This window comes from Bacillus sp. N6 (genome assembly GCF_052805735.1).
In genome coordinates, this window is the sequence record NZ_CM127843.1 from 85001 (window position 1) to 141604 (window position 56604).

The window sequence follows — 56604 nt, forward strand, 5'->3', positions numbered from 1 at the left end:
GTCCGCTCAGGGTTAGTCAGGACCTAAGCCGAGGCCGACAGGCGTAGGCGATGGACAACAGGTTGATATTCCTGTACCACCTCTTTATCGTTTGAGCAATGGAGGGACGCAGAAGGATAGAAGAAGCGTGCGATTGGTTGTGCACGTCCAAGCAGTTAGGCTGATAAGTAGGCAAATCCGCTTATCGTGAAGGCTGAGCTGTGATGGGGAAGCTCCTTATGGAGCGAAGTCTTTGATTCCCCGCTGCCAAGAAAAGCTTCTAGCGAGATAAAAGGTGCCTGTACCGCAAACCGACACAGGTAGGCGAGGAGAGAATCCTAAGGTGTGCGAGAGAACTCTGGTTAAGGAACTCGGCAAAATGACCCCGTAACTTCGGGAGAAGGGGTGCTTTCTTAACGGAAAGCCGCAGTGAATAGGCCCAAGCGACTGTTTAGCAAAAACACAGCTCTCTGCGAAGCCGTAAGGCGAAGTATAGGGGGTGACACCTGCCCGGTGCTGGAAGGTTAAGGAGAGGGGTTAGCGTAAGCGAAGCTCTGAACTGAAGCCCCAGTAAACGGCGGCCGTAACTATAACGGTCCTAAGGTAGCGAAATTCCTTGTCGGGTAAGTTCCGACCCGCACGAAAGGTGTAACGATTTGGGCACTGTCTCAACCAGAGACTCGGTGAAATTATAGTACCTGTGAAGATGCAGGTTACCCGCGACAGGACGGAAAGACCCCGTGGAGCTTTACTGTAGCCTGATATTGAATTTTGGTACAGTTTGTACAGGATAGGCGGGAGCCATTGAAACCGGAGCGCTAGCTTCGGTGGAGGCGCTGGTGGGATACCGCCCTGACTGTATTGAAATTCTAACCTACGGGTCTTATCGACCCGGGAGACAGTGTCAGGTGGGCAGTTTGACTGGGGCGGTCGCCTCCTAAAGTGTAACGGAGGCGCCCAAAGGTTCCCTCAGAATGGTTGGAAATCATTCGTAGAGTGCAAAGGCATAAGGGAGCTTGACTGCGAGACCTACAAGTCGAGCAGGGACGAAAGTCGGGCTTAGTGATCCGGTGGTTCCGCATGGAAGGGCCATCGCTCAACGGATAAAAGCTACCCCGGGGATAACAGGCTTATCTCCCCCAAGAGTCCACATCGACGGGGAGGTTTGGCACCTCGATGTCGGCTCATCGCATCCTGGGGCTGTAGTCGGTCCCAAGGGTTGGGCTGTTCGCCCATTAAAGCGGTACGCGAGCTGGGTTCAGAACGTCGTGAGACAGTTCGGTCCCTATCCGTCGTGGGCGTAGGAAATTTGAGAGGAGCTGTCCTTAGTACGAGAGGACCGGGATGGACGCACCGCTGGTGTACCAGTTGTTCTGCCAAGGGCATAGCTGGGTAGCTATGTGCGGAAGGGATAAGTGCTGAAAGCATCTAAGCATGAAGCCCCCCTCAAGATGAGATTTCCCATAGCGTAAGCTAGTAAGATCCCTGAAAGATGATCAGGTTGATAGGTTCGAGGTGGAAGCATGGTGACATGTGGAGCTGACGAATACTAATAGATCGAGGACTTAACCATATAATATGAAGCAATGTTATCTAGTTTTGAAAGAATATAAAAAACTTGTTGACTTTAGAAGTTAAATGAGTTACAATAATTCTTGTCTTAAATGAATACAGTCTGGTAATGATGGCAGAGAGGTCACACCCGTTCCCATACCGAACACGGAAGTTAAGCTCTCTAGCGCCGATGGTAGTTGGGACCTTGTCCCTGTGAGAGTAGGACGTTGCCAGGCAAACGGAGGATTAGCTCAGCTGGGAGAGCACCTGCCTTACAAGCAGGGGGTCGGCGGTTCGATCCCGTCATCCTCCACCATTTAGCCGACTTAGCTCAATTGGTAGAGCAACTGACTTGTAATCAGTAGGTTGGGGGTTCAAGTCCTCTAGTCGGCACCAGTTTTAATTTTGAGAGCCATTAGCTCAGTTGGTAGAGCATCTGACTTTTAATCAGAGGGTCGAAGGTTCGAATCCTTCATGGCTCACCATTTTAATGAAATATGCGGGTGTGGCGGAATTGGCAGACGCACTAGACTTAGGATCTAGCGCCTTTGGCGTGGGGGTTCGACTCCCTTCACCCGCACTTTTAATAAAATATCTCAAACATGTCTTGCGGAAGTAGTTCAGTGGTAGAATACAACCTTGCCAAGGTTGGGGTCGCGGGTTCGAATCCCGTCTTCCGCTCCAATTTTCAATATGACATGCCGGGGTGGCGGAACAGGCAGACGCACAGGACTTAAAATCCTGCGGTGGGTGACCACCGTGCGGGTTCGACCCCCGCCCTCGGCACCATATGCGCCCGTAGCTCAATTGGATAGAGCGTTTGACTACGGATCAAGAGGTTAGGGGTTCGACTCCTCTCGGGCGCGTTTTCTTTCGGGAAGTGGCTCAGCTTGGTAGAGCACCTGGTTTGGGACCAGGGGGTCGCAGGTTCAAATCCTGTCTTCCCGATACTTGTTTGGGGCCTTAGCTCAGCTGGGAGAGCGCCTGCCTTGCACGCAGGAGGTCAGCGGTTCGATCCCGCTAGGCTCCACCATTAGTTCTTTGAAAACTGAACGAAACAAACAACGTGAAACGTCAATTTTTATTTTTAGATGCTAGACAAACTAACTTTATTGGAGAGTTTGATCCTGGCTCAGGATGAACGCTGGCGGCGTGCCTAATACATGCAAGTCGAGCGAATGGATTGAGAGCTTGCTCTCAAGAAGTTAGCGGCGGACGGGTGAGTAACACGTGGGTAACCTGCCCATAAGACTGGGATAACTCCGGGAAACCGGGGCTAATACCGGATAACATTTTGAACTGCATGGTTCGAAATTGAAAGGCGGCTTCGGCTGTCACTTATGGATGGACCCGCGTCGCATTAGCTAGTTGGTGAGGTAACGGCTCACCAAGGCAACGATGCGTAGCCGACCTGAGAGGGTGATCGGCCACACTGGGACTGAGACACGGCCCAGACTCCTACGGGAGGCAGCAGTAGGGAATCTTCCGCAATGGACGAAAGTCTGACGGAGCAACGCCGCGTGAGTGATGAAGGCTTTCGGGTCGTAAAACTCTGTTGTTAGGGAAGAACAAGTGCTAGTTGAATAAGCTGGCACCTTGACGGTACCTAACCAGAAAGCCACGGCTAACTACGTGCCAGCAGCCGCGGTAATACGTAGGTGGCAAGCGTTATCCGGAATTATTGGGCGTAAAGCGCGCGCAGGTGGTTTCTTAAGTCTGATGTGAAAGCCCACGGCTCAACCGTGGAGGGTCATTGGAAACTGGGAGACTTGAGTGCAGAAGAGGAAAGTGGAATTCCATGTGTAGCGGTGAAATGCGTAGAGATATGGAGGAACACCAGTGGCGAAGGCGACTTTCTGGTCTGTAACTGACACTGAGGCGCGAAAGCGTGGGGAGCAAACAGGATTAGATACCCTGGTAGTCCACGCCGTAAACGATGAGTGCTAAGTGTTAGAGGGTTTCCGCCCTTTAGTGCTGAAGTTAACGCATTAAGCACTCCGCCTGGGGAGTACGGCCGCAAGGCTGAAACTCAAAGGAATTGACGGGGGCCCGCACAAGCGGTGGAGCATGTGGTTTAATTCGAAGCAACGCGAAGAACCTTACCAGGTCTTGACATCCTCTGAAAACCCTAGAGATAGGGCTTCTCCTTCGGGAGCAGAGTGACAGGTGGTGCATGGTTGTCGTCAGCTCGTGTCGTGAGATGTTGGGTTAAGTCCCGCAACGAGCGCAACCCTTGATCTTAGTTGCCATCATTAAGTTGGGCACTCTAAGGTGACTGCCGGTGACAAACCGGAGGAAGGTGGGGATGACGTCAAATCATCATGCCCCTTATGACCTGGGCTACACACGTGCTACAATGGACGGTACAAAGAGCTGCAAGACCGCGAGGTGGAGCTAATCTCATAAAACCGTTCTCAGTTCGGATTGTAGGCTGCAACTCGCCTACATGAAGCTGGAATCGCTAGTAATCGCGGATCAGCATGCCGCGGTGAATACGTTCCCGGGCCTTGTACACACCGCCCGTCACACCACGAGAGTTTGTAACACCCGAAGTCGGTGGGGTAACCTTTATGGAGCCAGCCGCCTAAGGTGGGACAGATGATTGGGGTGAAGTCGTAACAAGGTAGCCGTATCGGAAGGTGCGGCTGGATCACCTCCTTTCTATGGAGAATTGATGAACGCTGTTCATCAATATAAGTTTCCGTGTTTCGTTTTGTTCAGTTTTGAGAGAACTATCTCTCATATATAAATGTATGTTCTTTGAAAACTAGATAACAGTGTAGCTCATATTTTTTAATTTTTAGTTTGGTTAAGTTAGAAAGGGCGCACGGTGGATGCCTTGACACTAGGAGTCGATGAAGGACGGGACTAACGCCGATATGCTTCGGGGAGCTGTAAGTAAGCTTTGATCCGAAGATTTCCGAATGGGGAAACCCACTATACGTAATGGTATGGTATCCTTACCTGAATACATAGGGTATGGAAGACAGACCCAGGGAACTGAAACATCTAAGTACCTGGAGGAAGAGAAAGCAAATGCGATTTCCTGAGTAGCGGCGAGCGAAACGGAACATAGCCCAAACCAAGAGGCTTGCCTCTTGGGGTTGTAGGACATTCTATACGGAGTTACAAAGGAACGAGGTAGACGAAGCGACCTGGAAAGGTCCGTCGTAGAGGGTAACAACCCCGTAGTCGAAACTTCGTTCTCTCTTGAATGTATCCTGAGTACGGCGGAACACGTGAAATTCCGTCGGAATCTGGGAGGACCATCTCCCAAGGCTAAATACTCCCTAGTGATCGATAGTGAACCAGTACCGTGAGGGAAAGGTGAAAAGCACCCCGGAAGGGGAGTGAAAGAGATCCTGAAACCGTGTGCCTACAAATAGTCAGAGCCCGTTAATGGGTGATGGCGTGCCTTTTGTAGAATGAACCGGCGAGTTACGATCCCGTGCAAGGTTAAGCTGAAGAGGCGGAGCCGCAGCGAAAGCGAGTCTGAATAGGGCGTTTAGTACGTGGTCGTAGACCCGAAACCAGGTGATCTACCCATGTCCAGGGTGAAGTTCAGGTAACACTGAATGGAGGCCCGAACCCACGCACGTTGAAAAGTGCGGGGATGAGGTGTGGGTAGCGGAGAAATTCCAATCGAACCTGGAGATAGCTGGTTCTCCCCGAAATAGCTTTAGGGCTAGCCTTAAGTGTAAGAGTCTTGGAGGTAGAGCACTGATTGAACTAGGGGTCCTCATCGGATTACCGAATTCAGTCAAACTCCGAATGCCAATGACTTATCCTTAGGAGTCAGACTGCGAGTGATAAGATCCGTAGTCAAGAGGGAAACAGCCCAGATCGCCAGCTAAGGTCCCAAAGTGTGTATTAAGTGGAAAAGGATGTGGAGTTGCTTAGACAACTAGGATGTTGGCTTAGAAGCAGCCACCATTTAAAGAGTGCGTAATAGCTCACTAGTCGAGTGACTCTGCGCCGAAAATGTACCGGGGCTAAATACACCACCGAAGCTGCGAATTGATACCAATGGTATCAGTGGTAGGGGAGCGTTCTAAGTGCAGTGAAGTCAGACCGGAAGGACTGGTGGAGCGCTTAGAAGTGAGAATGCCGGTATGAGTAGCGAAAGACGGGTGAGAATCCCGTCCACCGAATGCCTAAGGTTTCCTGAGGAAGGCTCGTCCGCTCAGGGTTAGTCAGGACCTAAGCCGAGGCCGACAGGCGTAGGCGATGGACAACAGGTTGATATTCCTGTACCACCTCTTTATCGTTTGAGCAATGGAGGGACGCAGAAGGATAGAAGAAGCGTGCGATTGGTTGTGCACGTCCAAGCAGTTAGGCTGATAAGTAGGCAAATCCGCTTATCGTGAAGGCTGAGCTGTGATGGGGAAGCTCCTTATGGAGCGAAGTCTTTGATTCCCCGCTGCCAAGAAAAGCTTCTAGCGAGATAAAAGGTGCCTGTACCGCAAACCGACACAGGTAGGCGAGGAGAGAATCCTAAGGTGTGCGAGAGAACTCTGGTTAAGGAACTCGGCAAAATGACCCCGTAACTTCGGGAGAAGGGGTGCTTTCTTAACGGAAAGCCGCAGTGAATAGGCCCAAGCGACTGTTTAGCAAAAACACAGCTCTCTGCGAAGCCGTAAGGCGAAGTATAGGGGGTGACACCTGCCCGGTGCTGGAAGGTTAAGGAGAGGGGTTAGCGTAAGCGAAGCTCTGAACTGAAGCCCCAGTAAACGGCGGCCGTAACTATAACGGTCCTAAGGTAGCGAAATTCCTTGTCGGGTAAGTTCCGACCCGCACGAAAGGTGTAACGATTTGGGCACTGTCTCAACCAGAGACTCGGTGAAATTATAGTACCTGTGAAGATGCAGGTTACCCGCGACAGGACGGAAAGACCCCGTGGAGCTTTACTGTAGCCTGATATTGAATTTTGGTACAGTTTGTACAGGATAGGCGGGAGCCATTGAAACCGGAGCGCTAGCTTCGGTGGAGGCGCTGGTGGGATACCGCCCTGACTGTATTGAAATTCTAACCTACGGGTCTTATCGACCCGGGAGACAGTGTCAGGTGGGCAGTTTGACTGGGGCGGTCGCCTCCTAAAGTGTAACGGAGGCGCCCAAAGGTTCCCTCAGAATGGTTGGAAATCATTCGTAGAGTGCAAAGGCATAAGGGAGCTTGACTGCGAGACCTACAAGTCGAGCAGGGACGAAAGTCGGGCTTAGTGATCCGGTGGTTCCGCATGGAAGGGCCATCGCTCAACGGATAAAAGCTACCCCGGGGATAACAGGCTTATCTCCCCCAAGAGTCCACATCGACGGGGAGGTTTGGCACCTCGATGTCGGCTCATCGCATCCTGGGGCTGTAGTCGGTCCCAAGGGTTGGGCTGTTCGCCCATTAAAGCGGTACGCGAGCTGGGTTCAGAACGTCGTGAGACAGTTCGGTCCCTATCCGTCGTGGGCGTAGGAAATTTGAGAGGAGCTGTCCTTAGTACGAGAGGACCGGGATGGACGCACCGCTGGTGTACCAGTTGTTCTGCCAAGGGCATAGCTGGGTAGCTATGTGCGGAAGGGATAAGTGCTGAAAGCATCTAAGCATGAAGCCCCCCTCAAGATGAGATTTCCCATAGCGTAAGCTAGTAAGATCCCTGAAAGATGATCAGGTTGATAGGTTCGAGGTGGAAGCATGGTGACATGTGGAGCTGACGAATACTAATAGATCGAGGACTTAACCATATAATATGTAGCAAATGTTATCTAGTTTTGAAGGAATATGCCTTCATAGTTTGGTGATGATGGCAGAGAGGTCACACCCGTTCCCATACCGAACACGGAAGTTAAGCTCTCTAGCGCCGATGGTAGTTGGGACCTTGTCCCTGTGAGAGTAGGACGTCGCCAAGCAACTAAAACACGAGTCAAATGACTCGTGTTTTTTCGTGTTTTATTTTATAATCCATAGTAATAAAAAATGTGTTTAAAGTATTCATATTTTGTTTAAATACAGGGGAATGTGGCTAGGATAGTGAATAAGCAAAAGAGTTGCAAATTTTATTAATACGTATATAATTAAAGTCAAAGATAGTCAAAGTCAATAAAGGTGGCGGATAAATGAGAAATATATCTGATATCATTGAGCAATATCTAAAGCAAGTTATTGACTTAAGTAATAATAATGTGATTGAAATCAAGAGAAATGAGATTGCGGATCGATTCGAGTGCGTACCATCTCAAATCAATTATGTAATCAATACCCGTTTTACGTTAGAAAGAGGATTTGTAGTAGAAAGTAAACGTGGTGGAGGAGGTTACATTCGCATTATAAAAGTCAAACTGCATGATGATATAGACATTATTGATCAAATGCTTCATATGATTGATCATAGCGTTGCGCAAGGGAATGCAGAAAGTATGATTATACGTTTAATAGAAGAGGGAATCATAACAAATCGTGAAGCGAAACTGATGTTAAGTGTAATAGACCGTTCTGTATTATCAATGGATGTTCCTTCTCGAGATGAACTTAGGGCTCGAATATTATGCGCAATGTTAAGAACACTGAAATATAAATAAATATAACTTTTGTAAAAGATTGATAACTAAGATAAAGCAGTTAAATATTGTAGAAGTTTTGAAAAAGAACATGCACTTTTATTTAAATGGATTCAGGAAAGCGAACAATCTAGTAATGTATGAAAAGTACCATGAGATAGAGCGTTCCTGTTGTAAAGGTGGGGATAGTGATGACTTGTCAAAACTGTAACATAAGACCAGCAACTTTACATTATACAAAAGTAATTAACGAGAAGAAGGCGGAAGTTCATCTTTGTGAGCAATGTGCAGAGCAAAGTGGCTATACGTCTTTCTTTCAATCATCGCAGTCTAACTTTTCATTTCATGATTTATTTGCTGGTTTATTACACGGTGAATCAACAATGTTTGAAGAAGGAAAAAATGGATTTTCAAATGCAGATATAGTAAGGTGTCCAGATTGTAAGATGACATATGAACAATTTACAAAAGTCGGACGTTTTGGCTGTTCTTCTTGTTACGATACATTTAAGGAGCATTTAAAGCCATTATTAAAACGCCTTCACGGTGGGCATACAGAACATTGTGGAAAAATTCCGGAACGTATAGAAGGAAATATCCACTTAAAGAAAGAATTAGATGAACTAAAACTTATTCTGAAACAATACGTACAGAAAGAGGAATTTGAGAAAGCTGCAGAGGTAAGGGATAAAATCCGAGGTCTTGAAATACAGCTTAGTGAGCATAGGGAGGGGGAATAATTCTATGTCACTGGACAAAATTATGAACGAAGCAATTAGTCCATGGATGAAGGGGGATGGCCCTGATTCTGATATTGTTTTAAGTAGTCGAATTCGTTTGGCTCGTAATTTTAAACAATATCAATTTTCCACTATGCAAAACGAAGAAGAAGCTAAACAGATTCATGAATTATTCAAAAAGAAATTTATAAATAAAGCAGTAGGGTCCTTTGGGGAGTTTGGACTATTAAAGATGAATGAATTAACCCCTCTTCAAAGGAGAGTTTTAGTCGAAAAGCATTTAATTAGTCCAAATCTTGCAGGGACAGAATATGGAGCATGTCTACTATCAGAAAGTGAACATATTAGTGTTATGCTTAATGAAGAAGACCATATTCGGATTCAGTGCCTATTTTCAGGATTACAGTTATCAGAGGCGCTTCAAAGCGCCAATCAAATAGATAATTGGATTGAGAAAGAAGTTGAATACGCTTTTGATGAGTCACTTGGATATATTACAAGTTGTCCTACTAATGTTGGCACAGGGTTAAGAGCTTCTGTGATGATTCATTTACCGGGACTGGTTTTAACAAAAAGAATTAGCCGTATTATACAAGTAATTCAAAAATTAGGGTTAGTAGTAAGAGGAATATACGGTGAAGGTAGCGAAGCGTTAGGTAATATATTTCAAGTTTCAAATCAAATGACGCTAGGAAAGTCTGAAGAAGATATTATTGCAGATTTAAAGAGTGTCATTCAACAAATTATACAGCAAGAAAAAATAGCTAGAGAATTAATTGTACAAAATTCAAGTATTGAACTTGAAGATAAGGTTTATCGTTCTTACGGCATACTAGCAAACAGTCGTTTAATTCAATCTGCAGAAGCAGCCAATTGCTTATCGGATGTACGACTTGGTATTGATCTAGGATATATAAAAGGTATATCGAGAAATATTTTGACTGAGCTAATGGTTCTTACGCAACCAGGTATTTTACAACAATACGCAGGTGGACCTTTAGGGCCAGAAGAAAGAGATTATCGAAGAGCAACCTTAATCCGTGAGCGATTACGTATTGAAAAAAACTAAGCGCAAGTAGGAGGCGATTTCTATGATGTTTGGAAGATTTACAGAAAGAGCACAGAAAGTATTAGCTTTATCTCAAGAGGAAGCAATTCGTATTGGGCATAATAATATTGGAACAGAACATATTTTACTTGGGCTTGTACGCGAAGGTGAAGGAATTGCAGCAAAAGCATTAATTGCTCTTGGATTAAGTCCAGAGAAAGTTCAAAAAGAAGTAGAAGCGTTAATTGGGCGTGGAACAGAAGCTTCTCAAACTGTACATTATACACCTCGTGCTAAAAAGGTTATTGAATTATCTATGGATGAAGCGCGTAAGCTAGGCCATTCTTACGTTGGAACAGAACACATTTTACTCGGTTTAATCCGTGAAGGTGAAGGTGTAGCCGCACGTGTTTTAAATAATTTAGGTGTAAGTCTAAATAAAGCAAGACAACAAGTCTTACAACTTCTTGGAAGTAATGAAGCTAGTTCAGGTCATCAAGGTGGTTCAGCATCAAATGCAAATACACCGACACTTGATAGTTTAGCAAGGGACTTAACAGTTGTTGCGCGTGAAAATCGCTTAGACCCTGTTATTGGACGTGGTAAAGAAATTCAACGTGTAATTGAGGTATTAAGCCGTAGAACGAAAAACAACCCAGTATTAATTGGTGAGCCTGGTGTAGGTAAAACGGCAATTGCAGAAGGATTAGCACAGCAAATTGTAAATAATGAAGTTCCTGAAACTTTAAGAGATAAGCGTGTTATGACACTAGATATGGGTACAGTGGTAGCTGGAACGAAATATCGCGGTGAATTTGAAGATCGTTTAAAGAAAGTGATGGATGAAATTCGCCAAGCAGGCAATATTATTCTATTTATTGATGAGCTTCATACATTAATTGGTGCAGGTGGAGCAGAAGGTGCAATCGATGCATCGAATATTTTAAAACCATCTTTAGCACGAGGAGAGTTACAATGTATTGGGGCAACAACTTTAGATGAGTATCGTAAATATATTGAAAAAGACGCGGCTTTAGAAAGACGTTTTCAACCAATTCATGTTGATGAGCCAAGTTTAGAAGAATCGATTCAAATCTTGAAAGGTTTACGTGATCGTTATGAGGCGCATCACCGTGTATCTATTACAGATGACGCTATTGATGCAGCTGTAAAACTTTCAGATCGTTATATTACAGATCGCTTTTTACCAGATAAAGCAATTGATTTAATTGATGAAGCTGCTTCAAAAGTTCGCTTACGTTCTTATACAACACCACCAAACTTAAAAGAGCTTGAAGTGAAGCTTGAGGAGATTCGAAAAGAAAAAGATGCAGCTGTACAAAGTCAAGAATTTGAAAAGGCTGCATCCTTACGTGATATGGAGCAACGCTTACGTGAGAAGTTAGAAGATACAAAACGTCAATGGAAAGAGCAACAAGGAAAAGAAAATTCAGAGGTTACGGTAGAAGATATTGCAAATGTCGTTTCTACATGGACGCGTATCCCAGTTTCTAAACTTGCACAAACAGAGACTGATAAATTATTAAATTTAGAATCCATTCTCCATGATCGTTTGATTGGTCAAGATGAAGCAGTAGTAGCTGTAGCAAAAGCTGTTCGTCGTGCAAGAGCAGGATTAAAAGATCCGAAGCGCCCAATTGGTTCATTTATTTTCTTAGGGCCAACAGGTGTAGGTAAAACAGAACTTGCAAGAGCACTAGCAGAATCTATGTTCGGTGATGAAGATGCAATGATTCGCATCGATATGTCAGAATACATGGAGAAGCATTCTACTTCCCGTTTAGTTGGTTCTCCTCCAGGATATGTTGGATATGAAGAAGGTGGACAATTAACAGAGAAAGTTCGTCGCAAGCCATATTCAGTTGTCTTATTAGATGAGGTAGAGAAAGCTCATCCGGATGTGTTTAATATTTTACTACAAGTATTAGAAGATGGTCGTTTAACAGATTCTAAAGGACGTACAGTTGATTTCCGTAATACGATTGTTATTATGACGTCTAACGTTGGTGCCGAGGCGTTAAAACGTAACAAACATCTTGGATTTAATGTACAAGATGAAAGCCGTGATTATTCGGATATGAAAGGTAAAGTAATGGATGAGCTGAAAAAGGCATTTCGTCCAGAATTCTTAAACCGTATTGATGAAATTATCGTATTCCATATGCTTGAGAAAAAACATATTCAAGAGATTGTAACTCTTATGGTAAATCAGTTAGTTAATCGCTTAAAAGAACAAGAAATCGAATTGCACTTAACGGAAGGGGCAATTTCAGCTATTGCAGATAAAGGATTTGATCGTGAGTATGGCGCTCGTCCACTTCGCAGAGCAATTCAGAAACATGTAGAAGATAGACTATCAGAAGAACTTTTAAAAGGTGCTATTGAGAAAGGACAAAAAGTTATCTTTGATGTAGAAGGAGAATCATTTGTCATTCATAGTGCGGAAAAGGTAAAATAAGTATAGACAAACAAAGAGGGCTACGCGATAGCCCTCTTTCTTGTACGAGAAGGATAAACGTTTATAGACGAAAGTGAAGTGAACTATAAAAAGGTATGGCTAAAAAGAAAACGAAATTTATATGTCAAGAATGTGGTTATCAGTCACCAAAATATATGGGTAAATGTCCTGGATGTGGTCAATGGAATACACTTGTTGAAGAAATGGAGCCAGTTGTATCATCTAGGCGCCTTAATTACGCGAATGCAATTCAAACGGAAGTAACAAAACCAAGACGTCTTACCGAAGTAGAAACAAAGTCTGAGGCACGTATTGAAACGGAATTTCAAGAGTTTAATCGTGTGCTTGGTGGTGGAATTGTAGATGGGTCCTTAGTGCTTATTGGTGGAGACCCTGGGATTGGAAAATCAACATTACTATTACAGATTTCATCACAATTAGCAGATTCTTCATATGATGTATTATACATATCGGGTGAGGAGTCGGCAAAGCAGATTAAACTTCGTGCAGATCGTTTGCATGTAAAGGGTAGCAATCTATTTGTTGTAGCAGAGACAGACCTGCAGCGTATTGCAGCACATATTGAAGAGATGAATCCAGCTTTTGTTGTTATTGATTCTATTCAAACGATACATTTACCTGAAGTGACGTCAGCACCAGGAAGTGTGGCACAAGTACGTGAATGTACAGCGGAATTAATGAAACTTGCAAAAACAAAAGGAATCCCTATTTTCATTGTCGGGCATGTGACAAAAGAAGGAGCAATTGCAGGGCCTCGTATGTTAGAACATATGGTCGATGCAGTTCTTTACTTTGAAGGAGATCGACATCATACGTATCGTATTTTACGGGCTGTGAAGAACCGTTTTGGTTCCACGAATGAAATGGGTATCTTTGAAATGAAAGAGCTTGGTCTTGCGGAAGTTTTAAATCCTTCTGAAATCTTCCTTGAGGAAAGGCCGGTTGGTGTTGCAGGATCAACAGTAGTTGCTTCAATGGAAGGAACAAGACCGGTTTTAGTAGAAATACAAGCATTAATCTCCCCTACTAGTTTTGGAAATCCTCGAAGAATGGCGACGGGAATTGATCATAACCGTGTTTCGCTTATTATGGCAGTATTAGAAAAAAGAACAGGTTTACTATTGCAAAATCAAGATGCATATTTAAAAGTAGCTGGTGGTTTGAAATTAGACGAACCGGCAATTGATTTAGCAGTGGCTTTAAGTATAGCCTCAAGTTTTAGGGATAAATCTACGGCACCAACTGATGCAGTAATAGGAGAAGTAGGATTAACTGGAGAAATAAGAAGAGTATCAAGAATCGAACAACGTGTACAAGAAGCGGCTAAATTAGGATTTCAACGTGTTATTATTCCTAGAAAAAACTTAGGAGGATGGACAATTCCGGATGGGATTGAGGTTGTAGGTGTTTCTAATTTAGGAGAAGCGCTTCGTTTGACATTAGGAGGCTAGGCTATGGAAGAAAATAAGCAACGTGTCAAAAGTATGATTAATATTTTACAGCTCGTGGCCCCAGGAACACCACTGCGTGAAGGGATAGATAATGTACTTCGCGCACAAACAGGGGGGCTAATTGTTCTTGGATATAATGAGCAGATTAAAAGTATTGTGGATGGTGGTTTTCACATTAATTGTGCATTCTCTCCTGCTAGTTTATATGAATTAGCAAAAATGGACGGGGCACTTATTTTAAATGAAACGGGAAGTAAAATTTTAATAGCGAATGCACAGTTAGTTCCAGAGGCATCTATTGATTCTATTGAAACCGGTATGCGTCACCGAACAGCAGAACGTGTAGCGAAGCAGACGGGCAGCCTTGTTGTGGCCATTTCACAAAGACGTAACGTAATTACGCTATATCAAGGGAACTTACGTTATACACTAAAAGATATAGGGGTTATTTTAACAAAGGCAAACCAAGCTATTCAAACGTTAGAAAAATATAAGGCTGTATGGAATGATGGTATTACGAATTTGGGCATTCTAGAATTTGAAGAGGTCGTTACAATGTCTGAGGTAGTTCACGTTTTACATAGTGTTGAAATGGTACTGCGTATTAAAAATGAAATATTGAGCTATATTCATGAGCTAGGAACAGAAGGTAGGTTAATTCGTTTACAGCTTACAGAATTACTAGCTGATTTAGAAGCAGAGGCAGCATTGTTAATTAAAGATTACCATCAGGAGAAAACACAAGACCATCATCAAATTTTGAAAAAGTTACAGGACCTTGCAAATACACAACTTTTAGAGGATAGTGATTTAGTTAAATTACTTGGTTACCCAGGGCAAACCAGTTTAGAAGAAAGTGTGACGCCAAGGGGATATCGAATTACAAGCAAAATCTCTCGTGTTCCGCCACTTATCATTGAAAATTTAATTAATCGATTCAAAACGTTGCAAGGAGTTTGTCGCGCGACTATTCATGAATTGGATGATGTGGAAGGAATTGGGGAAGTAAGGGCGAAGAAAATACGAGAAGGCCTAAAAAGAATTCAAGAGCATCTATATATGAGTAGACACAATTAAGAATATTACATTGATTCCATAATATAACGACACTAGAACATTTTTGGTATATGATATGATATATTGGTAAATAAAACTATTTATAAAAAAACACGTCCGCTTTTGCATTCGGCGTTTTGATTAGCGAAACAATGGTTAATAATGAGTAGGAGGTGGTTGGATGTTAAAACGGATCGTACAGCTCTTCTTTCTAGTGATCGGGGGAGCGTTAGGGATTTACTTAATCCCAAAAGTTATTAATGTATTAGACATCGGTGCTGTTCCTTTATTGGAAGGATCGTATGTTCGTGCGATTATTGGTGCAATTATTTTATTTTTAACAACATTTTGGCTTGTAGATTATATTGTTCAACTTATTAAGCATATTGAAGAGGCTCTTGTAAAGGCGCCTGTAGCAGATGTTTTATTTGGTACATTAGGATTGATCTCTGGTCTTATTGTTGCATATTTAATTTTAATACCGATTCGTGAATTTACAATTCCGGTTATTAGTACGGTATTGCAAGTGTTCTTCACTCTTTTACTTGGATATTTAGGATTCCAAGTAGGATTTAAAAAGAGGAATGAATTGCTAGGATTATTTACATTACCCCAACGCGGAGGTAAGAAGAAAAATAATAGCGAGAACGAAGAGGCAGAAGCAGAAAAATCTACGACTCATTGGAAAATTCTCGATACGAGTGTAATTATCGATGGACGTATTGCTGACATTTGCCAAACGAAGTTTTTGGAAGGAACAATTGTGATTCCACAATTCGTATTAGAAGAGCTTCAGCATATTGCCGATTCTTCCGATGCTTTAAAGCGTAATCGTGGTCGCAGAGGACTAGACATTTTAAATCGTATTCAAAAAGAGATGCCGATTCCGGTAGAAATTTATGAAGGCGATTTCGAGGATATCCAAGAGGTGGATAGCAAACTTGTAAAGTTAGCAAAAATCACCGGTGGAACTGTAGTAACGAATGATTTTAACTTAAATAAAGTTTCTGAATTACAAGGAGTAACAGTGTTAAACATTAATGATTTAGCTAATGCAATTAAACCAGTTGTACTCCCTGGCGAAGAATTAAATGTTTATGTTGTGAAAGATGGTAAAGAGCAAAACCAAGGTGTTGCGTACTTAGATGATGGTACGATGATTGTAGTAGAAGATGGTAGAGAGTATGTAGGTTCGCAACTTAATGTACTGGTTACTAGCGTATTACAAACATCAGCTGGTCGTATGATTTTCGCAAAACGTAAATTATTAGAAAAAGCATTATAGGTAGAGGATTATTAATATGTATACATTAATTATTCCGGCAGCCGGCCAAGGAAAGCGGATGGGTGCTGGCAAAAATAAGTTGTTCTTACTTATAAATGAAGTACCGATTATCGTTCATACATTACGTGCTTTTGAAAGAGATAAAGCGTGCAAAAGTATTGTTATGGCAATTAACGAAGAGGAACGCCCGTATTTTGAAGAATTAATGCAGAAGTATCCGATTGAAAAACAGGTACAATTTATTCAGGGTGGGGCCGAAAGACAAGATAGTGTATATAACGCGATTCAGCATGCGAGTGATGTTGAATACGTTCTTGTACATGACGGAGCGCGCCCATTCGTAACGAATAAAGTGATTCAAGATGTATTAACAGCAGCAGAAAAATATGGAGCTTCCATTTGTGCAGTGCCAGTAAAGGATACAGTTAAGAAGGTAGAGCAAGGTGTTGTTGTCGAAACGGTAGAACGATCTCAGCTTAAGGCTGTACAAACACCGCAAGGGTTCTCTGTTTCTCTTTTGCTAGAAGCTCATAGAAGTGCAAAACAGAGCTGTTTTCTTGGTACAGATGATGCAAGTCTCGTGGAACGTATTGGAAAGCAAGTAGGTGTAGTAGAAGGGAGTTACTATAATATTAAAGTGACGACTCCAGAGGATTTACTAATTGCTGAAAGTTTCCTTCATGTTCTGAAAAAATAGCCGTGATGGTGTATAACAAAGGAAAGCTCGGCAATGGCCGGGCTTTTCTTTGTAAGGATATCGATATAATATAGAGTCATAAAGCTCAGTGGTTTAGCTCAAGGAGGATGTAAAGAATGTTTCGAATTGGACAAGGTTTTGACGTGCATGAATTTGCAGAAGGTAGACCGTTAATTATTGGCGGAATTACAATTCCACACGAGAAAGGATTAATCGGCCATTCAGATGCAGATGTATTGTTACATACGATTGCTGATGCATGTTTAGGTGCTATTGCAGCAGGAGATATCGGAAAGCATTTTCCTGATACAGACCCAGCTTTTAAAGATGCAGATTCAGCTGTATTGTTGCAAAAAGTTTGGGAATTTGTGCGTGAACAAGGTTACGAGTTAGGGAATTTAGATTGTACAATTATTGCTCAAAAGCCAAAAATGGCACCGCATATTGAAAGTATGCGTAAACGTATTAGTGAACTGTTAGAAACGTCTATAGACAACATTAATGTAAAGGCAACTACAACAGAAAAATTAGGATTTACAGGTAGGGAAGAAGGAATTGCTTCTCAAGCAGTGGTATTATTACAGAAAAAATAATGGTTTTTAATTCGTAAGATGGATAATCACATTTTTTTGTTGTACAATTATAGAATGTGTAGACATTAAGAATGGAAGGTGTACCAATTATGGAAAAGCAAGTGAGAGTGCGCTATGCGCCAAGTCCAACAGGACACTTACATATCGGAAATGCGCGTACGGCATTATTTAATTATTTATTTGCTCGTCATTTAGATGGCAAGTTTATTATTCGTATTGAAGATACTGATGTAAAACGTAACGTGGCTGGTGGAGAAGAAAGCCAATTAAAATACTTAAAATGGCTCGGTATGGACTGGGATGAAGGTGTTGATGTTGGCGGTGAATTTGGACCATATCGTCAAACAGAGCGTTTAGATATTTATAAAAAATTATATCTAGATTTATTAGAGCGTGGTTTAGCTTACAAATGTTATATGACAGAAGAAGAGCTAGAAGCAGAGCGTGAAGGACAAATTTCTCGTGGTGAAACACCTCGTTATGCAGGTAACCACCGTGATTTAACTGAAGAACAAATGAAAGAATTTGAAGCTGAGGGACGTATTCCGAGTATTCGTTTCCGTGTACCAGCTAATCGTGATTACACATTCAAAGACATCGTAAAAGACGAAGTTGCATTCCATTCAAATGATTTTGGTGATTTTGTTATCGTGAAAAAAGATGGAATCCCAACTTATAACTTTGCGGTAGCAGTAGATGATCACTTAATGGAAATTACACATGTACTTCGTGGTGATGATCATATTTCAAACACGCCAAAACAAATGATGATTTATGAAGCTTTCGGTTGGGATATCCCACAATTCGGTCATATGACTTTAATTGTAAATGAAAGTCGTAAAAAATTAAGCAAGCGTGATGAATCTATTATTCAATTTATTGAGCAATATAAAGAGCTTGGATATCTTCCAGAAGCAATCTTTAACTTTATTGCGCTATTAGGTTGGTCACCAGTAGGTGAAGAAGAAATCTTCTCTAAAGATGAGTTTATCAAAATGTTTGATGCAGCTCGTTTATCAAAATCACCTGCATTATTTGATTCTCAAAAACTAAAATGGATGAACAACCAGTATATGAAAAAGCAAGATTTAGATACGGTTGTAGAGTTAAGTTTACCGCATTTAGTGAAAGCTGGACGTGTGGGAGAAACTTTAAGTGAACAAGACCAAGATTGGATCCGTGGTGTAATTGCTTTATACCATGAACAAATGAGTTTTGGAGCTGAAATTGTAGAGCTTTCTGAAATGTTCTTCAAAGATCATGTTGATTATGAAGAAGAAGGACAAGAAGTATTAAAAGGTGAACAAGTACCAGAAGTACTTCGTGCATTTGCTGGTCAAGTAGAAGCACTAGAAGCGATGGAACCAGCAGCAATTAAGGCGGCTATTAAAGCAGTTCAAAAGGAAACAGGTCATAAAGGTAAAAACTTATTTATGCCAATCCGTGTTGCAACTACTGGTCAAACACATGGTCCAGAGCTTCCGAATGCTATTGCACTTCTTGGAAAAGAAAAAGTTTTAAATCGTCTTCAAAAAGTAATTGGTTAACATTTTCTAGGTTTAGAAATATAATAAGTATACTTAAAACCTAATAAGGAAAAGCGACGAGAAGGAGAAGTAGAAAATCAGGCTTTTTACAGAGAGAACCACCTTTAGGCTGGAAGTGGTTTATAAGCGGATTTTTGAAATGCCCCTTCGAGTCTTCTGCTGAACAGTAAATTGTTTTGCGAAACGTCTTAGGGCGTAAAGTAAGCAGAAGCGGTGTACACCGTTATCAGAGATGAGTTTGAGGCTTTTTTAGCCTAAACAGAGTGGAACCGCGCTTATAAGGCGTCTCTGTCAATATGACAGAGGCGTCTTTTTTTATACCGTAAAACTGGGTGTAAGTATAAATTTTATCTACGTGTATAAAGATTTAGGGAGATAAGTAGGGAGTTAGTTCACTCGAAAAAGCAGCCCATAAAGGGGAGGGAACGTCGATGTTTAAGAGGCTTCGGGAAGATATTGAAGTCGTTTTTGAACAGGATCCAGCGGCAAGAAGTTATTTCGAAGTCATTTTGACTTACTCTGGATTACATGCAGTTTGGGCCCATCGAATTGCACATGCTTTTTATAAAAAAAATTTCTTCTTTATTGCACGTTGGATCTCACAAGTTAGTCGTTTCTTTACTGGCATTGAGATTCATCCAGGAGCAACAATTGGTCGTCGTTTTTTCATAGACCATGGAATGGGGGTTGTAATTGGAGAAACGTGCGAAATTGGTGATAATGTAACGATCTATCAAGGGGTTACATTAGGTGGTACGGGTAAAGAAAAGGGAAAGAGGCACCCTACAATTCAGGATAATGTATTAATTGCAACAGGTGCTAAAGTACTAGGTTCTATTACAGTTGGAGAGAATTCTAAAATTGGAGCAGGTTCTGTCGTATTAAAAGAAGTCCCTGCACATTCTACAGTTGTAGGTATACCTGGCCGAGTCGTTATTCAAAATGGAGTGAAAATCGGTCAAGAATTAAATCATTCTGACCTTCCAGACCCAATTTTTGATAAGTTAAAGGTCATGGAAGTAGAACTTGATAAATTGAAAAAACAACTTGAAGTAAAGGTAGAAAGGAAGGATAAAAATGACTATTCACATTTATAATACGTTAACACGTCAAAAGGAAGAGTTTACTCCATTAGAAGAAAATAAGGTAAAGATGTATGTGTGTGGACCTACAGTTTATAACTATATTCACATTGGGAATGCAAGACCACCTATGGTATTTGATACGGTACGCCGTTATTTAGAATATAAAGGGTATGATGTGCAGTATGTGTCCAACTTTACTGACGTAGATGATAAATTAATTAAAGCAGCAAATGAATTAGGTGAAGATGTGCCGACAATTGCTGACCGTTTCGTTGAAGCGTACTTTGAGGATGTAACGGCACTAGGTTGCAAACACGCAACAGTTCATCCGCGTGTAACGGAAAATATGGATATCATTATTGAATTTATTCAAGAACTTGTGAATAAAGGATATGCATATGAATCAGAAGGTGATGTGTACTTTAGAACGAAGGAATTCGAAGGATACGGTAAATTATCGCATCAACCAATCGCAGACTTACGTCACGGTGCGCGTATTGAAGTAGGAGAAAAGAAACAAGACCCTCTTGATTTTGCTTTATGGAAAGATGCTAAAGAAGGAGAAATCTTCTGGGAAAGCCCTTGGGGGAAAGGTCGTCCAGGCTGGCATATTGAATGCTCGGCAATGGCACGTAAATACTTAGGAGATACAATCGATATTCATGCTGGTGGTCAAGACTTAGCATTTCCTCATCATGAGAATGAAATTGCGCAGTCTGAGGCATTAACTGGAAAAACATTTGCACGTTACTGGATGCACAATGGATATATTAATATTAATAATGAGAAGATGTCTAAGTCATTGGGGAACTTTATTTTAGTTCACGATATCATTAAGCAATATAATCCGCAGTTAATTAGATTCTTTATGCTATCGGTACATTACCGTCATCCAATTAATTTCAGTGAAGAGTTATTACAAAGCACAAATAACGGACTGGAAAGAATTAAGACGGCTTACGGTAACTTAAAACACCGTATGGAAAGTAGTACTGATTTAACAGACCATAATGAGAAATGGCTAGCGGAACTGGAAAAATTCCAGACTGCATTTGAAGAAGCGATGAATGATGACTTCAACACTGCTAATGCAATCACTGAGTTATATAATGTGGCAAATCATGCGAATCAATATTTACTGGAAGAACATACGTCTACAGTGGTAATTGAAGCATACGTAAAACAACTTGAAACATTATTTGATATTTTAGGGTTAGAATTAGCGCAAGAAGAGTTGCTTGATGAAGAAATTGAGGCACTTATTCAAAAACGCATTGAAGCTCGTAAAAATCGTGATTTTGCATTATCAGATCAAATTCGCGATGACTTAAAAGACCGTAATATTATTTTAGAAGATACCGCTCAAGGTACAAGATGGAAAAGAGGATAAGAATGATTGATGCAAAGCAATTAAACAGCTTAGCGTTAGCATACATGGGTGATGCGGTATATGAACAATATATCCGCTATCACCTACTTCAAAAAGGGAAAGTTCGCCCTAATCAATTACATCGATTAGGGACGAGCTTTGTTTCAGCAAAAGCACAGGCGAAAGTTGTTTATCATTTATTAGAGACGACGTTTTTGACAGAGGAAGAAGAGGCGGTATTAAGAAGAGGACGTAATGCAAATTCAGGTACAGTTCCAAAAAATACGGATGTACAAACATATCGCCATAGTACAGCCTTTGAAGCGCTAATTGGTTATCATCATTTATTAAATAACCGTGAAAGATTAGACGAAATTGTATATAAGGCAATTGCAGTTTTAGAAGAAAAGGAAGGGGGCACATCATCATGAGTAGTGAATATATTATCGGACGTAACCCTGTAATTGAGGCGTTACGATCAGGGAGAGATATAAATAAAATTTGGATCGCAGAAGGTGCTGCCAAAGGACAAGTACAGATTGTACTAGCGTTAGCGAAAGAAAATAAGGTTATTTTACAACATGCACCAAAGAAAAAGTTAGATCAATTAGTTGAGGGTAATCATCAAGGTGTAATTGCTCAAGTAGCTGCATATCAGTATGCGGAGTTAGAAGAGTTATTCAAAGTGGCAGAAAAACGTAATGAAGATCCATTCTTCTTAATTTTAGATGAGATTGAAGATCCGCATAACCTAGGTTCTATTATGCGTACTGCTGATGCGACAGGAGCTCATGGAATTATTATTCCAAAGAGAAGGGCTGTGGGGCTTACAGCGTCAGTTGCGAAAGCATCAACAGGAGCGATTGAATACATTCCTGTTGCGCGCGTAACGAACTTATCCCGTACAATTGATGAATTAAAAGAACGTGGACTTTGGATTGCTGGTACAGATGCCAAAGGGAAAATGGATTACCGTAATTTAGATGGTAAAATGCCAATTGGGTTAGTAATTGGTAGTGAAGGAAAAGGTATGAGTCGTATTATTGGTGAAAAGTGTGATTTCCTAATCACTCTACCGATGGTTGGTAAAGTTACATCCTTAAATGCTTCCGTAGCCGCAAGTTTGTTAATGTATGAGGTATATCGTAAACGTCACGAAATTGGTAAATAAAAGATGAACGATATTTTAATCGTTGACGGTTACAACATTATCGGAGCTTGGGGAGATTTGAAGAAACTGCGGGATGTAGATCTACAATCATCAAGAGATGCACTTATTGATAAGATGGCGGATTATCAAGGTTATACAGGTACAAAAGTGATGATAGTCTTTGATGCCTATACAGTACATGGTATTGAAAAAAAGATGAAACAATCTCGTGTGGAAGTAATATTCACACGAAAGAATCAAACTGCAGACGAAAAGATAGAGCAACTTGCGATAGAGCTTAGAAATATAAATACACGAATATATGTTGCGACTTCTGATTACACGGAACAATGGGTTATATTTGCGCAAGGTGCCCTTCGGAAATCTGCGCGTGAATTAGAGTTGGAAGTACAGGCAATGGAGCAACAAGTAAGAAGGCGTACAAAAGACACGAAAGAACAGCAACCCGCCATGCGAAAGATATTTAGTAAAGATATTACAGAAAAATTAGAAAAATTAAGAAGAGGAGAGCGTTGAAGCATTGACGCTCTTTGTCTTTTTACTGTATAATATTGCTAAATAAATAGCGGTCGGAGGGATCAAGGTGGAAGCAGGCTTCGTAAGTGTAGGCGACGTTACATTTCGTGATTTAGAGGATGAGGCAATCGTTGAGTTAGTTCGAAAAGGTAATACTGACGCTCTAGAATATTTAATTCACAAATATAAGAACTTTGTTCGCGCGAAATCAAGATCTTACTTTTTAGTGGGTGCCGATCGAGAAGATATTGTTCAAGAAGGTATGATAGGATTGTTTAAAGCAATTCGTGATTATAAAGAGGACAAGCTGTCTTCATTCAAAGCATTTGCTGAACTGTGTATCACTCGACAAATTATTACCGCTATTAAAACGGCAACAAGGCAAAAACATATTCCCTTAAATTCGTATGTGTCTTTAGATAAGCCGATTTACGATGAGGAATCTGATCGAACATTATTGGATGTTATTTCTGAAGCGAAGGTAACTGATCCTGAAGAGATGATTATTAGCCAAGAAGAATATACAGACATAGAATCAAAAATATCAGAATTATTAAGCGATTTAGAAAGAAAAGTACTTTCTTTATATCTAGATGGGCGTTCTTATCAAGAGATTTCAGAACAGTTAAACAGACATGTGAAATCTATTGATAACGCTTTACAGCGGGTGAAGAGGAAATTGGAACGATATATGGAAATGCGAGAAAGTACAACTTTAAATTCATAACAAATAACAAGTGCAACAGGTGTAAAATAAATCACCTGTTTTCTTTTGTAGACAGTACAAAATGCATGTCATTGACATTGTCTTTTATTGTATGATACATTTTTAGGGACATAATGTTACAAGGTTGGTGTAACTAATGAGGAAAAAAGTTGTACTCTCATGTGAAGAGTGTAAAAATCGAAACTACTCTACTATGAAAGATACGAGCTCAATAGAGCGACTTGAAATAAAAAAGTTTTGTAAAACATGCAATCAGCATACAGTTCACAAGGAAACAAAATAAATAATTGAAATAATACACTGGAGGTCCCGCAGATGCGTTTAACGAACTTTTTCGGCGATGTAGGTCGCGAAATGAAAAAAGTAAGTTGGCCTAAAAAAGATGAATTACTCCGCTCAACAGCGACTGTTGTTGCTACAGTTGTGTTCTTTGCGATTTTCTTCGCAGTAGTTGATATGGGCATTTCTTCTTTAATTCGGTTAATTCTTGGTTAATTCTTGAATAAGAAGCACTTATCCATGATATAATGTTATTTATAAGAACTGTGTAAAAGCCCGGTGAACGGGTTTTTTCATTTGCGCAAAAAAATGTACGTCAGGGAGGGAAGGACGCTCGTCCTAAATGAATGGAAAAAAGTTGGTATGTTGTCCATACTTATTCTGGATATGAAAATAAAGTAAAAGCAAACCTAGAGAAGCGTGTAGAATCAATGGGTATGCAAGATAAAATTTTCCGTGTTGTTGTCCCGGAAGAAGTAGAAGTAGAAATGAAAAACGGAAAAGAAAAATTAATGAAAAGAAAAGTGTTCCCAGGTTATGTATTAGTAGAATTAATCATGACTGATGATTCTTGGTATGTTGTACGTAACACGCCGGGTGTAACTGGGTTCGTTGGTTCTTCTGGTTCTGGATCTAAACCATCACCTCTATTAGAAGAGGAAGTTGTTACCATTATGAAACATATGGGAATGGACAACGAAGTGGTTGATTTCGACTTTGAACTTCATGAGACAGTACGTGTAAATGAGGGGCCATTCGCAGATTATACAGGTGCTATTGAAGAAATTGATGTGGAGAAGAAAAAGGTTAGCGTACTTGTGGACATGTTTGGTCGCGAGACTCCAGTTGAACTTGACTTCCATCAAATTGAAAAATTATAAAATGAAACTTGAAATGAATTGTAAAAAGTGATAATATCTTTTAAGTCAGTACGTCTTCGTTATCGGAGACGTTTTTTGAAAGATTTTATCCTTACAGATAAAATATGACGTGGGAGGGCAAATCACTGTCCAATTGACCACATCACGGACTTAAGGAGGTGTGTCTCGTGGCTAAAAAGGTAATTAAAATGGTAAAGCTTCAAATTCCTGCAGGTAAAGCTAACCCAGCTCCACCAGTTGGTCCAGCATTAGGACAAGCAGGTGTTAACATCATGGGCTTCTGTAAAGAGTTTAACGCTCGTACAGCAGATCAAGCTGGTCTTATCATCCCTGTTGAAATTACGGTATTTGAGGACCGTTCATTCACTTTCATTACTAAAACTCCTCCTGCTGCTGTTCTTCTTAAGAAAGTAGCTGGTATTGAGTCTGGTTCTGGTGAACCAAACCGTAATAAAGTGGCAACTGTTAAGCGTGATAAAGTACGCGAAATCGCTGAAACTAAAATGCCTGACCTAAACGCTGCTAGCGTAGAAGCTGCAATGCGTATGGTTGAAGGTACTGCACGCAGTATGGGCATCGTTATCGAAGACTAATTCGATTTGTTTTTAAAAAAGGTTGCGGGTCTGGAATTCCAATTCGCAACCTTTATTATCGTAAATGATTATTGTTTTTAAATAAATGGATGGCGCTCATCCTCAGGTTATACCTGAAAACAGGCGTAAACGTGGGAGGTTATTCCGCTAAAACCACATTCGAGGAGGAAATAAAAATGGCTAAAAGAGGTAAAAAGTACGTAGAAGCTGCAAAGCTTGTTGATCGTGCATCTGCTTACTCTGCAACAGAAGCAGTAGAATTAGTAAAGAAAACAAACACAGCTAAATTTGATGCAACTGTAGAAGCTGCATTCCGTTTAGGTGTTGACCCTAAGAAAGCTGACCAACAAATCCGTGGTGCAGTTGTTCTTCCACACGGTACTGGTAAAGTACAACGTGTATTAGTGTTCGCTAAAGGTGAAAAAGCTAAAGAAGCTGAAGCTGCTGGCGCTGACTTCGTAGGCGATACTGATTACATCGGTAAAATCCAACAAGGTTGGTTCGATTTCGATGTAGTAGTAGCAACTCCTGACATGATGGGTGAAGTTGGTAAACTTGGTCGCGTATTAGGACCTAAAGGTTTAATGCCAAACCCTAAAACTGGAACAGTTACTTTCGATGTAACTAAAGCTGTTAACGAAATCAAAGCTGGTAAAGTTGAATACCGCGTTGATAAAGCTGGTAACATCCACGTTCCAATCGGTAAAGTATCTTTCGAAGATGCTAAATTAGTAGAAAACTTCAAAACAATCGCTGACACTTTATTAAAAGTTAAGCCATCTGCTGCAAAAGGTACTTACATGAAGAACGTAACAGTTGCTTCTACAATGGGACCTGGCGTACGCGTAGACGTTTCTACATTAGCGTAAAAATTGGAAGTTGACTTCATAAAGAAGATTTAATATAATCATTTATGTTGTGAATTTAAATAGTGTACCGTAGACAGTAGGTGTCGATAGACTTAATTTCCTACCTAGGTGTTAATATACGAAACGGAATTTTTTTCTGTGACTATATGCCTCCATGTCTACAAGTTGGGCATGGAGGTTTTTAGTGCACTTTCGGTACATCTTCTATATAATCTACAGGAGGTGTAATAACATGAGCAAAGTAATCGAAACTAAACAACAAGTTGTAACTGAAATCGCGGACAAACTTCGTGCTAGTAAATCTACAATTGTTGTTGACTACCGTGGTTTAACAGTTTCTGAAGCAACAGAATTACGTAAGCAATTACGTGAAGCTGGCGTTGAGTTCAAAGTTTACAAAAACTCTCTAACTCGTCGTGCTGCAGAATCTGCTGAAATGGCTGAGTTAAACGAATTCTTAACAGGACCAAACGCAATCGCGTTCAGTAACGAGGATGTAGTTGCTCCTGCGAAAGTATTAAACGACTTCGCTACAAAACATGAAGCTTTAGAAATTAAAGCGGGCGTAATCGAAGGTAAACTTGTAACACTTGATGAGGTTAAAGCAATCGCTACTCTTCCATCACGTGAAGGCTTACTTTCTATGCTTCTTAGCGTTCTTCAAGCTCCAATCCGTAACCTTGCACTTGCTACTAAAGCAGTTGCAGAACAAAAGGAAGAGCAAGGCGCTTAATTTTTTAAAAGATAATTACTTGTTATCTATAAAACAATACAAACCTATTTAAGGGAGGATATTTACAATGACTAAAGAACAAATCATTGAAGCAGTTAAATCTATGACTGTATTAGAACTTAACGACTTAGTAAAAGCTATCGAGGAAGAATTCGGCGTAACTGCTGCTGCTCCTGTAGCTGTAGCTGGTGGCGCTGGTGAAGCTGCTGCTGAAAAAACTGAGTTTGACGTAGTACTTGCAAGTGCTGGCGCTCAAAAAATCAAAGTTATCAAAGCTGTACGTGAAATCACTGGTCTTGGCTTAAAAGAAGCTAAAGAATTAGTTGACAACACTCCAAAAGCAATCAAAGAAGGCGTTTCTAAAGAGGAAGCTGAAGAAATGAAAGCTAAACTTGAAGAAGTTGGCGCTGCTGTAGAAGTTAAGTAATTAACTTTTGATGCTTTAAAAAAAGCTCGCTCTCATGCGAGCTTTTTTTTTAACTGTAAAGAAAAGAGGTGGCCATATGGCAGACCATTATTTTTCTAACGACCCTTCTAGTAAAAGTGATCGTAAACGATGGGAATTTCCACTTCGTGGATCTCAATTTACTTTTTTATCTGACCATGGGGTGTTTTCGAAAAACGAGGTGGACTTTGGTTCTCGTCTTTTAATTGAAGCGTTTCAAATGCCGGATATTAAAGGTGATATATTAGACGTAGGTTGTGGATACGGTCCTATTGGTTTGTCGTTAGCGAAAGAGTTTCAAGGTTGTGAAGTTCACATGGTGGATGTGAATGAAAGGGCGCTTGGGCTTGCGAAAGAAAATGCCGCTAATAACAGAATCGAGAATATACGTATTTTTCAAAGTAGCGTCTATGAAAATGTAGATGGCGAGTATGCTGCTATTCTATCTAACCCTCCAATTCGTGCGGGTAAAGATATCGTACATGAGATTTTAGAAAAAGCTGTGGATTATTTAGTTCCAGGTGGAGAACTTTGGATTGTTATTCAAAAGAAGCAAGGTGCACCATCTGCGCTGAAAAAACTAGAAGAAGTATTTTCTGAAGTTGAGATTGTAGAAAAGAAAAAAGGATATTATATCATAAAATCAAAAAAACGTTGACGGTTATTTTTGGCTATGTTAACATTATACAATGCCAATATATGATTTTCTGCGTTGAGAAAGATGTATATTTTTGTTTCTCTTGGAAAAGATAGTAAAATCAGCAGATTATGAAACAGAATGATGGTTTTCTTATAGAAGCCATTTTTCTTTTTTGAGCAGGTAGAAAGACTCAACGTATTTATCTTTAAGAGAAAAAGACTACGCTAATAGCAGTAGTTGTATTTATTTGTGATTTTGCACAAATTTTTTTGTGCATTTATAATACTCATGATTTGAGGGGTGAAGCAGTTGACAGGTCAACTAGTTCAATACGGACGCCACCGCCAACGAAGAAGTTATGCCCGTATTAGTGAAGTATTAGAGTTACCAAATCTTATCGAAATTCAAACCTCTTCTTATCAGTGGTTTCTTGATGAGGGTTTGCGAGAAATGTTCCAAGACATTTCTCCGATTGAAGACTTTACGGGAAATCTATCGCTTGAATTTATCGACTACAGCTTAGGTGAACCTAAATACTCTGTAGACGAATGCAAAGAGCGTGATGTGACGTATGCAGCACCACTTCGTGTAAAAGTGCGTCTAATCAACAAGGAAACTGGTGAAGTAAAAGAACAAGATGTGTTCATGGGAGATTTCCCACTCATGACAGAGACTGGAACATTCGTAATTAACGGTGCAGAACGTGTTATCGTTTCCCAGTTAGTTCGCTCTCCAAGCGTATACTATAGTGGCAAAGTGGATAAAAACGGAAAACGTGGTTTTACTGCTACTGTAATTCCAAACCGCGGAGCTTGGTTAGAGTATGAGACAGATGCTAAGGATGTTGTATATGTGCGTATTGACCGTACGCGTAAACTTCCTGTAACTGTTTTGTTACGCGCATTAGGGTTTGGCTCTGATCAAGAAATCACCGAGCTTTTAGGTGATAACGAATACTTAAGCAACACATTAGAAAAAGACAACACAGATAGTACAGAAAAAGCATTGCTTGAAATTTATGAGCGTCTACGTCCTGGTGAACCACCAACAGTAGAAAATGCTAAGAGCTTACTTGTGTCTCGTTTCTTCGATCCAAAGCGCTACGATTTAGCAAATGTAGGTCGCTATAAGATCAACAAGAAGTTACACATTAAAAACAGATTGTTTAATCAACGTTTAGCTGAAACATTAGTGGATCCAGAAACTGGTGAAATTTTAGCGGCAGAAGGAACAATCTTAGATCGTCGTACACTTGATCGCATTTTACCTTACTTAGAGAAAAACATTGGATTCAAAACAGCGAAACCAATGGGTGGAGTGGTAGAAGGCGATGTTGAGCTGCAATCTATTAAGATTTATGCTCCTGAGTCGGAAGGCGAACGTGTAATTAATGTAATTGGTAATGCAAATATTACTCGTGATGTGAAACACATCACACCAGGTGATATCCTTGCTTCTATCAGTTACTTCTTCAACCTACTATACAAAGTAGGGGATACAGATGATATTGACCATTTAGGAAACCGTCGTCTGCGTTCTGTTGGAGAACTATTACAAAATCAATTCCGTATCGGTCTTTCTCGTATGGAACGTGTTGTTCGTGAGAGAATGTCGATCCAAGATACAAATGCAATTACACCACAGGCGCTAATTAATATTCGTCCTGTTATTGCATCTATTAAAGAGTTCTTCGGAAGTTCTCAGTTATCTCAGTTCATGGACCAAACAAATCCATTAGCAGAGTTAACTCACAAACGAAGACTATCTGCATTAGGACCTGGTGGTTTAACGCGTGAGCGCGCAGGCTTTGAAGTACGTGACGTTCATTACTCCCACTACGGTCGTATGTGTCCGATTGAAACACCAGAGGGACCAAACATCGGTTTGATTAACTCATTATCTTCGTTCGCGAAAGTAAATGAGTTTGGTTTCATTGAAACACCATATCGTCGTGTTGACCCAGAAACTGGTCTTGTAACAGGGCATGTTGATTATTTAACAGCAGATGAAGAAGATAACTATGTTGTAGCCCAAGCGAATATGAAATTATCTGATGAAGGTGAATTCCTAAGTGAAGATATCGTAGCTCGTTTCCGTGGTGAAAACATTGTCACAAATAGAGAACGCATCGACTACATGGATGTATCTCCAAAACAAGTAGTGTCGGCAGCGACAGCTTGTATTCCGTTCTTAGAAAACGATGACTCTAACCGCGCACTTATGGGAGCGAACATGCAACGTCAGGCGGTTCCGTTAATGAATCCGGAATCTCCGATTGTAGGTACAGGTATGGAGTACGTATCAGCAAAAGACTCAGGTGCTGCAGTAATCTGTAAACATCCTGGTGTTGTTGAGCGCGTAGAAGCACGTGAAGTTTGGGTACGTCGCTATGTAGAAGTTGACGGTCAAACAGTAAAAGGCGACTTAGATCGCTACAAAATGCAAAAATTCATTCGTTCTAACCAAGGAACTTGTTACAACCAACGTCCAATCGTAAGTGTTGGAAATGAAGTTGTAAAAGGTGAAATCCTTGCGGATGGTCCTTCTATGGAATTAGGTGAACTAGCACTTGGACGTAACGTGCTTGTTGGCTTCATGACTTGGGACGGTTATAACTACGAGGATGCGATCATCATGAGTGAGCGCCTTGTAAAAGATGATGTGTACACTTCTATTCATATTGAAGAATATGAATCAGAAGCTCGTGATACGAAGCTTGGACCAGAAGAAATTACACGTGACATTCCAAACGTTGGGGAAGACGCATTACGTAACCTTGACGAGCGCGGTATCATTCGCGTTGGTGCTGAAGTAAAAGATGGAGATTTACTTGTTGGTAAAGTAACACCTAAAGGTGTAACAGAATTAACAGCTGAAGAACGTCTATTACATGCTATCTTTGGAGAAAAAGCGCGTGAAGTACGTGATACATCACTACGTGTACCACACGGTGGTGGCGGTATTATCTTAGACGTAAAAGTATTCAACCGTGAAGATGGCGATGAATTGCCACCAGGCGTGAATCAACTTGTACGTGCATATATCGTTCAAAAACGTAAAATTTCTGAAGGTGACAAGATGGCCGGACGTCACGGTAACAAAGGTGTTATTTCTCGTATTTTACCAGAAGAAGATATGCCTTACTTACCAGACGGTACGCCAATCGATATCATGTTAAACCCATTAGGGGTACCATCTCGTATGAATATCGGTCAGGTATTAGAGCTTCATCTTGGTATGGCAGCAAGATACCTGGGCATTCACATTGCAACACCAGTATTCGATGGTGCTCGTGAGGAAGATGTTTGGGGCACAATTGAAGAAGCTGGTATGGCAAATGACGCGAAAACAATCCTGTATGACGGACGTACTGGTGAACCATTCGATAACCGCGTATCTGTTGGTGTCATGTATATGATCAAACTTGCGCACATGGTTGACGATAAACTTCATGCTCGTTCTACTGGACCATACTCACTTGTAACGCAGCAACCTCTTGGAGGTAAAGCTCAGTTCGGTGGACAGCGTTTCGGTGAGATGGAGGTTTGGGCACTTGAAGCTTACGGTGCTGCTTATACTCTTCAAGAAATCTTAACAGTGAAGTCTGATGATGTTGTTGGACGTGTTAAGACTTATGAAGCAATTGTTAAAGGCGAAAATGTTCCAGAACCAGGCGTTCCTGAATCATTCAAAGTATTGATTAAAGAGCTGCAAAGTTTAGGTATGGACGTTAAAATGATGTCTAGCGACGATACAGAAATTGAAATGCGTGATACAGAAGATGACGATGATCATCAATCAGCAGATAAATTGAATGTCGAAGTTGAGACAACTAAGGAATAATTGGGATAACCTGTAGACTAAAAGGGAGGTAGGCCCCTTGATAGATGTAAATAACTTTGAATATATGAAGATTGGACTTGCTTCACCTGACAAGATTCGTTCTTGGTCATACGGTGAAGTTAAGAAACCAGAAACTATTAACTATCGTACGTTAAAGCCTGAAAAAGATGGCTTGTTCTGTGAGCGTATTTTCGGACCACAAAAGGACTGGGAATGTCATTGCGGAAAATACAAACGTGTACGTTATAAAGGTGTAGTTTGTGATCGATGTGGTGTTGAAGTAACGCGTGCAAAAGTACGTCGTGAACGTATGGGTCATATTGAATTAGCTGCTCCTGTATCTCATATTTGGTATTTCAAAGGTATCCCGAGCCGCATGGGACTTGTCTTAGACATGTCCCCTCGCGCGCTTGAAGAAGTAATTTATTTCGCTTCTTATGTTGTAACAGAAAGTGGAGATACACCACTTGATAAGAAGCAATTACTTTCTGAAAAAGAATACCGTGCATATCGTGATCGATATGGTAGCACATTCCAAGCTGCTATGGGTGCAGAAGCGATTAAAAAGCTACTACAAGACATTGATTTAGATAAAGAAGTAGACTTCTTAAAAGAAGAATTAAAAACAGCACAAGGACAACGCCGTACTCGTGCTATTAAACGTCTAGAAGTATTAGAAGCATTCCGTAACTCTGGAAATGAACCATCTTGGATGATCTTAGATGTTCTACCAGTTATCCCACCAGAACTACGCCCAATGGTACAGTTAGATGGTGGACGTTTTGCTACTTCTGACTTAAACGACTTATATCGTCGTGTAATTAACCGTAACAACCGTTTAAAACGTCTATTGGACCTAGGTGCTCCAAGCATCATCGTTCAAAACGAAAAACGTATGTTACAAGAAGCTGTAGATGCATTAATTGATAATGGTCGTCGTGGCCGTCCAGTAACTGGACCAGGTAACCGTCCATTAAAATCACTATCTCACATGCTTAAAGGTAAACAAGGACGTTTCCGTCAAAACTTATTAGGTAAACGTGTTGACTACTCTGGCCGTTCTGTAATCGTTGTAGGACCGAACTTAAAGATGTACCAATGTGGATTACCGAAAGAAATGGCGCTTGAACTGTTCAAACCTTTTGTTATGAAAGAGTTAGTTGGAAAAGGGTTAGCACACAACATTAAGAGTGCGAAACGTAAAATTGAGCGTGTACACCCTGAAGTTTGGGACGTTTTAGAATCTGTGATTAAAGAACATCCAGTACTTCTAAACCGCGCACCAACACTTCACCGTCTTGGTATCCAGGCGTTTGAACCTACATTAGTAGAAGGTCGCGCAATTCGTCTTCACCCACTTGTATGTACTGCATACAACGCGGACTTTGACGGTGACCAAATGGCGGTTCACGTTCCGTTATCATCAGAGGCACAAGCAGAAGCTCGTATTCTTATGTTAGCGGCACAAAACATCTTGAATCCAAAAGACGGAAAACCAGTTGTTACTCCATCTCAGGATATGGTATTAGGTAACTACTACTTAACACTTGAGCGTGAAGGCGCAATCGGTGAAGGTATGGTCTTCAAAGATGCAAACGAAGCAATACTTGCATATCAAAATGGATATGTACATCTGCACACACGTGTTGCAGTTGCTGCAAGTTCAGTAAATAACGTAACGTTTACTGAAGAGCAAAAAGGTAAGCTTCTATTAACAACAGTTGGTAAATTAATATTTAACGAAATCTTACCAGAGTCGTTCCCTTATATTAATGAACCGACAAACTCAAACCTTGAAAAAGAAACACCAGCGGAATATTTCGTTGAAAAAGGTGCGAACATTAAAGAAATTATTGCTAGTCGCGAAGAAGTGGCGCCATTTAGCAAGAAGATCCTTGGTAACATCATTGCGGAAGTGTTCAAACGTTTCCAAATTACAGAAACGTCTCGCATGCTTGACCGTATGAAAAACTTAGGGTTCAAGTACTCTACAAAAGCTGGTATTACAGTTGGGGTATCTGACATTCTTGTATTAGGCGAAAAAGATGAAATTCTCCACGAAGCACAAGCAAAAGTAGATAATGTAATTAAACAATTCCGTCGTGGTTTAATCACGGAAGAAGAACGTTACGATCGCGTTATCTCTATTTGGAGTAATGCAAAAGATGTTATCCAAGGAAAACTGATGAAATCCTTGAATAAACGCAATCCAATCTTCATGATGAGTGACTCAGGTGCCCGTGGTAACGCATCTAACTTTACTCAGCTTGCTGGTATGCGTGGTCTGATGGCCAATCCATCTGGTCGTATCATCGAACTTCCAATCAAATCGAGTTTCCGTGAAGGTTTAACAGTACTTGAGTACTTCATCTCTACGCATGGTGCGCGTAAAGGTCTTGCCGATACAGCACTTAAAACTGCCGATTCTGGTTACTTAACACGTCGTCTTGTAGACGTTGCACAAGATGTAATTGTCCGTGAAGATGATTGTGGAACAGATCGTGGTCTATTAATTGGTGCGATTAAAGAGGGTAATGAAGTAATTGAGTCATTATATGATCGTCTTGTTGGACGTTTTGCAAGAAAAACTGTAAAACATCCTGAAACAGGTGAAGTATTAGTTAGTGAAAACCAATTAATTACTGAAGATATCGCTCATATCGTTGAAAATTCGGGTGTTGAAACTGTAAATATTCGTTCAGCGTTTACGTGTAATACTCGCCATGGTGTATGTAAGAAGTGTTACGGTCGTAACTTAGCAACTGGTACAGACGTAGAAGTAGGAGAAGCGGTAGGTATTATCGCAGCTCAATCTATCGGTGAGCCAGGTACACAGTTAACGATGCGTACATTCCATACAGGTGGGGTTGCCGGAGATGATATCACTCAAGGTTTACCTCGTATCCAAGAGATCTTCGAAGCTCGTAATCCGAAAGGTCAGGCAGTTATCAGTGAAATCGACGGTGTTATCGCAGCGATCAACGATGTTAAAGATCGCCAAGAAGTAGTTGTACAGGGTGAAGTTGAAGCTCGTACGTATGCTATTCCTTACGGTGCTCGTCTGAAAGTAACTCCAGGACAGCCAATTAGCCACGGTAAAGAGTTAACAGAAGGTTCTATTGATCCGAAAGAATTACTAAAAGTAACGGATATTACAGCAGTTCAAGAATACTTATTACGTGAAGTTCAAAAAGTATACCGTATGCAAGGGGTAGAAATTGGTGACAAACACGTAGAGGTAATGGTACGTCAAATGCTACGTAAAGTTCGTGTAAGTGATGCAGGTGAAACAGACGTATTACCAGGAACATTACTAGATATCCATCAGTTTACTGATGCGAATGCGAAGGTGTTACTGAAAGGTAAACAACCAGCGACAGCTAGACCTGTTCTACTTGGTATTACAAAAGCTTCACTTGAAACTGATTCATTCTTATCTGCAGCATCATTCCAAGAAACGACTCGTGTCTTAACTGATGCAGCAATTAAAGGTAAACGTGATGAGCTTCTAGGATTGAAAGAGAACGTTATTATCGGTAAACTTGTTCCTGCTGGAACAGGTATGAATCGTTATCGCAAAGTGGATCTTGTAAAAACAACACAAGATAACATGAATGTAGAAAACGATGAGATTTATGTGGAACAGTAAAATTTTCCGTCGTAAATTTTGTATAAAAACATCTAATCCTAGTTGACATTGTATGAGTCAAAATGTTACTATAATCAAGGTTGCTCCTGAACGATGCTTTGGAGGATATTTATATGTCTTATCAAAAAGTGTCAAATGCTGAAAATGTAGTCGTTGGTCATAAACGCACATTGGAAGCAATCAAAAATGGTATAGTTAAAGAAGTTGTTATTGCAGAAGATGCTGATGTGCGGTTAACCCATGTTATCATTCGCACTGCTTTGCAACATAACATACCCATAACAAAGGTTGAATCAGTTCGTAAGCTTGGAAAAGTTTCGGGGATTCAAGTGGGAGCTTCAGCAATAGGAATAATAAGTTAAAACTGTTTTTGTGAGGAGAGAGCATTTGCTCTTCCTTGCAAAAACTTTGTTTTCAACTAATAATGAACCACCTGGATATGTGGTCATACAAACATGCGAAGGGAGGATAATCAAATGCCTACTATTAACCAATTAGTGAGAAATGGTCGTACTGATAAAGTATGGAAATCTAAATCACCTGCGTTAAACAAAGGGTTTAACTCTTTAAAGAAAAAATCAACTGATATCTCTGCACCTCAAAAACGTGGTGTATGTACTCGTGTTGGTACAATGACTCCAAAGAAACCTAACTCAGCGTTACGTAAATACGCTCGTGTACGTTTAACAAACGGTATTGAAGTTACAGCTTACATCCCAGGTATCGGTCATAACTTACAAGAGCATAGCGTAGTATTAATTCGCGGTGGTCGAGTAAAGGATTTACCAGGGGTACGTTACCACATCGTTCGTGGAGCGCTTGATACAGCTGGTGTTGACAAACGTATGCAAGGACGTTCTAAATATGGTACTAAGCGACCAAAACCTGCTAAAAAATAATAAACTTATAATGAAAGGAGGAACTCAATATGCCTCGTAAAGGACCTGTTGCGAAACGTGACGTGTTACCAGATCCAATGTACAATTCTAAGCTAGTAACACGCCTTATCAACAAAATGATGGTTGACGGTAAAAAAGGTAAATCTCAAACAATTCTTTATAACGCTTTCGATATCGTTCGTGAACGTTCAGATAAAGAACCAATGGAAGTATTCGAGCAAGCTCTTAAGAACATCATGCCTGTTCTTGAAGTACGCGCTCGTCGTGTTGGTGGTGCTAACTACCAAGTTCCAGTTGAGGTTCGTCCAGAACGCCGTACAACTTTAGGTCTTCGCTGGTTAGTAAACTATGCTCGTCTTCGTGGTGAAAAAACTATGGAAGAGCGTCTAGCTTACGAAATCTTAGATGCAGCTAACAACGCTGGTGCATCTGTTAAGAAACGTGAAGACACTCATAAAATGGCAGAAGCTAACAAAGCATTTGCTCATTACCGTTGGTAGGATTCAACGTAAAATAAATGTATGCATAAACCGCTTTATTTGTCGCTTATGGAAGTGTGGAGAGGGAGAATGCCTCTCCCTTTCGTTGGGCGCTCGTTTTACATAATGAGGGTACTGGACACTGGCATATGTAACAATATAAAGTGGCTTTTTTGCTACTTAAAATAAAAAATCCAATCCATATATGGAAGGAGCAAGACACCAAATGACAAGAGAGTTCTCTTTAGAAAACACTCGTAATATTGGTATCATGGCTCACATCGATGCTGGTAAAACAACAGCAACTGAGCGTATTCTGTATTACACAGGACGTATTCATAAAATCGGTGAAACTCATGAAGGTGCATCTCAGATGGACTGGATGGAGCAAGAGCAAGAGCGTGGTATCACAATTACTTCTGCTGCAACTACAGCTCAATGGAAAGGTCACCGTGTAAACATCATTGATACTCCAGGACACGTAGACTTCACAGTAGAAGTAGAACGTTCTTTACGCGTACTTGATGGTGCGGTAGCAGTACTTGATGCACAATCTGGTGTAGAACCACAAACAGAAACTGTTTGGCGTCAGGCTACTACTTACGGTGTACCTCGTATCGTATTCGTTAACAAAATGGATAAGATCGGTGCAGATTTCTTATACTCTGTAGGAACAATCCACGATCGTTTACAAGCAAACGCACATCCAATTCAGTTACCAATCGGTGCTGAAGATGAGTTCAATGGTATCATTGACCTTGTTGAAGAGTGTGCTTACATGTACGGTAACGATTTAGGAACAGACATCGAGCGTGTCGAAATTCCTGAAGAGCACAAAGAACTAGCTGAAGAATACCGTGGAAAGCTTATTGAAGCGGTAGCTGAGCTTGATGAAGAAATGATGATGAAGTACCTAGAAGGTGAAGAAATCACTGTAGAAGAGCTTAAAGCTGGTATCCGTAAGGCTACAACTTCTGTAGAATTCTTCCCAGTAATCTGTGGTTCTGCATTCAAAAACAAAGGTGTTCAAATTCTGTTAGACGCAGTTATCGACTACCTACCATCTCCATTAGATGTACCTGCGATTAAAGGTACTCTTCCGGATACAGATGAAGAAGTAGAACGTAAGTCTAGCGATGAAGAACCATTCGCAGCTTTAGCATTCAAAATCATGACTGACCCTTATGTTGGTAAGTTAACGTTCTTCCGTGTGTACTCTGGTGTGTTAAACTCTGGATCATACGTGAAAAACTCAACTAAAGGTAAGCGTGAGCGTGTAGGGCGTATCCTACAAATGCACGCTAACAGCCGTGAAGAGATTTCAACAGTTTACGCTGGTGATATCGCTGCTGCTGTAGGTTTAAAAGATACTACTACTGGTGATACTCTTTGTGACGAGAAGAGCCTTGTTATCCTTGAGTCTATGGAATTCCCAGAGCCAGTTATCTCTGTAGCTATCGAACCAAAATCTAAAGCTGACCAAGATAAAATGGGTACAGCATTATCTAAGCTTTCTGAAGAAGATCCAACATTCCGTGCTCACACTGACCAAGAAACTGGCCAAACTATCATCGCTGGTATGGGTGAACTTCACCTTGATATCATCGTTGACCGTATGCGCCGTGAATTCAAAGTCGAAGCAAACGTTGGTGCTCCTCAGGTAGCATACCGTGAAACTTTCCGCGCTGCTGCGAAAGTTGAAGGTAAGTTTGCTCGTCAATCTGGTGGACGTGGACAATTCGGTCACGTTTGGATTGAGTTTGCACCTAACGAAGAAGGTAAAGGATTTGAATTCGAAAACAAAATCGTCGGCGGTGTAGTTCCACGTGAATACATCCCAGCTGTTGGAGCGGGTCTTGAAGACTCACTTAAAAATGGTGTACTAGCTGGTTACCCACTAGTTGACATTAAAGCAGCATTAGTTGACGGTTCTTACCATGATGTCGATTCATCTGAGATGGCGTTCAAAATCGCTGCATCTATGGCACTTAAAGCTGCGGTTTCTAAATGTAACCCAGTAATTCTTGAGCCAATGATGAAAGTAGAAGTTGTAATTCCTGAAGAGTACATGGGAGACATCATGGGTGACGTAACATCTCGTCGTGGACGTGTAGAAGGTATGGAAGCTCGCGGTAACGCACAAGTTGTTCGCGCTATGGTTCCACTTTCTGAAATGTTCGGTTATGCGACAGCATTACGTTCTAACACTCAAGGACGCGGAACATTCTCAATGACATTTGATCATTATGAAGAAGTACCGAAGTCTGTTTCAGAAGAAATTATTAAAAAAAATAAAGGCGAATAATTGATTTTTATCAATTGTTCGAGTATAACTACTTATGTAAGCTTAGAAAGTGGGACGTAAGTTTCGCTTTCTAGTCTAAATATAAAATAACCTATATAAACTAAGGAGGAATTTAGAATGGCTAAAGCTAAATTCGAACGTTCTAAACCCCATGTTAACATCGGTACAATCGGCCACGTTGACCATGGTAAAACTACATTAACTGCTGCGATCACTACAGTTCTTGCAAAAGCTGGTGGTGCTGAAGCACGCGGATACGATCAAATCGACGCTGCTCCAGAAGAAAGAGAGCGCGGAATCACAATCTCAACTGCACACGTTGAGTACGAAACTGAAACTCGTCACTATGCACACGTTGACTGCCCAGGTCACGCTGACTATGTTAAAAACATGATCACTGGTGCTGCTCAAATGGACGGCGGTATCTTAGTAGTATCTGCTGCTGATGGCCCAATGCCTCAAACACGTGAGCACATCCTTCTTTCTCGTCAAGTAGGTGTTCCTTACATCGTTGTATTCTTAAACAAATGCGACATGGTAGACGACGAAGAATTATTAGAATTAGTAGAAATGGAAGTTCGTGACCTATTATCTGAATACGGATTCCCAGGCGACGACATTCCTGTAATCAAAGGTTCTGCTCTTAAAGCTCTTCAAGGAGAAGCTGATTGGGAAGCAAAAATCATTGAATTAATGACTGAAGTTGATGCTTACATCCCAACTCCAGAACGTGAAACTGACAAACCATTCTTAATGCCTATCGAGGATGTATTCTCTATCACAGGTCGTGGTACAGTTGCAACTGGTCGTGTAGAGCGCGGAATCGTTAAAGTTGGTGACGTAGTAGAAATCATCGGTCTTGCTGAAGAGAATGCTTCTACAACTGTAACTGGTGTAGAAATGTTCCGTAAACTTCTTGACCAAGCTCAAGCTGGAGACAACATCGGTGCTCTTCTTCGTGGGGTTGCTCGTGAAGACATCCAACGTGGACAAGTTCTTGCTAAAACTGGCTCTGTAAAAGCACACGCTAAATTCAAAGCTGAAGTTTTCGTATTATCTAAAGAAGAAGGTGGACGTCACACTCCATTCTTCGCTAACTACCGTCCTCAGTTCTACTTCCGTACAACTGACGTAACTGGTATCATCCAATTACCAGAAGGTACTGAAATGGTAATGCCTGGTGACAACATCGAAATGACTATCGAACTTATCGCTCCAATCGCTATCGAAGAGGGAACTAAATTCTCTATTCGTGAAGGTGGACGTACAGTAGGTTACGGTGTAGTTGCTACTATCGTTGAGTAATCTTAGCTGATATAAAAAAACCTAAGGGATTTTCCCTTAGGTTTTTTGTTTGCGTTTATATAAAGAAGAAGAGTGTGTATTTTGTTTTGACGAGTTTCTTCTATAGTAATATAAAAACAATAAAAGATAATCCAGAAACTGTAAAACGAATTCTGTTAGATGAAAACTTGAAATTCTTTAAAGTGCCATGTATAATAGCAAAAGTAGAGAAAAGCAGATGCAAACAAAAAGATGCTTGCATCTAGACGAATAACATTGTATAATAGACAATGTTGGTCTTTGACTGCGATGAAGTGGAAGGTTGCTGACACACCCGGCCGCTTTGCCATGGCATGGTGTGGGGAAATTTCCATGGAGAAGGTCTATTTTAGAAATAGGCGAACGAAGGAGGGAAAATAATGGCAAAAGAAAAAATTCGTATCCGTTTAAAAGCTTATGATCACCGTATTCTTGATCAATCAGCTGAGAAAATTGTAGAAACAGCTAAGCGTTCTGGGGCAACAGTTTCTGGTCCGATCCCATTACCAACTGAGAAGACTATTTACACAATTCTTCGTGCTGTTCATAAGTACAAAGATTCTCGTGAGCAATTCGAAATGCGCACACACAAACGTTTAATCGATATCGTGAGTCCTACTCCACAAACAGTAGATTCATTAATGCGTTTAGACTTACCGTCTGGTGTAGATATCGAAATCAAACTATAAATTATATAACTTAAAAATGTAGGAGGTGTAACTCATGACCAAAGGAATCTTAGGAAGAAAGATCGGTATGACTCAAGTATTTGCTGAGAACGGTGAGTTAATCCCAGTAACAGTTATCGCTGCTAATCCAAACGTTGTTCTTCAAAAGAAAACAACTGAAACTGATGGCTACAATGCAATCCAGTTAGGATTTGAAGATAAACGTGAAAAGTTAACTAACAAACCTGAACAAGGCCACACTGCTAAAGCATCTACAACTCCTAAGCGCTTCATTCGCGAAATCCGCGATGCAGACGTGGACGGATTAGAGGTTGGTCAAGAGGTAAAAGTTGAAGTTTTCGCTGCAGGTGAAATCGTTGACGTAACAGGAATTTCTAAAGGTAAAGGTTTCCAAGGTGTTATCAAACGCCACGGACAATCTCGCGGACCTATGTCTCATGGTTCTCGCTATCACCGTCGTCCAGGTTCAATGGGCCCAGTTGCTCCGAACCGTGTATTCAAAGGCAAAAAACTTGCTGGACGTATGGGTGGAGACCAAGTTACTATCCAAAACTTAGAAATCGTTCAAGTTGACACTGAGCGCAACTTATTACTAGTAAAAGGTAACGTTCCAGGTGCTAAGAAATCTCTTGTAGTTGTTCAAGGCGCTGTGAAGGTTAGCAAATAATTCACAATAGGAAGGAGGAATTCCAATGCCAAAAGTTACTGTATATAACCAAACTGGTTCACAGGTTGGTGAAATCGAATTAGCTGAAGCTATTTTCGGTATCGAACCAAATGAAGCTGTACTTTTCGAAGCTGTAATGATGCAACGTGCATCTTTACGTCAAGGTACACACAAAGTAAAAACTCGCTCTGAAGTTCGCGGTGGTGGTCGTAAACCATGGCGTCAAAAAGGAACTGGACGTGCTCGTCAAGGGTCTATCCGCTCTCCTCAATGGCGTGGTGGTGGTACGGTATTCGGACCTACACCAAGAAGCTATGCGTACAAACTTCCTAAGAAAGTTCGTCGTTTAGCAATCAAATCTGCATTAGCTACTAAAGTAGTTGAGAACAACATTGTAGTTCTTGAAGACCTAGTGTTAAATGCACCAAAAACAAAAGACATGCTAGCAGTACTTAAAGGATTAACTGTTGAGAAGAAAGCTCTTATCGTAACTGCTGATGCAAACGAATCTGTAGAGTTATCTGCTCGCAATATCCCTGGAGTAACAGTAATCACTGCTGATGGCGTAAACGTTTTAGACGTGCTTCATCATGATAAGCTAATCATGACAAAAGCGGCAGTGGAAAAAGTAGAGGAGGTGCTTGCATAATGAGAGATCCTCGTGATATCATTAAGCGCCCAGTTATCACTGAACGTTCTATGGAAATGATGGCTGAAAAAAAATACACGTTCGATGTGGACGTTAAATCTAATAAAACAGAAGTTAAAGATGCTCTTGAAGCGATCTTTGGTGTTAAAGTAGAAAAAGTGAACATCATGAACTACAAGCCGAAAGCAAAACGCGTTGGTCGTCACGCTGGTTTTACTAGCCGTCGTCGTAAAGCAATCGTTAAGCTAACTGCTGACAGCAAAGAAATCGAAATCTTCCAAGGCGTTTAATTCTTACTAAAGAAGGAGGGAAATTGAGATGGGAATTAAAAAGTATAATCCAACTACTAACGGTCGTCGTAATATGACTACGAATGATTTCGCTGAAATCACGACTGACAGACCCGAAAAGTCATTACTTGCTCCTTTAAGCAAGAAGGCTGGTCGTAATAACCAAGGTAAAATTACTGTACGTCATCAAGGTGGCGGACATAAGCGTCAATACCGTATCATCGACTTTAAGCGTAACAAAGATGGAATTCCAGGACGCGTTGCTACGATCGAATACGATCCAAACCGCTCTGCGAATATCGCATTAATTAACTACGTTGACGGTGAAAAACGTTACATTCTTGCTCCTAAATCTTTAGAAGTAGGTATGGAAGTTATGTCTGGCCCAGAAGCTGACATCAAAATCGGTAACGCATTACCATTAATCAACATTCCAGTAGGTACTGTTGTTCATAACATCGAGCTTAAGCCTGGTCGTGGCGGACAATTAGTTCGTTCTGCTGGTACATCTGCTCAAGTACTTGGTAAAGAAGGTAAATACGTACTTGTACGTTTAACTTCTGGTGAAGTACGTCTTGTATTATCTGCTTGTCGCGCTTCAATCGGTCAAGTAGGTAACGAACAACACGAACTTATCAAAATCGGTAAAGCAGGTCGCTCTCGCTGGTTAGGTAAACGCCCAACAGTTCGTGGTTCTGTAATGAACCCGGTTGATCACCCACACGGTGGTGGTGAAGGACGTTCTCCAATCGGACGTAAGTCTCCAATGTCTCCATGGGGTAAACCAACTCTTGGATTCAAGACTCGTAAGAAAAACAAAGCGTCTGACAAATTCATCGTTCGTCGTCGTAAAAAATAATGGGATTGTAGTACGGTTCATTTCTAGAACCGTACGCCAATCACGAAGGGAGGCACCAAAATGGCTCGTAGCTTAAAAAAAGGACCATTTGTCGATGATCACTTAATGAGCAAAATGGAAAAATTAGTTGCATCTGAGCAAAAACAAGTTGTTAAAACTTGGTCTCGCCGTTCAACAATCTTCCCTCAGTTCATCGGACACACAATCGCTGTATATGATGGTCGTAAACACGTACCTGTGTACATCACTGAGGATATGGTTGGCCATAAGTTAGGTGAATTCGCACCAACTCGTACGTATAAAGGTCACCTTGCTGACGATAAGAAAACTAGAAGATAATGAGAGGAGGCACTTCAATGCAAGCTAAAGCAGTAGCGAGAACAGTTCGTATTGCTCCTCGTAAAGTTCGTTTAGTAGTAGACTTAATCCGAGGTAAGCAAGTGGGTGAAGCGATTGCTATCCTTAACCACACACCAAAAACTGCTTCTCCAGTTGTAGAAAAAGTTTTAAAATCTGCAATCGCAAATGCAGAGCACAATTATGAGATGGACATTAACAACCTAGTTGTTGAAAAAGTCTTCGTTGACGAAGGTCCAACGTTGAAACGTTTCCGTCCACGTGCAATGGGTCGTGCAAGCCAAATTAACAAACGCACAAGCCACATTACAGTTGTGGTATCAGAAAAGAAGGAGGGATAATCGATGGGTCAAAAGGTTAATCCAATTGGTCTTCGTGTCGGTGTTATCCGTGACTGGGAATCTCGTTGGTTCGCTGAGAAAGATTACGCTACATTATTACATGAAGACATCAAAATCCGTGAGTACATTAATGTACGCTTAAAAGATTCTGCTGTTGCTAAAGTAGAAATCGAACGTGCAGCAAATCGTGTAAATGTTACAATTCACACTGCAAAACCTGGTATGGTAATTGGTAAAGGTGGTACTGAAGTTGAAGCACTTCGTAAAGCTCTTAACCAATTAACAGGCAAGCGTGTACACATCAACATTTTAGAAGTTAAGAGAGCTGATCTTAACGCTAAATTAGTAGGCGAAAACATCGCTCGTCAATTAGAAAACCGTGTATCATTCCGTCGTGCACAAAAGCAAGTTATTCAACGTGCTATGCGTGCAGGTGCTAAAGGTATTAAAACACAGGTTTCTGGTCGTCTTGGCGGAGCTGATATCGCTCGTGCAGAATCTTACAGTGAAGGAACTGTTCCACTTCATACACTTCGCGCTGATATTGACTATGCAGCAGTTGAAGCTGATACAACATACGGTAAATTAGGCGTAAAAGTATGGATCTACCGTGGAGAAGTCCTTCCTACAAAAAAGAAAGCTTCTGAGGAAGGAGGAAAATAATATGTTAATGCCAAAACGCGTAAAATATCGTAGAGAGCATCGTGGTAAAATGCGTGGTCGTGCTAAAGGTGGAACTGAAGTTGCTTTCGGTGAATTCGGTTTACAAGCACAAGCTGCTTCATGGATTACAAACCGTCAAATCGAAGCTGCTCGTCGTGCAATGACTCGTTACATGAAACGTGGCGGTAAAGTATGGATTAAAATTTTCCCTTCTAAACCTTACACTGCAAAACCTCTAGAAGTACGTATGGGTTCCGGTAAAGGGGCACCAGAAGGCTGGGTAGCAGTAGTAAAACCTGGGAAAATTATGTTCGAAATCGCGGGTGTATCTGAAGAGGTAGCACGCGAAGCATTACGTCTTGCAGCTCACAAGTTACCTGTGAAATGTAAATTCGTAAAACGTGAAGAAAATGGTGGTGAATCTAATGAAAACTAATGATATTCGTGAATTAACCACTGCCGAAATCGAAACAAAAGTTAAAGCTTTAAAGGAAGAGTTGTTTAATCTTCGCTTCCAACTTGCTACAGGACAATTAGAGAATCCAACTCGCATTCGTGAAGTGCGTAAAGCAATTGCTCGTATGAAAACTGTAGTTCGTGAAAGAGAGATCGGAATTAATCGATAAATTGAGGGGAGGTTTGCATAGTGAGCGAACGTAACCAACGCAAAGTTTATACTGGTCGTGTAGTGTCTGACAAAATGGACAAAACGATTACAGTTTTAGTTGAAACTTACAAAACTCATTCCTTGTACGGAAAACGTGTTAAGTATTCTAAGAAGTACAAAGCCCATGATGAGCAAAACCAAGCGAAACTTGGCGATATCGTTAAAATCATGGAAACTCGCCCGCTTTCTGCTACTAAGCGTTTCCGTTTAGTTGAAATCGTTGAAGAAGCGGTTATTATCTAAATAGACGAATCGGAATTTTTAGTCCGAAGGGAGGTTTCATAACATGATCCAACAAGAATCTCGTTTGAAAGTTGCTGACAACTCTGGTGCACGTGAACTTTTAACAATTAAAGTATTAGGCGGCTCTGGTCGTAAATATGCTAACATTGGTGACATTATCGTTGCTACGGTAAAACAAGCAACACCAGGTGGCGTTGTTAAAAAAGGTGACGTTGTTAAAGCAGTAGTAGTACGTACGAAGAGCGGAGCTCGTCGTCCGGACGGTTCTTACATCAAATTTGATGAAAACGCAGCGGTTATCATTAAAGACGATAAGAGCCCACGTGGTACTCGTATCTTCGGACCAGTAGCTCGTGAATTACGTGATAGCAACTTCATGAAGATCGTTTCTTTAGCTCCAGAAGTTCTATAATTTAAGGTATTGCCTTGCTAAGGAGGTGCAGAATTAAGATGCATGTAAAAAAAGGTGATAAAGTACAGGTAATCACTGGTAAAGACAAAGGAAAACAAGGCGTTATCCTTGTGGCTTTCCCAAAGCAAAACCGTGTTATCGTTGAGGGTGTCAATATCGTTAAGAAGCACTCTAAGCCATCTCAATTAAATCCACAAGGTGGAATTATTACTAAAGAAGCACCTATTCACGTTTCTAACGTTATGATTTTAGATCCGAAAACAGGTGAACCTACTCGTGTAGGCTTCAAAGTAGAAGATGGTAAAAAAGTTCGTATTGCAAAAAAATCTGGTGAATTATTAGATAAATAATTTTCTTAAGAAAGGAGGTCACTTCATTGAATCGCCTTAAAGAGAAGTTCCAAAAGGAAATTACTCCTGCTCTAGTGAGCAAGTTTAACTATAAATCTGTGATGGAAGTACCGAAAATCGAAAAGATCGTAATCAACACTGGTGTTGGTGACGCGGTATCTAACTCAAAAGCTTTAGACAATGCAGTAGAAGAATTAACACAAATCGCAGGTCAAAAACCTGTTGTAACTCGTGCTAAAAAATCAATCGCTGGTTTCCGTCTTCGTGAAGGTATGCCAATCGGTGCGAAAGTAACTTTACGCGGCGAGCAAATGTATGAGTTCTTCGACAAATTAGTATCAGTTTCTTTACCACGTGTACGTGATTTCCGTGGTGTTTCTAAGAAATCATTCGATGGTCGTGGGAACTACACATTAGGTGTTAAAGAGCAACTTATCTTCCCTGAGATTGATTATGATAAAGTAAGCAAAGTCCGCGGTATGGACATCGTAATCGTTACTACAGCGAAAACTGATGAAGAAGCTCGTGAACTTTTAACACAATTCGGTATGCCATTCCAAAAATAATGGAAGCCAACGCTAAGTAGAGGAGGCGAAAACGTGGCTAAAAAATCTATGATAGCGAAACAAAAGCGTACTCCTAAGTTTAAAGTACAAGAGTATACACGTTGCGAACGCTGCGGTCGTCCGCATTCTGTATACCGCAAATTTAAACTTTGCCGTATTTGTTTCCGTGAACTTGCATATAAAGGTCAAATTCCTGGTGTTAAAAAAGCTAGTTGGTAAAACCCACAAATGGGAAGGAGGTAAAACACATGGTGATGACAGATCCAATTGCAGACATGCTTACTCGCATCCGTAATGCGAACATGGTACGTCATGAGAAATTAGAGGTTCCTGCTTCTAAAATCAAAAAAGAGATCGCTGAACTTTTAAAACGTGAAGGTTTCATTCGTGATGTAGAATACATCGAGGATAACAAACAAGGTATCCTTCGTATTTTCCTGAAATATGGTGCAAACAATGAACGTGTAATCACTGGATTAAAACGTATCAGTAAACCTGGCTTACGCGTTTACGCTAAAGCTGACGAAGTACCACGTGTACTTAACGGATTAGGTATCGCTCTTGTTTCTACATCTAAGGGAGTAATGACAGACAAAGACGCTCGTCAATTACAAACTGGTGGAGAAGTAGTAGCATACGTTTGGTAATATATATTTAAAACGAACGGAGGTGTGACCACATGTCTCGTATTGGTAAAAAGATTCTTGAAATCCCTGCAGGTGTTACTATTACAATTGCAGAAGACAATACTGTAACAGTAAAAGGCCCTAAAGGTGAATTAACTCGTAAATTCAATGCTGATATGTCTATCAAAATTGAAGAAAATACACTAACAGTTGAGCGTCCATCTGAACAGAAGGAACACCGTGCATTACACGGTACAACTCGTGCTTTAATCGGAAACATGGTTGAAGGTGTAACTGCAGGTTTCGCACGCGGACTTGAATTAGTCGGTGTTGGTTACCGTGCTCAAAAACAAGGAGATAAACTTGTTTTAAGCGTAGGTTATTCTCATCCAGTAGAAATGACTCCGGAAGCAGGTCTTGAAGTTGAAGTACCTGCACCAACTAAAATCGTAATTAAAGGTATCGACAAGCAACGTGTTGGCGAATTTGCTGCTAACATCCGTGCTGTACGTGCTCCTGAGCCTTACAAAGGTAAAGGTATTCGTTACGAAGGCGAAGTTGTTCGTCGTAAAGAAGGTAAAACTGCTAAGTAAACCCGTTAGGTGAGAGAAAGGAGTGACAAGAAAATGATCACTAAAGCTGATAAAAATGCGACTCGTAAGAAAAGACATGCACGTGTACGTGCTAAACTTACTGGTACTGCAGAGCGTCCACGTTTAAACGTGTTCCGTTCTAACCAACATATTTACGCTCAAGTTATTGATGATGTGAATGGTGTAACGTTAGTAAGTGCATCTACTCTTGATAAAGACCTTGCTCTTAACGGTACTAGCAATACTGAAGCTGCTACGAAAGTTGGAGAATCAGTTGCTAAGCGTGCTGTAGAGAAAGGCGTTAAAGAAGTAGTATTTGATCGCGGTGGTTACTTATACCATGGCCGTGTTAAAGCTCTAGCTGAAGCTGCTCGTGAGGCTGGATTACAATTTTAATGGTCAAAGGAGGGAAAATTGATGCATCGCATTGACCCAAGTAAATTAGAACTTGAAGAACGTGTAGTTACGATAAATCGTGTCGCGAAAGTTGTTAAGGGTGGTCGTCGTTTCCGCTTTGCTGCACTAGTTGTAGTTGGCGATAAAAACGGTCATGTTGGATTCGGTACTGGTAAAGCACAAGAGGTACCAGACGCAATCCGCAAAGCTATCGAAGACGCTAAGAAAAACTTAATCGCTGTACCATTAGTTGGTACAACAATTCCACACACAATCAACGGTCACTTTGGAGCTGGTGAAGTATTCTTAAAACCTGCTGCTGAAGGTACTGGTGTTATTGCTGGTGGACCTGTTCGTGCGGTACTTGAATTAGCTGGTGTACAAGATATTCTTTCGAAATCTCTTGGTTCTAACACACCAATCAACATGATTCGCGCTACTGTGAACGGATTAAGCGAACTTAAGCGCGCTGAAGATGTTGCAAAATTACGCGGTAAATCTGTAGAAGAGCTACTAGGTTAAGGAGGGAAAACAAATGGCGAAAAAGTTAGAAATTACCCTCACTCGTAGTGTAATTGGTCGTCCACAAGATCAACGTGCGACGGTAGAAGCTTTAGGTCTTAAAAAGTTGAATTCAACTGTAGTTAAGGAAGAAACTCCTGCTATTCTTGGTATGATCAACAAAGTTTCTCACCTTTTAACTGTAAAAGAAGCTTAAGGATAACTCATTAATATAAGGAGGTGCCTGGGAATGAAACTTCATGAATTAAAACCTGCAGAAGGTTCTCGTAAAGTACGTAACCGTGTCGGTCGTGGTATCGGTTCTGGTAACGGTAAAACTGCTGGTAAAGGTCATAAAGGACAAAACGCACGTTCTGGTGGCGGTGTTCGTCTTGGCTTCGAAGGTGGTCAAACTCCATTATTCCGTCGTTTACCAAAACGCGGCTTCACAAACATTAACCGTAAAGAGTTTACTATTGTAAACTTATCAACGTTAAATCGTTTTGAAGATGGTACAGAAGTAACACCTGAATTATTGCTGGAAACTGGCGTTATCAGCAAGTTAAACGACGGTGTTAAAATTCTTGCAAGCGGAGCAGTAGAGAAAAAACTAACTGTTAAAGCGCACAAGTTCTCTTCAAGTGCTAAAGAAGCAATTGAAGCAGCTGGCGGATCAGTTGAGGTGATCTAATGTTTCGTACAATCTCCAACTTTATGCGCGTTGCTGAGATAAGACGTAAAATATTATTCACTTTAGCGATGTTAATCGTATTCAGGATTGGCACGTTTATCCCAGTGCCATTTACAAATGGAGACGTACTGAAAGCACAAGACCAATTAAATGCTTTAGGTATTCTTAATACATTTGGCGGTGGCGCCTTGAAAAACTTCTCCATCTTTGCGATGGGAATCATGCCGTATATTACAGCATCCATCATCGTGCAATTATTGCAGATGGATGTTGTTCCTAAATTTTCGGAATGGTCGAAGCAAGGTGAAATGGGCCGTCGTAAACTAACGCAATTCACGCGTTACTTTACAATTGTTCTTGCGTTTATTCAGGGGTTTGGTATGTCAATCGGTTTTAACGGTATGGTAGGTGGGCAATTAATTTTGAATCCTGGTTGGAGCACTTATTTATACATTGCTACGGTACTGACTGCTGGTACTGCATTTTTAATGTGGTTAGGCGAACAGATTACAGCTAAAGGTGTGGGTAATGGTATTTCCATCCTTATCTTTGGCGGTATTGCTGCAGCGATCCCAAGTGTTATATCTCAAGTGTATCAACAACAGTTTCAAAATATCGGAGATCAATTGTTCATGAGTATCGTTAAAGTTGCATTGATTTTACTAGCTGTGCTAGCAGTTATTGTTGGTGTTATTTTCATTCAACAAGCTGTTAGAAAGATCCCAATTCAATACGCGAAGCGTGTAACAGGAGGGAATGGGAATCATGCTGGAGCACAAAACACACATTTACCGCTTAAGGTAAATAGTGCGGGTGTTATTCCAGTCATTTTTGCTGTTTCATTCTTAATTACGCCTCCAACTATTGCACAGTTCTTCCCGAAACATGATGTATCGCAGTGGATTATTGCAAACTTTAACTATTCTCACCCAGTGGGAATGATCATATATGTTGCGCTCATTGTAGCCTTCACATATTTCTATGCGTTTGTTCAGGTTAATCCAGAGCAAATGTCAGAGAATCTAAACAAGCAAGGTGGATATGTTCCAGGTATTCGTCCGGGTAAGAATACAGAACAATATCTAACAAAAATCTTGTATCGTTTGACCTTTGTAGGATCAATTTTCCTAGCAGCGATTGCAATCTTACCAGTTATCTTTACGAAATTGGGAAATCTTCCTCCATCTGCACAGATTGGTGGAACGAGTATGTTAATCGTTGTCGGCGTTGCTTTAGAAACAATGAAGCAGCTAGAAAGCCAACTGGTAAAACGCCATTACAAAGGGTTTATCAAGCAGTGAGTAAGTGGGAAGAACCATCTTCCCTACATGCTCATGTACTGAGGGGGAACAAGGATGAACTTAATTTTAATGGGGCTTCCTGGTGCTGGTAAAGGTACACAAGCCGAACAGATTGTAGCCAAGTATAACATCCCTCACATTTCAACAGGAGATATGTTCCGTGCAGCTATGAAGGCTGAAACTGAAATGGGTCTACAAGCAAAATCTTTTATTGATAAAGGTGCACTTGTTCCAGATGAAGTTACAATCGGAATTGTTCGTGAACGTTTAAGTCAAGAAGACTGCGTAAGAGGTTTCTTACTAGACGGTTTCCCACGAACTGTTGCACAAGCATCAGCTCTTGAAGAGATTATGAAAGATCTTGGCAAAAAAATCGACTATGTTTTAAACATTAATGTGGATTCAGGGTTGTTATTAAAACGCCTTACAGGCCGTCGCATTTGTAAAGAGTGCGGTGCGACTTACCACTTAGAATTCAATCCACCAGCAACAGCTGATGTGTGCGATAAATGTGGTGGCGAATTATACCAACGCTCTGATGACAATGAAGAAACTGTAGCAAATCGTTTAGATGTGAATATTAAGCAAACAAAACCTTTGCTTGATTTCTACGACGAGCTTGGTTACTTAAAAAGCATTAATGGTGAGCAAGATATCAATAAAGTATTTGCTGATATCGATGTTCTCATCGGAGGCTTAGCGTAATGATCATCTGCAAAACTCCTCGCGAGATAGAAATCATGCGAGAAGCTGGCAGAATCGTTGCTTTAACTCATCAAGAGTTGAAACAGCACATTACTCCAGGAATTACAACGAAAGAGCTCGATCAAATAGCGGAAAAGACGATTCAAAAATATGGTGCTACGCCATCTTTTAAAGGATACAACGGATTTCCGGGGAGCATATGTGCTTCTGTAAATGAAGAGCTTGTACACGGAATTCCAGGAAAGCGCAAGCTCAAAGAGGGCGATATCATCAGTATCGATATTGGTGCGAAATACAATGGGTACCATGGAGATTCTGCATGGACGTATCCAGTTGGAAACATTTCTGAATCTGTTCAAAAGCTACTTGATGTCACAGAAAAATCGTTGTATCTTGGTCTAGAACAAGTAAAACCAGGCGAGAGATTATCAAATATCTCACATGCGGTTCAAACCCATGCTGAAGAGAATGGATTCTCGATCGTTAGGGAGTATGTTGGTCACGGAATCGGGCAAGACTTACATGAGGACCCTCAAATCCCGCACTATGGTCCACCAAATAGAGGCCCTAGATTAAAGCCGGGAATGGTCATCTGTGTTGAGCCGATGGTGAATCAAGGAAGACGATATGTAAAAACACTATCTGATGACTGGACAGTGGTAACGGTAGATGGTAAATGGTGTGCCCATTTTGAGCACACGATTGCTCTTACAGAAGCAGGATACGAAATCCTTACCACTTTATAAGTAGCTGGCTCTCCGGGATTTCAGAGCAGTGTAAAATGTTACTGATTTGAAGAAGGGAGAACTATTGAATGGCTAAAGATGATGTAATTGAAGTCGAAGGTACCGTTCTTGAAACGTTGCCAAATGCTATGTTCAAAGTAGAATTAGAGAATGGGCATGTCGTATTGGCTCACGTTTCTGGTAAAATCCGTATGAACTTCATTCGTATTTTACCAGGAGACAAAGTTACGGTAGAATTATCTCCGTACGATTTAAATCGTGGTCGTATTACGTACCGTTTTAAATAATATAGCACTCCGTAATCTTTAAGGAGGTTCGAGACATGAAAGTAAGACCGTCAGTTAAACCAATCTGCGAAAAATGTAAAGTTATTCGTAGACGTGGAAAAGTAATGGTTATTTGTGAAAACCCTAAACATAAACAAAAACAAGGTTAATCAGAAGGAGGTGCATTCAGAATGGCACGTATCGCAGGTGTAGATATTCCTCGAGACAAACGCGTTGTTATTTCTTTAACTTACGTATTCGGCATTGGTCGCACAACTGCTGAAAAAATTCTTACTGAAGCTGGTATTTCTTCAGAAACACGAGTTCGTGATTTAACGGAAGACGAATTAGGACGTATCCGTGATGTTATCGATCGTATTAAAGTTGAGGGAGACCTTCGTCGTGAAGTATCTCTTAACATTAAACGTCTAATGGAGATCGGTTCTTACCGTGGTCTTCGTCACCGTCGTGGTTTACCAGTTCGTGGTCAAAATTCTAAAAACAATGCTCGTACACGTAAAGGTCCACGTCGTACAGTAGCAAATAAAAAGAAATAATAAGTAAAGGAGGTTGAACTAACAATGGCACGTAAAACAAACACTCGTAAAAAACGTGTGAAAAAGAATATCGAAGCTGGTATAGCTCATATTCGTTCTACTTTCAACAACACAATCGTAACACTTACAGATACTCACGGTAACGCGCTTTCTTGGTCTAGTGCTGGTGCACTTGGTTTCCGTGGATCTCGTAAATCTACTCCATTCGCTGCGCAAATGGCTGCTGAAGCTGCTGCTAAAGTTGCAATGGAGCACGGTTTAAAAACTTTAGAGGTTACTGTTAAAGGTCCTGGTGCTGGTCGTGAAGCTGCAATTCGTGCTCTTCAAGCTGCAGGTCTAGAAGTAACAGCAATTAGAGATGTTACTCCAGTTCCTCATAATGGATGTCGTCCGCCAAAACGTCGTCGTGTGTAATTTTTCTGTATAGAATTTTCCCTTTTGTCTATAATGGATATGATGCATTATCGAGAAATTTCGTACAGAAACATCGCTTGTTGTGCACAATCGGGAACTGCCTAAGGGGGACTTTCGGTTAGACAGGGGTTATACCTTTGTTTAACCGGGGTTTCGACGTTTTGAAGGAGGGTTTAGTTAATGATTGAAATCGAAAAGCCGAAAATCGAAACGGTTGAACTTAACGAAGATGCTAAATATGGTAAATTCGTAATTGAACCGCTTGAGCGTGGATATGGTACTACTTTGGGTAACTCCTTACGTCGTATTCTTTTATCCTCACTCCCTGGTGCCGCTGTTACTGCTATCCAAATCGATGGCGTATTACATGAATTTTCAACAGTTGAGGGCGTAGTAGAAGACGTTACGACGATCATCTTAAACTTGAAAAAGTTAGCTCTTAAAATCTACTCTGAAGAAGAGAAGACGTTGGAAATTGATGTGCAGGGCGAAGGTATTGTCACAGCTGCTGATATTACTCACGATAGTGATGTAGAAATCTTAAATCCAGATTTACACATTGCAACGTTAGCAAAAGATGCGCATTTCCGCGTGCGTTTAACTGCAAAGCGTGGCCGTGGGTATACGCCAGCTGATGCAAATAAAAGCGAAGATCAACCAATAGGAGTAATTCCTATTGATTCTATTTATACTCCAGTATCACGTGTGACTTACCAAGTGGAAAAGACACGTGTCGGACAAGTGGCTAATTATGATAAGCTTACGCTTGATGTATGGACGGATGGAAGCATCGGGCCAAAAGAAGCTATCTCTTTAGGTGCCAAAATCTTAACTGAGCATTTAAATATCTTTGTTGGTTTAACTGATGAAGCACAAAATGCTGAGATTATGGTCGAGAAGGAAGAAGATCAAAAAGAGAAAGTTCTTGAGATGACTATCGAAGAACTAGACCTTTCTGTTCGTTCTTATAATTGCCTAAAACGTGCAGGAATTAATACTGTACAAGAGCTTGCGAACAAAACAGAAGAAGATATGATGAAAGTTCGTAACTTAGGACGTAAATCCTTAGAAGAAGTTAAACATAAACTTGAGGAATTAGGTTTAGGTTTACGTAAAGACGACTGAGGATTTAAACCCATGAACAAAGGAGGGAACTACGAATGGCATACAGAAAATTAGGCCGTACAAGTGCGCAACGTAAAGCTATGTTACGTGACTTAGCTACTGATTTAATTATCAACGAGCGCATCCAAACGACAGAAACTCGTGCAAAAGAACTTCGTTCTGTAGTGGAAAAAATGATCACTTTAGGTAAACGCGGAGATCTTCATGCTCGTCGTCAAGCAGCAGCTTTCATTCGCAATGAAGTAGCTAACGCTGAGACTGGTCAAGATGCACTTCAAAAATTATTCGCTGATGTAGCTCCACGCTATGCTGAGCGCCAAGGCGGATACACTCGTATTGCAAAAATTGGTCCACGTCGCGGAGACGCAGCACCAATGGTAATTATCGAGTTAGTATAATGATAATTAAAAGGGCAGGACAGTTCTTTTCAAGAAACTGGTCATGGCCCTTTTTTTTAAATATAAAAATAGGCGAGCTTGGCGAAGGAAAGGGTGCCTTCTATTGAAAAAAGAGAAACTTCGGATAGGAAATATATCATTTCAATATCCTGGGGCAGCCACGTATGCATTAAAAGATGTTTCATTTTCCTTATATGAGGGAGAATGGGTATCTATTATTGGACAAAACGGTTCAGGAAAGTCTACACTTGCAAAATTATTGAATGGTTTGTTTTTGCCGGAAGCAGGGACTATTACAGTAAATGATTCAATGGTTTTATCAGAGGAAACGGTATGGGATGTTCGAAAACAAATTGGAATGGTATTTCAAAATCCAGATAATCAATTTGTTGGAACAACAGTGCAAGATGATGTTGTATTTGGCTTAGAGAATATCGGAATGCCCAGAGAACAAATGATTGAAAGATTAGAACAGGCCTTACGACTTGTCCGTATGGAAGATTTTCTTAATGATGAGCCTCATTCCTTATCTGGTGGGCAAAAGCAGCGAGTGGCAATAGCAGGCGTTTTAGCACTTCAGCCATCTATTTTAATATTAGATGAAGCAACGTCAATGTTAGATCCTCAAGGAAGACGTGAAGTAGTAGAAACGGTTAGACAACTTGTTAATCAAAAAGGTATTACTGTGCTATCAATTACGCACGATTTAGAAGAAGCGGCACAGTCAGATCGTG

At 40.8% G+C, this 56604-nt stretch carries 62 protein-coding genes, 9 tRNA genes, 5 rRNA genes and 2 other annotated features (2 of these 78 only partly in view); all 76 genes read left to right on the forward strand.

Annotation, left to right across the window (positions count from 1 at the left end; translation table 11 throughout):
• A 23S ribosomal RNA gene (locus tag ACUXVC_RS00440) occupies positions 1-1552 on the forward strand (it extends 1370 nt beyond the left edge of the window).
• A 101-nt stretch (positions 1553-1653) separates the two neighbouring features.
• A 5S ribosomal RNA gene (rrf, locus tag ACUXVC_RS00445) occupies positions 1654-1769 on the forward strand.
• Positions 1770-1773: 4 nt separating this feature from the next.
• A tRNA-Val gene (locus tag ACUXVC_RS00450) sits at positions 1774-1849 on the forward strand.
• Between the two features lie 4 nt (positions 1850-1853).
• Positions 1854-1929, forward strand: a tRNA-Thr gene (locus ACUXVC_RS00455).
• Between the two features lie 13 nt (positions 1930-1942).
• A tRNA-Lys gene (locus tag ACUXVC_RS00460) sits at positions 1943-2018 on the forward strand.
• A 14-nt stretch (positions 2019-2032) separates the two neighbouring features.
• A tRNA-Leu gene (locus ACUXVC_RS00465) sits at positions 2033-2113 on the forward strand.
• A gap of 29 nt (positions 2114-2142) precedes the next feature.
• Positions 2143-2217 (forward strand) — tRNA-Gly (locus ACUXVC_RS00470).
• A gap of 16 nt (positions 2218-2233) precedes the next feature.
• Positions 2234-2322, forward strand: a tRNA-Leu gene (locus ACUXVC_RS00475).
• A gap of 3 nt (positions 2323-2325) precedes the next feature.
• Positions 2326-2399, forward strand: a tRNA-Arg gene (locus tag ACUXVC_RS00480).
• Positions 2400-2407: 8 nt separating this feature from the next.
• Positions 2408-2481: transfer RNA gene (locus ACUXVC_RS00485), tRNA-Pro, on the forward strand.
• A gap of 9 nt (positions 2482-2490) precedes the next feature.
• Positions 2491-2566 (forward strand) — tRNA-Ala (locus tag ACUXVC_RS00490).
• 76 nt (positions 2567-2642) lie between these two features.
• Positions 2643-4194 (forward strand): 16S ribosomal RNA (locus ACUXVC_RS00495).
• A gap of 146 nt (positions 4195-4340) precedes the next feature.
• A 23S ribosomal RNA gene (locus tag ACUXVC_RS00500) occupies positions 4341-7262 on the forward strand.
• Positions 7263-7311: 49 nt separating this feature from the next.
• Positions 7312-7427: ribosomal RNA gene (rrf, locus tag ACUXVC_RS00505) — 5S ribosomal RNA — on the forward strand.
• The 16S, 23S and 5S rRNA genes sit together here with 9 tRNA genes alongside, the layout of an rRNA operon.
• A 207-nt stretch (positions 7428-7634) precedes the next feature.
• Positions 7635-8096 (forward strand): transcriptional regulator CtsR, encoded by a 462-nt coding sequence (gene ctsR, locus ACUXVC_RS00510; RefSeq protein WP_001244560.1) that lies wholly within the window; start codon positions 7635-7637, stop codon positions 8094-8096.
• A gap of 170 nt (positions 8097-8266) precedes the next feature.
• The gene (locus ACUXVC_RS00515) at positions 8267-8815 is read left to right on the forward strand and encodes a UvrB/UvrC motif-containing protein (protein WP_000128385.1); all 549 of its coding nucleotides are present in this window, start codon (positions 8267-8269) and stop codon (positions 8813-8815) included.
• Positions 8816-8819: 4 nt separating this feature from the next.
• Positions 8820-9884 carry a protein arginine kinase gene (locus tag ACUXVC_RS00520; protein WP_000050836.1) on the forward strand — a complete coding sequence of 355 codons (1065 nt, stop codon included), beginning with the start codon at positions 8820-8822 and terminating at the stop codon, positions 9882-9884.
• A gap of 22 nt (positions 9885-9906) precedes the next feature.
• The gene (gene clpC, locus ACUXVC_RS00525; RefSeq protein WP_000971170.1) at positions 9907-12342 is read left to right on the forward strand and encodes an ATP-dependent protease ATP-binding subunit ClpC; all 2436 of its coding nucleotides are present in this window, start codon (positions 9907-9909) and stop codon (positions 12340-12342) included.
• Positions 12343-12437: 95 nt separating this feature from the next.
• Positions 12438-13814 carry a DNA repair protein RadA gene (gene radA / locus ACUXVC_RS00530; protein WP_001085199.1) on the forward strand — a complete coding sequence of 459 codons (1377 nt, stop codon included), beginning with the start codon at positions 12438-12440 and terminating at the stop codon, positions 13812-13814.
• Between the two features lie 3 nt (positions 13815-13817).
• A complete protein-coding gene (gene disA / locus ACUXVC_RS00535; RefSeq protein ID WP_000392164.1) occupies positions 13818-14891 on the forward strand; it encodes a DNA integrity scanning diadenylate cyclase DisA in 1074 nt (357 codons plus the stop codon).
• Between the two features lie 160 nt (positions 14892-15051).
• The gene (locus ACUXVC_RS00540) at positions 15052-16155 is read left to right on the forward strand and encodes a PIN/TRAM domain-containing protein (protein ID WP_053565451.1); all 1104 of its coding nucleotides are present in this window, start codon (positions 15052-15054) and stop codon (positions 16153-16155) included.
• A 16-nt stretch (positions 16156-16171) separates the two neighbouring features.
• Positions 16172-16852, forward strand: a complete 681-nt coding sequence (gene ispD, locus ACUXVC_RS00545; protein ID WP_000288307.1) for a 2-C-methyl-D-erythritol 4-phosphate cytidylyltransferase — start codon at positions 16172-16174, stop codon at positions 16850-16852.
• Positions 16853-16968: 116 nt separating this feature from the next.
• A complete protein-coding gene (gene ispF, locus ACUXVC_RS00550; RefSeq protein ID WP_000488386.1) occupies positions 16969-17445 on the forward strand; it encodes a 2-C-methyl-D-erythritol 2,4-cyclodiphosphate synthase in 477 nt (158 codons plus the stop codon).
• A gap of 89 nt (positions 17446-17534) precedes the next feature.
• Positions 17535-18992, forward strand: a complete 1458-nt coding sequence (gltX, locus tag ACUXVC_RS00555) for a glutamate--tRNA ligase (RefSeq protein WP_000415150.1) — start codon at positions 17535-17537, stop codon at positions 18990-18992.
• A 47-nt stretch (positions 18993-19039) separates the two neighbouring features.
• Positions 19040-19285, forward strand: a binding site (T-box leader).
• A 138-nt stretch (positions 19286-19423) separates the two neighbouring features.
• On the forward strand, positions 19424-20089 hold the full coding sequence (gene cysE / locus ACUXVC_RS00560; protein WP_000476500.1) for a serine O-acetyltransferase: 666 nt from the start codon (positions 19424-19426) through the stop codon (positions 20087-20089).
• Entirely contained in the window at positions 20070-21467 is a 1398-nt protein-coding gene (cysS, locus tag ACUXVC_RS00565) for a cysteine--tRNA ligase (RefSeq protein ID WP_000152273.1), read from the forward strand. The genes cysE and cysS overlap by 20 nt, the downstream gene beginning before the upstream one ends.
• Positions 21468-21469: 2 nt before the next feature.
• Positions 21470-21877, forward strand: coding sequence for a Mini-ribonuclease 3 (locus tag ACUXVC_RS00570; protein ID WP_064531901.1), 408 nt, complete (start codon positions 21470-21472; stop codon positions 21875-21877).
• On the forward strand, positions 21874-22617 hold the full coding sequence (gene rlmB, locus ACUXVC_RS00575) for a 23S rRNA (guanosine(2251)-2'-O)-methyltransferase RlmB (RefSeq protein ID WP_144465858.1): 744 nt from the start codon (positions 21874-21876) through the stop codon (positions 22615-22617). Before ACUXVC_RS00570 ends, rlmB begins: the two co-directional genes overlap by 4 nt.
• 3 nt (positions 22618-22620) lie before the next feature.
• On the forward strand, positions 22621-23133 hold the full coding sequence (locus ACUXVC_RS00580; RefSeq protein ID WP_000997887.1) for an NYN domain-containing protein: 513 nt from the start codon (positions 22621-22623) through the stop codon (positions 23131-23133).
• A 67-nt stretch (positions 23134-23200) separates the two neighbouring features.
• Complete coding sequence (locus tag ACUXVC_RS00585) at positions 23201-23860, forward strand: RNA polymerase sporulation sigma factor SigH (protein ID WP_000387198.1); 660 nt, start codon at positions 23201-23203, stop codon at positions 23858-23860.
• Between the two features lie 136 nt (positions 23861-23996).
• Positions 23997-24143, forward strand: a complete 147-nt coding sequence (gene rpmG, locus ACUXVC_RS00590) for a 50S ribosomal protein L33 (protein WP_014481927.1) — start codon at positions 23997-23999, stop codon at positions 24141-24143.
• A gap of 32 nt (positions 24144-24175) precedes the next feature.
• Positions 24176-24355: a preprotein translocase subunit SecE gene (secE, locus tag ACUXVC_RS00595; RefSeq protein ID WP_001241323.1), complete on the forward strand. Its 180-nt coding sequence runs from the start codon at positions 24176-24178 to the stop codon at positions 24353-24355.
• Positions 24356-24486: 131 nt separating this feature from the next.
• Positions 24487-25020 (forward strand): transcription termination/antitermination protein NusG, encoded by a 534-nt coding sequence (gene nusG / locus ACUXVC_RS00600; protein WP_000415794.1) that lies wholly within the window; start codon positions 24487-24489, stop codon positions 25018-25020.
• 167 nt (positions 25021-25187) lie between these two features.
• The gene (rplK, locus tag ACUXVC_RS00605) at positions 25188-25613 is read left to right on the forward strand and encodes a 50S ribosomal protein L11 (protein WP_001085872.1); all 426 of its coding nucleotides are present in this window, start codon (positions 25188-25190) and stop codon (positions 25611-25613) included.
• A gap of 176 nt (positions 25614-25789) precedes the next feature.
• Positions 25790-26482, forward strand: coding sequence for a 50S ribosomal protein L1 (rplA, locus tag ACUXVC_RS00610; RefSeq protein ID WP_002094239.1), 693 nt, complete (start codon positions 25790-25792; stop codon positions 26480-26482).
• Between the two features lie 49 nt (positions 26483-26531).
• Positions 26532-26675, forward strand: a sequence feature (ribosomal protein L10 leader region).
• A gap of 39 nt (positions 26676-26714) precedes the next feature.
• Positions 26715-27215, forward strand: coding sequence for a 50S ribosomal protein L10 (rplJ, locus tag ACUXVC_RS00615; protein ID WP_000048718.1), 501 nt, complete (start codon positions 26715-26717; stop codon positions 27213-27215).
• Positions 27216-27282: 67 nt separating this feature from the next.
• Positions 27283-27642, forward strand: coding sequence for a 50S ribosomal protein L7/L12 (gene rplL, locus ACUXVC_RS00620; protein ID WP_000159737.1), 360 nt, complete (start codon positions 27283-27285; stop codon positions 27640-27642).
• 76 nt (positions 27643-27718) lie between these two features.
• The gene (locus ACUXVC_RS00625) at positions 27719-28318 is read left to right on the forward strand and encodes a class I SAM-dependent methyltransferase (RefSeq protein WP_064531899.1); all 600 of its coding nucleotides are present in this window, start codon (positions 27719-27721) and stop codon (positions 28316-28318) included.
• A 291-nt stretch (positions 28319-28609) separates the two neighbouring features.
• Complete coding sequence (rpoB, locus tag ACUXVC_RS00630) at positions 28610-32143, forward strand: DNA-directed RNA polymerase subunit beta (protein WP_000147553.1); 3534 nt, start codon at positions 28610-28612, stop codon at positions 32141-32143.
• A gap of 37 nt (positions 32144-32180) precedes the next feature.
• A complete protein-coding gene (gene rpoC / locus ACUXVC_RS00635; RefSeq protein ID WP_000567943.1) occupies positions 32181-35792 on the forward strand; it encodes a DNA-directed RNA polymerase subunit beta' in 3612 nt (1203 codons plus the stop codon).
• A gap of 113 nt (positions 35793-35905) precedes the next feature.
• Positions 35906-36154 carry a 50S ribosomal protein L7ae-like protein gene (locus tag ACUXVC_RS00640; protein ID WP_000121833.1) on the forward strand — a complete coding sequence of 83 codons (249 nt, stop codon included), beginning with the start codon at positions 35906-35908 and terminating at the stop codon, positions 36152-36154.
• Positions 36155-36268: 114 nt separating this feature from the next.
• Positions 36269-36691 carry a 30S ribosomal protein S12 gene (gene rpsL, locus ACUXVC_RS00645; RefSeq protein WP_001142341.1) on the forward strand — a complete coding sequence of 141 codons (423 nt, stop codon included), beginning with the start codon at positions 36269-36271 and terminating at the stop codon, positions 36689-36691.
• 29 nt (positions 36692-36720) lie between these two features.
• The gene (gene rpsG / locus ACUXVC_RS00650) at positions 36721-37191 is read left to right on the forward strand and encodes a 30S ribosomal protein S7 (protein WP_001137492.1); all 471 of its coding nucleotides are present in this window, start codon (positions 36721-36723) and stop codon (positions 37189-37191) included.
• Between the two features lie 205 nt (positions 37192-37396).
• Positions 37397-39475 (forward strand): elongation factor G, encoded by a 2079-nt coding sequence (gene fusA, locus ACUXVC_RS00655; RefSeq protein WP_000196384.1) that lies wholly within the window; start codon positions 37397-37399, stop codon positions 39473-39475.
• 117 nt (positions 39476-39592) lie between these two features.
• Positions 39593-40780, forward strand: a complete 1188-nt coding sequence (gene tuf / locus ACUXVC_RS00660) for an elongation factor Tu (RefSeq protein WP_001029617.1) — start codon at positions 39593-39595, stop codon at positions 40778-40780.
• 398 nt (positions 40781-41178) lie between these two features.
• Positions 41179-41487 (forward strand): 30S ribosomal protein S10, encoded by a 309-nt coding sequence (gene rpsJ / locus ACUXVC_RS00665; RefSeq protein ID WP_001040595.1) that lies wholly within the window; start codon positions 41179-41181, stop codon positions 41485-41487.
• Between the two features lie 34 nt (positions 41488-41521).
• A complete protein-coding gene (gene rplC, locus ACUXVC_RS00670; protein ID WP_000160209.1) occupies positions 41522-42154 on the forward strand; it encodes a 50S ribosomal protein L3 in 633 nt (210 codons plus the stop codon).
• Between the two features lie 25 nt (positions 42155-42179).
• Positions 42180-42803, forward strand: a complete 624-nt coding sequence (gene rplD / locus ACUXVC_RS00675; protein WP_001127258.1) for a 50S ribosomal protein L4 — start codon at positions 42180-42182, stop codon at positions 42801-42803.
• Positions 42803-43093: a 50S ribosomal protein L23 gene (gene rplW / locus ACUXVC_RS00680; protein WP_001205558.1), complete on the forward strand. Its 291-nt coding sequence runs from the start codon at positions 42803-42805 to the stop codon at positions 43091-43093. Before rplD ends, rplW begins: the two co-directional genes overlap by 1 nt.
• Before the next feature lie 28 nt (positions 43094-43121).
• Entirely contained in the window at positions 43122-43952 is an 831-nt protein-coding gene (gene rplB / locus ACUXVC_RS00685) for a 50S ribosomal protein L2 (RefSeq protein WP_000511583.1), read from the forward strand.
• A 60-nt stretch (positions 43953-44012) separates the two neighbouring features.
• A complete protein-coding gene (gene rpsS, locus ACUXVC_RS00690; protein ID WP_000124454.1) occupies positions 44013-44291 on the forward strand; it encodes a 30S ribosomal protein S19 in 279 nt (92 codons plus the stop codon).
• A gap of 17 nt (positions 44292-44308) precedes the next feature.
• Positions 44309-44650, forward strand: a complete 342-nt coding sequence (rplV, locus tag ACUXVC_RS00695; RefSeq protein ID WP_001148024.1) for a 50S ribosomal protein L22 — start codon at positions 44309-44311, stop codon at positions 44648-44650.
• 3 nt (positions 44651-44653) lie between these two features.
• Positions 44654-45313: a 30S ribosomal protein S3 gene (gene rpsC, locus ACUXVC_RS00700; RefSeq protein ID WP_000529956.1), complete on the forward strand. Its 660-nt coding sequence runs from the start codon at positions 44654-44656 to the stop codon at positions 45311-45313.
• Position 45314: 1 nt separating this feature from the next.
• On the forward strand, positions 45315-45749 hold the full coding sequence (gene rplP, locus ACUXVC_RS00705; RefSeq protein ID WP_000928971.1) for a 50S ribosomal protein L16: 435 nt from the start codon (positions 45315-45317) through the stop codon (positions 45747-45749).
• Positions 45739-45939: a 50S ribosomal protein L29 gene (gene rpmC, locus ACUXVC_RS00710; RefSeq protein WP_000855718.1), complete on the forward strand. Its 201-nt coding sequence runs from the start codon at positions 45739-45741 to the stop codon at positions 45937-45939. The genes rplP and rpmC overlap by 11 nt, the downstream gene beginning before the upstream one ends.
• Before the next feature lie 20 nt (positions 45940-45959).
• A complete protein-coding gene (gene rpsQ, locus ACUXVC_RS00715; RefSeq protein ID WP_000004106.1) occupies positions 45960-46223 on the forward strand; it encodes a 30S ribosomal protein S17 in 264 nt (87 codons plus the stop codon).
• A 43-nt stretch (positions 46224-46266) separates the two neighbouring features.
• Positions 46267-46635, forward strand: coding sequence for a 50S ribosomal protein L14 (gene rplN / locus ACUXVC_RS00720; protein WP_000615912.1), 369 nt, complete (start codon positions 46267-46269; stop codon positions 46633-46635).
• 38 nt (positions 46636-46673) lie between these two features.
• Positions 46674-46985: a 50S ribosomal protein L24 gene (rplX, locus tag ACUXVC_RS00725; RefSeq protein WP_000558200.1), complete on the forward strand. Its 312-nt coding sequence runs from the start codon at positions 46674-46676 to the stop codon at positions 46983-46985.
• A 26-nt stretch (positions 46986-47011) separates the two neighbouring features.
• On the forward strand, positions 47012-47551 hold the full coding sequence (rplE, locus tag ACUXVC_RS00730; RefSeq protein ID WP_001080829.1) for a 50S ribosomal protein L5: 540 nt from the start codon (positions 47012-47014) through the stop codon (positions 47549-47551).
• Positions 47552-47584: 33 nt separating this feature from the next.
• Positions 47585-47770, forward strand: a complete 186-nt coding sequence (gene rpsN, locus ACUXVC_RS00735; RefSeq protein ID WP_001085700.1) for a 30S ribosomal protein S14 — start codon at positions 47585-47587, stop codon at positions 47768-47770.
• 29 nt (positions 47771-47799) lie between these two features.
• Complete coding sequence (gene rpsH / locus ACUXVC_RS00740) at positions 47800-48198, forward strand: 30S ribosomal protein S8 (protein WP_000245511.1); 399 nt, start codon at positions 47800-47802, stop codon at positions 48196-48198.
• A 32-nt stretch (positions 48199-48230) separates the two neighbouring features.
• A complete protein-coding gene (gene rplF, locus ACUXVC_RS00745; protein WP_000086551.1) occupies positions 48231-48770 on the forward strand; it encodes a 50S ribosomal protein L6 in 540 nt (179 codons plus the stop codon).
• A 33-nt stretch (positions 48771-48803) separates the two neighbouring features.
• Positions 48804-49166, forward strand: coding sequence for a 50S ribosomal protein L18 (gene rplR, locus ACUXVC_RS00750; RefSeq protein WP_000628818.1), 363 nt, complete (start codon positions 48804-48806; stop codon positions 49164-49166).
• A 21-nt stretch (positions 49167-49187) separates the two neighbouring features.
• Complete coding sequence (gene rpsE, locus ACUXVC_RS00755) at positions 49188-49688, forward strand: 30S ribosomal protein S5 (RefSeq protein WP_000554646.1); 501 nt, start codon at positions 49188-49190, stop codon at positions 49686-49688.
• A gap of 13 nt (positions 49689-49701) precedes the next feature.
• Entirely contained in the window at positions 49702-49884 is a 183-nt protein-coding gene (gene rpmD, locus ACUXVC_RS00760) for a 50S ribosomal protein L30 (protein ID WP_001085233.1), read from the forward strand.
• 33 nt (positions 49885-49917) lie between these two features.
• Complete coding sequence (gene rplO, locus ACUXVC_RS00765; protein WP_000766083.1) at positions 49918-50358, forward strand: 50S ribosomal protein L15; 441 nt, start codon at positions 49918-49920, stop codon at positions 50356-50358.
• On the forward strand, positions 50358-51659 hold the full coding sequence (gene secY / locus ACUXVC_RS00770) for a preprotein translocase subunit SecY (protein WP_000490118.1): 1302 nt from the start codon (positions 50358-50360) through the stop codon (positions 51657-51659). Before rplO ends, secY begins: the two co-directional genes overlap by 1 nt.
• A gap of 54 nt (positions 51660-51713) precedes the next feature.
• Positions 51714-52364, forward strand: coding sequence for an adenylate kinase (locus ACUXVC_RS00775; RefSeq protein WP_001048997.1), 651 nt, complete (start codon positions 51714-51716; stop codon positions 52362-52364).
• On the forward strand, positions 52364-53110 hold the full coding sequence (map, locus tag ACUXVC_RS00780) for a type I methionyl aminopeptidase (RefSeq protein ID WP_000582539.1): 747 nt from the start codon (positions 52364-52366) through the stop codon (positions 53108-53110). Before ACUXVC_RS00775 ends, map begins: the two co-directional genes overlap by 1 nt.
• 68 nt (positions 53111-53178) lie before the next feature.
• Entirely contained in the window at positions 53179-53397 is a 219-nt protein-coding gene (gene infA, locus ACUXVC_RS00785) for a translation initiation factor IF-1 (protein ID WP_001029884.1), read from the forward strand.
• A gap of 35 nt (positions 53398-53432) precedes the next feature.
• Positions 53433-53546: a 50S ribosomal protein L36 gene (gene rpmJ, locus ACUXVC_RS00790; protein ID WP_000868344.1), complete on the forward strand. Its 114-nt coding sequence runs from the start codon at positions 53433-53435 to the stop codon at positions 53544-53546.
• Positions 53547-53567: 21 nt separating this feature from the next.
• Positions 53568-53933 (forward strand): 30S ribosomal protein S13, encoded by a 366-nt coding sequence (rpsM, locus tag ACUXVC_RS00795; protein ID WP_000090792.1) that lies wholly within the window; start codon positions 53568-53570, stop codon positions 53931-53933.
• Positions 53934-53957: 24 nt separating this feature from the next.
• Complete coding sequence (gene rpsK, locus ACUXVC_RS00800) at positions 53958-54347, forward strand: 30S ribosomal protein S11 (protein WP_000101797.1); 390 nt, start codon at positions 53958-53960, stop codon at positions 54345-54347.
• Positions 54348-54527: 180 nt separating this feature from the next.
• Positions 54528-55472 carry a DNA-directed RNA polymerase subunit alpha gene (locus tag ACUXVC_RS00805; protein WP_000569643.1) on the forward strand — a complete coding sequence of 315 codons (945 nt, stop codon included), beginning with the start codon at positions 54528-54530 and terminating at the stop codon, positions 55470-55472.
• Between the two features lie 35 nt (positions 55473-55507).
• Positions 55508-55870: a 50S ribosomal protein L17 gene (gene rplQ, locus ACUXVC_RS00810; protein WP_000331490.1), complete on the forward strand. Its 363-nt coding sequence runs from the start codon at positions 55508-55510 to the stop codon at positions 55868-55870.
• A 103-nt stretch (positions 55871-55973) separates the two neighbouring features.
• Positions 55974-56604, forward strand: partial view of an energy-coupling factor ABC transporter ATP-binding protein gene (locus ACUXVC_RS00815; RefSeq protein ID WP_000711762.1) — the 5' portion only. 212 nt of this gene lie beyond the right edge of the window; the window shows 631 of its 843 coding nt (coding positions 1-631); it begins with the start codon at positions 55974-55976; its stop codon lies beyond the right edge, outside the window.

What these genes read in the sequence shown, in the direction of transcription:
- tuf (WP_001029617.1), top strand. Translation starts at nt 39,593, where the DNA reads ATGGCTAAAGCTAAATTCGAACGTTCTAAACCCCATGTTAACATCGGT.
- ACUXVC_RS00640 (WP_000121833.1), top strand. Translation starts at nt 35,906, where the DNA reads ATGTCTTATCAAAAAGTGTCAAATGCTGAAAATGTAGTCGTTGGTCAT.
- rplR (WP_000628818.1), top strand. Translation starts at nt 48,804, where the DNA reads ATGATCACTAAAGCTGATAAAAATGCGACTCGTAAGAAAAGACATGCA.
- infA (WP_001029884.1), top strand. Translation starts at nt 53,179, where the DNA reads ATGGCTAAAGATGATGTAATTGAAGTCGAAGGTACCGTTCTTGAAACG.
- ispF (WP_000488386.1), top strand. Translation starts at nt 16,969, where the DNA reads ATGTTTCGAATTGGACAAGGTTTTGACGTGCATGAATTTGCAGAAGGT.
- rplN (WP_000615912.1), top strand. Translation starts at nt 46,267, where the DNA reads ATGATCCAACAAGAATCTCGTTTGAAAGTTGCTGACAACTCTGGTGCA.
- rpsH (WP_000245511.1), top strand. Translation starts at nt 47,800, where the DNA reads ATGGTGATGACAGATCCAATTGCAGACATGCTTACTCGCATCCGTAAT.
- clpC (WP_000971170.1), top strand. Translation starts at nt 9,907, where the DNA reads ATGATGTTTGGAAGATTTACAGAAAGAGCACAGAAAGTATTAGCTTTA.
- rlmB (WP_144465858.1), top strand. Translation starts at nt 21,874, where the DNA reads ATGAGTAGTGAATATATTATCGGACGTAACCCTGTAATTGAGGCGTTA.
- ACUXVC_RS00580 (WP_000997887.1), top strand. Translation starts at nt 22,621, where the DNA reads ATGAACGATATTTTAATCGTTGACGGTTACAACATTATCGGAGCTTGG.
- rplB (WP_000511583.1), top strand. Translation starts at nt 43,122, where the DNA reads ATGGGAATTAAAAAGTATAATCCAACTACTAACGGTCGTCGTAATATG.
- ACUXVC_RS00775 (WP_001048997.1), top strand. Translation starts at nt 51,714, where the DNA reads ATGAACTTAATTTTAATGGGGCTTCCTGGTGCTGGTAAAGGTACACAA.
- ACUXVC_RS00570 (WP_064531901.1), top strand. Translation starts at nt 21,470, where the DNA reads ATGATTGATGCAAAGCAATTAAACAGCTTAGCGTTAGCATACATGGGT.
- secE (WP_001241323.1), top strand. Translation starts at nt 24,176, where the DNA reads ATGCGTTTAACGAACTTTTTCGGCGATGTAGGTCGCGAAATGAAAAAA.
- ACUXVC_RS00540 (WP_053565451.1), top strand. Translation starts at nt 15,052, where the DNA reads ATGTTAAAACGGATCGTACAGCTCTTCTTTCTAGTGATCGGGGGAGCG.
- rplQ (WP_000331490.1), top strand. Translation starts at nt 55,508, where the DNA reads ATGGCATACAGAAAATTAGGCCGTACAAGTGCGCAACGTAAAGCTATG.
- rplV (WP_001148024.1), top strand. Translation starts at nt 44,309, where the DNA reads ATGCAAGCTAAAGCAGTAGCGAGAACAGTTCGTATTGCTCCTCGTAAA.
- rpsS (WP_000124454.1), top strand. Translation starts at nt 44,013, where the DNA reads ATGGCTCGTAGCTTAAAAAAAGGACCATTTGTCGATGATCACTTAATG.
- rplA (WP_002094239.1), top strand. Translation starts at nt 25,790, where the DNA reads ATGGCTAAAAGAGGTAAAAAGTACGTAGAAGCTGCAAAGCTTGTTGAT.
- ACUXVC_RS00805 (WP_000569643.1), top strand. Translation starts at nt 54,528, where the DNA reads ATGATTGAAATCGAAAAGCCGAAAATCGAAACGGTTGAACTTAACGAA.
- rpsC (WP_000529956.1), top strand. Translation starts at nt 44,654, where the DNA reads ATGGGTCAAAAGGTTAATCCAATTGGTCTTCGTGTCGGTGTTATCCGT.
- gltX (WP_000415150.1), top strand. Translation starts at nt 17,535, where the DNA reads ATGGAAAAGCAAGTGAGAGTGCGCTATGCGCCAAGTCCAACAGGACAC.
- rplO (WP_000766083.1), top strand. Translation starts at nt 49,918, where the DNA reads ATGAAACTTCATGAATTAAAACCTGCAGAAGGTTCTCGTAAAGTACGT.
- rplP (WP_000928971.1), top strand. Translation starts at nt 45,315, where the DNA reads ATGTTAATGCCAAAACGCGTAAAATATCGTAGAGAGCATCGTGGTAAA.
- rpsL (WP_001142341.1), top strand. Translation starts at nt 36,269, where the DNA reads ATGCCTACTATTAACCAATTAGTGAGAAATGGTCGTACTGATAAAGTA.
- rpsJ (WP_001040595.1), top strand. Translation starts at nt 41,179, where the DNA reads ATGGCAAAAGAAAAAATTCGTATCCGTTTAAAAGCTTATGATCACCGT.
- secY (WP_000490118.1), top strand. Translation starts at nt 50,358, where the DNA reads ATGTTTCGTACAATCTCCAACTTTATGCGCGTTGCTGAGATAAGACGT.
- rpsE (WP_000554646.1), top strand. Translation starts at nt 49,188, where the DNA reads ATGCATCGCATTGACCCAAGTAAATTAGAACTTGAAGAACGTGTAGTT.
- ctsR (WP_001244560.1), top strand. Translation starts at nt 7,635, where the DNA reads ATGAGAAATATATCTGATATCATTGAGCAATATCTAAAGCAAGTTATT.
- rpmC (WP_000855718.1), top strand. Translation starts at nt 45,739, where the DNA reads ATGAAAACTAATGATATTCGTGAATTAACCACTGCCGAAATCGAAACA.
- rpsM (WP_000090792.1), top strand. Translation starts at nt 53,568, where the DNA reads ATGGCACGTATCGCAGGTGTAGATATTCCTCGAGACAAACGCGTTGTT.
- disA (WP_000392164.1), top strand. Translation starts at nt 13,818, where the DNA reads ATGGAAGAAAATAAGCAACGTGTCAAAAGTATGATTAATATTTTACAG.
- rpmG (WP_014481927.1), top strand. Translation starts at nt 23,997, where the DNA reads ATGAGGAAAAAAGTTGTACTCTCATGTGAAGAGTGTAAAAATCGAAAC.
- rplJ (WP_000048718.1), top strand. Translation starts at nt 26,715, where the DNA reads ATGAGCAAAGTAATCGAAACTAAACAACAAGTTGTAACTGAAATCGCG.
- fusA (WP_000196384.1), top strand. Translation starts at nt 37,397, where the DNA reads ATGACAAGAGAGTTCTCTTTAGAAAACACTCGTAATATTGGTATCATG.
- map (WP_000582539.1), top strand. Translation starts at nt 52,364, where the DNA reads ATGATCATCTGCAAAACTCCTCGCGAGATAGAAATCATGCGAGAAGCT.
- rplW (WP_001205558.1), top strand. Translation starts at nt 42,803, where the DNA reads ATGAGAGATCCTCGTGATATCATTAAGCGCCCAGTTATCACTGAACGT.
- cysS (WP_000152273.1), top strand. Translation starts at nt 20,070, where the DNA reads ATGACTATTCACATTTATAATACGTTAACACGTCAAAAGGAAGAGTTT.
- rpmJ (WP_000868344.1), top strand. Translation starts at nt 53,433, where the DNA reads ATGAAAGTAAGACCGTCAGTTAAACCAATCTGCGAAAAATGTAAAGTT.
- rplC (WP_000160209.1), top strand. Translation starts at nt 41,522, where the DNA reads ATGACCAAAGGAATCTTAGGAAGAAAGATCGGTATGACTCAAGTATTT.
- ACUXVC_RS00520 (WP_000050836.1), top strand. Translation starts at nt 8,820, where the DNA reads ATGTCACTGGACAAAATTATGAACGAAGCAATTAGTCCATGGATGAAG.
- ispD (WP_000288307.1), top strand. Translation starts at nt 16,172, where the DNA reads ATGTATACATTAATTATTCCGGCAGCCGGCCAAGGAAAGCGGATGGGT.
- rplX (WP_000558200.1), top strand. Translation starts at nt 46,674, where the DNA reads ATGCATGTAAAAAAAGGTGATAAAGTACAGGTAATCACTGGTAAAGAC.
- rpmD (WP_001085233.1), top strand. Translation starts at nt 49,702, where the DNA reads ATGGCGAAAAAGTTAGAAATTACCCTCACTCGTAGTGTAATTGGTCGT.
- nusG (WP_000415794.1), top strand. Translation starts at nt 24,487, where the DNA reads ATGGAAAAAAGTTGGTATGTTGTCCATACTTATTCTGGATATGAAAAT.
- ACUXVC_RS00625 (WP_064531899.1), top strand. Translation starts at nt 27,719, where the DNA reads ATGGCAGACCATTATTTTTCTAACGACCCTTCTAGTAAAAGTGATCGT.
- rpsG (WP_001137492.1), top strand. Translation starts at nt 36,721, where the DNA reads ATGCCTCGTAAAGGACCTGTTGCGAAACGTGACGTGTTACCAGATCCA.
- radA (WP_001085199.1), top strand. Translation starts at nt 12,438, where the DNA reads ATGGCTAAAAAGAAAACGAAATTTATATGTCAAGAATGTGGTTATCAG.
- rplF (WP_000086551.1), top strand. Translation starts at nt 48,231, where the DNA reads ATGTCTCGTATTGGTAAAAAGATTCTTGAAATCCCTGCAGGTGTTACT.
- rpsK (WP_000101797.1), top strand. Translation starts at nt 53,958, where the DNA reads ATGGCACGTAAAACAAACACTCGTAAAAAACGTGTGAAAAAGAATATC.
- rplD (WP_001127258.1), top strand. Translation starts at nt 42,180, where the DNA reads ATGCCAAAAGTTACTGTATATAACCAAACTGGTTCACAGGTTGGTGAA.
- cysE (WP_000476500.1), top strand. Translation starts at nt 19,424, where the DNA reads ATGTTTAAGAGGCTTCGGGAAGATATTGAAGTCGTTTTTGAACAGGAT.
- ACUXVC_RS00515 (WP_000128385.1), top strand. Translation starts at nt 8,267, where the DNA reads ATGACTTGTCAAAACTGTAACATAAGACCAGCAACTTTACATTATACA.
- rplL (WP_000159737.1), top strand. Translation starts at nt 27,283, where the DNA reads ATGACTAAAGAACAAATCATTGAAGCAGTTAAATCTATGACTGTATTA.